This is a genomic window from Paenibacillus chondroitinus NBRC 15376, assembly GCF_004000765.1.
GTDB classification, from domain to species: Bacteria; Bacillota; Bacilli; order Paenibacillales; family NBRC-103111; genus Paenibacillus_E; species Paenibacillus_E chondroitinus.
On the sequence record NZ_BILW01000033.1, the window covers coordinates 1 to 57,671 of the forward strand.

The 57,671-nt window shown below is 47.4% G+C and carries 49 protein-coding genes, 1 pseudogene and 1 riboswitch (1 of these 51 running past the window's edge); of the genes and pseudogenes, 46 read left to right on the plus strand and 4 right to left on the minus strand.

Annotated features, from left to right (window positions below; translation table 11 throughout):
* Nucleotides 1–516: 516 nt before the first annotated feature.
* Nucleotides 517–756 carry a hypothetical protein gene (locus PCH02S_RS26455; RefSeq protein WP_127457112.1) on the minus strand — a complete coding sequence of 80 codons (240 nt, stop codon included), beginning with the start codon at nucleotides 754–756 and terminating at the stop codon, nucleotides 517–519.
* 393 nt (nucleotides 757–1,149) lie between these two features.
* On the opposite strand from PCH02S_RS26455, the gene PCH02S_RS26460 reads away from it, so the two are divergent.
* The 10 genes from PCH02S_RS26460 (at nucleotide 1,150) to rsmI (ending at nucleotide 8,507) form a co-directional block, all read left to right on the plus strand.
* Nucleotides 1,150–1,350: a sigma factor G inhibitor Gin gene (locus PCH02S_RS26460; RefSeq protein ID WP_127457113.1), complete on the plus strand. Its 201-nt coding sequence runs from the start codon at nucleotides 1,150–1,152 to the stop codon at nucleotides 1,348–1,350.
* Between the two features lie 95 nt (nucleotides 1,351–1,445).
* On the plus strand, nucleotides 1,446–2,957 hold the full coding sequence (locus PCH02S_RS26465) for an aminotransferase class I/II-fold pyridoxal phosphate-dependent enzyme (RefSeq protein WP_127457114.1): 1,512 nt from the start codon (nucleotides 1,446–1,448) through the stop codon (nucleotides 2,955–2,957).
* 40 nt (nucleotides 2,958–2,997) lie between these two features.
* Entirely contained in the window at nucleotides 2,998–3,654 is a 657-nt protein-coding gene (tmk, locus tag PCH02S_RS26470) for a dTMP kinase (RefSeq protein WP_127457115.1), read from the plus strand.
* A gap of 63 nt (nucleotides 3,655–3,717) precedes the next feature.
* Entirely contained in the window at nucleotides 3,718–4,047 is a 330-nt protein-coding gene (locus PCH02S_RS26475; RefSeq protein WP_079417169.1) for a cyclic-di-AMP receptor, read from the plus strand.
* Nucleotides 4,048–4,080: 33 nt separating this feature from the next.
* Entirely contained in the window at nucleotides 4,081–4,527 is a 447-nt protein-coding gene (locus PCH02S_RS26480; protein ID WP_127457116.1) for a YaaR family protein, read from the plus strand.
* A gap of 16 nt (nucleotides 4,528–4,543) precedes the next feature.
* Nucleotides 4,544–5,521, plus strand: a complete 978-nt coding sequence (gene holB / locus PCH02S_RS26485) for a DNA polymerase III subunit delta' (RefSeq protein ID WP_127457117.1) — start codon at nucleotides 4,544–4,546, stop codon at nucleotides 5,519–5,521.
* A 1-nt stretch (nucleotide 5,522) separates the two neighbouring features.
* Nucleotides 5,523–6,326 carry a PSP1 domain-containing protein gene (locus PCH02S_RS26490; protein WP_127457118.1) on the plus strand — a complete coding sequence of 268 codons (804 nt, stop codon included), beginning with the start codon at nucleotides 5,523–5,525 and terminating at the stop codon, nucleotides 6,324–6,326.
* 59 nt (nucleotides 6,327–6,385) lie between these two features.
* Complete coding sequence (yabA, locus tag PCH02S_RS26495) at nucleotides 6,386–6,727, plus strand: DNA replication initiation control protein YabA (protein WP_127457119.1); 342 nt, start codon at nucleotides 6,386–6,388, stop codon at nucleotides 6,725–6,727.
* 82 nt (nucleotides 6,728–6,809) lie between these two features.
* A complete protein-coding gene (locus tag PCH02S_RS26500; RefSeq protein ID WP_127457120.1) occupies nucleotides 6,810–7,565 on the plus strand; it encodes a tRNA1(Val) (adenine(37)-N6)-methyltransferase in 756 nt (251 codons plus the stop codon).
* Between the two features lie 54 nt (nucleotides 7,566–7,619).
* Entirely contained in the window at nucleotides 7,620–8,507 is an 888-nt protein-coding gene (gene rsmI / locus PCH02S_RS26505; RefSeq protein WP_127457121.1) for a 16S rRNA (cytidine(1402)-2'-O)-methyltransferase, read from the plus strand.
* Nucleotides 8,508–8,677: 170 nt separating this feature from the next.
* On the opposite strand, the gene PCH02S_RS26510 is transcribed toward rsmI, so the two are convergent.
* Complete coding sequence (locus PCH02S_RS26510; protein WP_127457122.1) at nucleotides 8,678–8,932, minus strand: AbrB/MazE/SpoVT family DNA-binding domain-containing protein; 255 nt, start codon at nucleotides 8,930–8,932, stop codon at nucleotides 8,678–8,680.
* A 371-nt stretch (nucleotides 8,933–9,303) separates the two neighbouring features.
* Here PCH02S_RS26510 and PCH02S_RS26515 point away from each other — a divergent pair, with 371 nt between their 5' ends.
* Together PCH02S_RS26515 and PCH02S_RS26520 are read left to right on the plus strand one after the other, a co-directional pair.
* Nucleotides 9,304–10,581 (plus strand): HD domain-containing protein, encoded by a 1,278-nt coding sequence (locus tag PCH02S_RS26515; RefSeq protein ID WP_127457123.1) that lies wholly within the window; start codon nucleotides 9,304–9,306, stop codon nucleotides 10,579–10,581.
* Between the two features lie 27 nt (nucleotides 10,582–10,608).
* Nucleotides 10,609–11,376 (plus strand): TatD family hydrolase, encoded by a 768-nt coding sequence (locus tag PCH02S_RS26520; protein ID WP_127457124.1) that lies wholly within the window; start codon nucleotides 10,609–10,611, stop codon nucleotides 11,374–11,376.
* Here the strand turns inward: PCH02S_RS26520 and PCH02S_RS26525 are convergent.
* Both PCH02S_RS26525 and PCH02S_RS26530 read right to left on the minus strand, forming a co-directional pair.
* A complete protein-coding gene (locus PCH02S_RS26525; protein WP_127457125.1) occupies nucleotides 11,362–12,594 on the minus strand; it encodes an ABC transporter permease in 1,233 nt (410 codons plus the stop codon). The two genes, PCH02S_RS26520 and PCH02S_RS26525, sit on opposite strands and share 15 nt — an antisense overlap.
* Nucleotides 12,591–13,334, minus strand: coding sequence for an ABC transporter ATP-binding protein (locus tag PCH02S_RS26530; RefSeq protein ID WP_127457126.1), 744 nt, complete (start codon nucleotides 13,332–13,334; stop codon nucleotides 12,591–12,593). The genes PCH02S_RS26525 and PCH02S_RS26530 overlap by 4 nt, the downstream gene beginning before the upstream one ends.
* Before the next feature lie 282 nt (nucleotides 13,335–13,616).
* Nucleotides 13,617–13,810: riboswitch (cyclic di-AMP (ydaO/yuaA leader) on the plus strand.
* Nucleotides 13,811–14,100: 290 nt separating this feature from the next.
* On the opposite strand from PCH02S_RS26530, the gene PCH02S_RS26535 reads away from it, so the two are divergent.
* The 34 genes and pseudogenes from PCH02S_RS26535 to ftsH form a co-directional block, all read left to right on the plus strand.
* Nucleotides 14,101–15,240, plus strand: coding sequence for a 3D domain-containing protein (locus PCH02S_RS26535; protein WP_127457127.1), 1,140 nt, complete (start codon nucleotides 14,101–14,103; stop codon nucleotides 15,238–15,240).
* A gap of 116 nt (nucleotides 15,241–15,356) precedes the next feature.
* Nucleotides 15,357–15,899, plus strand: coding sequence for a ribonuclease M5 (rnmV, locus tag PCH02S_RS26540; protein ID WP_127457128.1), 543 nt, complete (start codon nucleotides 15,357–15,359; stop codon nucleotides 15,897–15,899).
* Between the two features lie 90 nt (nucleotides 15,900–15,989).
* Nucleotides 15,990–16,898 carry a 16S rRNA (adenine(1518)-N(6)/adenine(1519)-N(6))-dimethyltransferase RsmA gene (gene rsmA, locus PCH02S_RS26545; protein WP_127457129.1) on the plus strand — a complete coding sequence of 303 codons (909 nt, stop codon included), beginning with the start codon at nucleotides 15,990–15,992 and terminating at the stop codon, nucleotides 16,896–16,898.
* Between the two features lie 55 nt (nucleotides 16,899–16,953).
* Nucleotides 16,954–17,826 (plus strand): sporulation peptidase YabG, encoded by an 873-nt coding sequence (gene yabG / locus PCH02S_RS26550; protein ID WP_127457130.1) that lies wholly within the window; start codon nucleotides 16,954–16,956, stop codon nucleotides 17,824–17,826.
* A 265-nt stretch (nucleotides 17,827–18,091) separates the two neighbouring features.
* A complete protein-coding gene (gene veg, locus PCH02S_RS26555) occupies nucleotides 18,092–18,367 on the plus strand; it encodes a biofilm formation stimulator Veg (protein ID WP_028557365.1) in 276 nt (91 codons plus the stop codon).
* Nucleotides 18,368–18,521: 154 nt separating this feature from the next.
* Nucleotides 18,522–18,692 (plus strand): annotated as a pseudogene (locus tag PCH02S_RS26560) (small, acid-soluble spore protein, alpha/beta type); the annotation flags it as partial.
* 349 nt (nucleotides 18,693–19,041) lie between these two features.
* Entirely contained in the window at nucleotides 19,042–19,896 is an 855-nt protein-coding gene (gene ispE, locus PCH02S_RS26565; RefSeq protein WP_127457131.1) for a 4-(cytidine 5'-diphospho)-2-C-methyl-D-erythritol kinase, read from the plus strand.
* A gap of 267 nt (nucleotides 19,897–20,163) precedes the next feature.
* Complete coding sequence (purR, locus tag PCH02S_RS26570; RefSeq protein ID WP_127457132.1) at nucleotides 20,164–21,000, plus strand: pur operon repressor; 837 nt, start codon at nucleotides 20,164–20,166, stop codon at nucleotides 20,998–21,000.
* A gap of 4 nt (nucleotides 21,001–21,004) precedes the next feature.
* Entirely contained in the window at nucleotides 21,005–21,388 is a 384-nt protein-coding gene (locus PCH02S_RS26575; RefSeq protein ID WP_127457133.1) for a RidA family protein, read from the plus strand.
* 118 nt (nucleotides 21,389–21,506) lie between these two features.
* On the plus strand, nucleotides 21,507–21,791 hold the full coding sequence (spoVG, locus tag PCH02S_RS26580) for a septation regulator SpoVG (RefSeq protein WP_028557369.1): 285 nt from the start codon (nucleotides 21,507–21,509) through the stop codon (nucleotides 21,789–21,791).
* Between the two features lie 138 nt (nucleotides 21,792–21,929).
* The gene (gene glmU / locus PCH02S_RS26585) at nucleotides 21,930–23,333 is read left to right on the plus strand and encodes a bifunctional UDP-N-acetylglucosamine diphosphorylase/glucosamine-1-phosphate N-acetyltransferase GlmU (protein ID WP_127457134.1); all 1,404 of its coding nucleotides are present in this window, start codon (nucleotides 21,930–21,932) and stop codon (nucleotides 23,331–23,333) included.
* 142 nt (nucleotides 23,334–23,475) lie between these two features.
* Nucleotides 23,476–24,111 carry a 50S ribosomal protein L25 gene (locus tag PCH02S_RS26590; protein WP_127457135.1) on the plus strand — a complete coding sequence of 212 codons (636 nt, stop codon included), beginning with the start codon at nucleotides 23,476–23,478 and terminating at the stop codon, nucleotides 24,109–24,111.
* A gap of 390 nt (nucleotides 24,112–24,501) precedes the next feature.
* Complete coding sequence (gene pth / locus PCH02S_RS26600) at nucleotides 24,502–25,062, plus strand: aminoacyl-tRNA hydrolase (RefSeq protein WP_127457137.1); 561 nt, start codon at nucleotides 24,502–24,504, stop codon at nucleotides 25,060–25,062.
* A 130-nt stretch (nucleotides 25,063–25,192) separates the two neighbouring features.
* Nucleotides 25,193–25,417, plus strand: a complete 225-nt coding sequence (locus PCH02S_RS26605; RefSeq protein ID WP_127457138.1) for an anti-sigma-F factor Fin family protein — start codon at nucleotides 25,193–25,195, stop codon at nucleotides 25,415–25,417.
* A 95-nt stretch (nucleotides 25,418–25,512) separates the two neighbouring features.
* Nucleotides 25,513–29,040 carry a transcription-repair coupling factor gene (gene mfd / locus PCH02S_RS26610; protein ID WP_127457139.1) on the plus strand — a complete coding sequence of 1,176 codons (3,528 nt, stop codon included), beginning with the start codon at nucleotides 25,513–25,515 and terminating at the stop codon, nucleotides 29,038–29,040.
* A 34-nt stretch (nucleotides 29,041–29,074) separates the two neighbouring features.
* Nucleotides 29,075–30,127 (plus strand): peptidylprolyl isomerase, encoded by a 1,053-nt coding sequence (locus PCH02S_RS26615; RefSeq protein WP_164819752.1) that lies wholly within the window; start codon nucleotides 29,075–29,077, stop codon nucleotides 30,125–30,127.
* A 250-nt stretch (nucleotides 30,128–30,377) separates the two neighbouring features.
* Nucleotides 30,378–30,920 (plus strand): stage V sporulation protein T, encoded by a 543-nt coding sequence (gene spoVT, locus PCH02S_RS26620; protein WP_127457141.1) that lies wholly within the window; start codon nucleotides 30,378–30,380, stop codon nucleotides 30,918–30,920.
* A gap of 131 nt (nucleotides 30,921–31,051) precedes the next feature.
* Nucleotides 31,052–32,758, plus strand: coding sequence for a putative polysaccharide biosynthesis protein (locus PCH02S_RS26625; RefSeq protein WP_246069264.1), 1,707 nt, complete (start codon nucleotides 31,052–31,054; stop codon nucleotides 32,756–32,758).
* 289 nt (nucleotides 32,759–33,047) lie between these two features.
* The gene (gene yabN / locus PCH02S_RS26630) at nucleotides 33,048–34,565 is read left to right on the plus strand and encodes a bifunctional methyltransferase/pyrophosphohydrolase YabN (protein ID WP_127457142.1); all 1,518 of its coding nucleotides are present in this window, start codon (nucleotides 33,048–33,050) and stop codon (nucleotides 34,563–34,565) included.
* 168 nt (nucleotides 34,566–34,733) lie between these two features.
* Nucleotides 34,734–35,006, plus strand: a complete 273-nt coding sequence (locus PCH02S_RS26635) for an HU family DNA-binding protein (RefSeq protein ID WP_029197991.1) — start codon at nucleotides 34,734–34,736, stop codon at nucleotides 35,004–35,006.
* A complete protein-coding gene (locus tag PCH02S_RS26640; protein WP_127457143.1) occupies nucleotides 35,006–35,269 on the plus strand; it encodes an RNA-binding S4 domain-containing protein in 264 nt (87 codons plus the stop codon). Before PCH02S_RS26635 ends, PCH02S_RS26640 begins: the two co-directional genes overlap by 1 nt.
* Before the next feature lie 117 nt (nucleotides 35,270–35,386).
* Nucleotides 35,387–35,674 carry a sporulation protein YabP gene (yabP, locus tag PCH02S_RS26645; protein WP_127457144.1) on the plus strand — a complete coding sequence of 96 codons (288 nt, stop codon included), beginning with the start codon at nucleotides 35,387–35,389 and terminating at the stop codon, nucleotides 35,672–35,674.
* A complete protein-coding gene (gene yabQ, locus PCH02S_RS26650; protein ID WP_127457145.1) occupies nucleotides 35,671–36,246 on the plus strand; it encodes a spore cortex biosynthesis protein YabQ in 576 nt (191 codons plus the stop codon). Before yabP ends, yabQ begins: the two co-directional genes overlap by 4 nt.
* A 15-nt stretch (nucleotides 36,247–36,261) precedes the next feature.
* On the plus strand, nucleotides 36,262–36,582 hold the full coding sequence (locus PCH02S_RS26655; RefSeq protein ID WP_127457146.1) for an FtsB family cell division protein: 321 nt from the start codon (nucleotides 36,262–36,264) through the stop codon (nucleotides 36,580–36,582).
* 105 nt (nucleotides 36,583–36,687) lie between these two features.
* Nucleotides 36,688–37,275 carry a S1 domain-containing RNA-binding protein gene (locus PCH02S_RS26660; RefSeq protein ID WP_127457147.1) on the plus strand — a complete coding sequence of 196 codons (588 nt, stop codon included), beginning with the start codon at nucleotides 36,688–36,690 and terminating at the stop codon, nucleotides 37,273–37,275.
* A gap of 351 nt (nucleotides 37,276–37,626) precedes the next feature.
* Nucleotides 37,627–40,119, plus strand: coding sequence for a stage II sporulation protein E (spoIIE, locus tag PCH02S_RS26665; protein ID WP_127457148.1), 2,493 nt, complete (start codon nucleotides 37,627–37,629; stop codon nucleotides 40,117–40,119).
* Nucleotides 40,120–40,212: 93 nt separating this feature from the next.
* Nucleotides 40,213–40,962: a class D sortase gene (locus PCH02S_RS26670; protein ID WP_127457149.1), complete on the plus strand. Its 750-nt coding sequence runs from the start codon at nucleotides 40,213–40,215 to the stop codon at nucleotides 40,960–40,962.
* A 183-nt stretch (nucleotides 40,963–41,145) separates the two neighbouring features.
* Nucleotides 41,146–44,532 (plus strand): collagen binding domain-containing protein, encoded by a 3,387-nt coding sequence (locus PCH02S_RS26675; RefSeq protein WP_246069265.1) that lies wholly within the window; start codon nucleotides 41,146–41,148, stop codon nucleotides 44,530–44,532.
* A 326-nt stretch (nucleotides 44,533–44,858) separates the two neighbouring features.
* Nucleotides 44,859–53,096, plus strand: coding sequence for an S-layer homology domain-containing protein (locus tag PCH02S_RS26680; protein WP_127457150.1), 8,238 nt, complete (start codon nucleotides 44,859–44,861; stop codon nucleotides 53,094–53,096).
* Nucleotides 53,097–53,239: 143 nt separating this feature from the next.
* On the plus strand, nucleotides 53,240–53,959 hold the full coding sequence (locus PCH02S_RS26685; RefSeq protein WP_127457174.1) for a vWA domain-containing protein: 720 nt from the start codon (nucleotides 53,240–53,242) through the stop codon (nucleotides 53,957–53,959).
* Nucleotides 53,943–54,854, plus strand: coding sequence for a protein kinase domain-containing protein (locus tag PCH02S_RS26690; protein WP_127457151.1), 912 nt, complete (start codon nucleotides 53,943–53,945; stop codon nucleotides 54,852–54,854). The genes PCH02S_RS26685 and PCH02S_RS26690 overlap by 17 nt, the downstream gene beginning before the upstream one ends.
* Before the next feature lie 36 nt (nucleotides 54,855–54,890).
* Nucleotides 54,891–56,306: a tRNA lysidine(34) synthetase TilS gene (tilS, locus tag PCH02S_RS26695; protein ID WP_127457152.1), complete on the plus strand. Its 1,416-nt coding sequence runs from the start codon at nucleotides 54,891–54,893 to the stop codon at nucleotides 56,304–56,306.
* A gap of 70 nt (nucleotides 56,307–56,376) precedes the next feature.
* Nucleotides 56,377–56,916, plus strand: coding sequence for a hypoxanthine phosphoribosyltransferase (hpt, locus tag PCH02S_RS26700; protein ID WP_127457153.1), 540 nt, complete (start codon nucleotides 56,377–56,379; stop codon nucleotides 56,914–56,916).
* Nucleotides 56,917–57,013: 97 nt separating this feature from the next.
* Nucleotides 57,014–57,671 carry the start of an ATP-dependent zinc metalloprotease FtsH gene (gene ftsH, locus PCH02S_RS26705; RefSeq protein ID WP_127457154.1) on the plus strand. The gene runs 1,295 nt beyond the window's last position, so 658 of the gene's 1,953 nt are visible here — the first part of the coding sequence; the start codon lies at nucleotides 57,014–57,016; its stop codon lies beyond the right edge, outside the window.

Sequence of the window (57,671 nt, forward strand, 5' to 3'; positions counted from 1 at the left end):
ACAGAAGAAAAGCCTTTTTGAGAGAAATCTCGGAAAGGCTTTTTGTATTTCATAAGCAACTTAAATGGCGAGATTCTCGCAAAGTGACACAAGGGAAGTATAGGCCACTAATTAATCCGATTTGGAAACTTTTCAGAGTTAAGTGGAACTACAGGGTCTTATTTGACCCCAACAGGCAGATTTTTAGCCAAAACAAACAGAATAACGGCTCGTAGATCCCTTTAAGAGTCGAATGGTTCGATTTTATCAGGAATAGCGGAACATAGTTCCCTCATGCTCATAATCTTGAGAAGGGGAGCTCGAAAGGCTACTCATTTGCAGAAAGTACATCAAAATCAACAGCCCCAGGCTCATCCACTAGAATCAGCGCAAACGGATCAATCCACCAAAAACGCTAGCGCTTTTTCATCAAAACTTGTTGGATCGCTTCAAAGCATTTAAAAAACCTGCATTATCTAGAGTTACTGTAGAAAGTGCAGGTCTACTTTTTATTGCAAGTAACAAGAGGTCTCTTTCTCAGAAATCTTCATTAAACCAGTTTTGCGATAAGGGCGGAACCGAAACAACATCCATAGCCGCGGCATGAGCATCCAAATGTGAAAGATCATGAAATAAATCAACCAAGGAGCCGGAATCCAAGGATACAGGATCGTAATCAGGGAAAGACCAATCCAGAACAGATGGAGCTGAACCTTGCCTACCAGCCGAACCGACGCATGGCCATCTGGCAGTGAGCCGCACCAGAATATACCCCATCGATAGGACCATCCTCTCATGGCCATTCCAATTGTAAATTGGAAATATGTTCGAACAAGCAGCGTATGGAAAACGAGTAAAAGCGGATAGCTGACTAATATTGGGAGCCAGTTTGCGGGGTCGAATTTGAAGAATAAGGCCAAGGCGAGAACTAGGAAGTAAAGAATCCTTTTATACAAAGAATGATAAATGCGCTTCACTAAAGTATAACTATAAATAGTAGATTGTTTGGAGAGATTGGGTTCCTGTTTTGTTGTCATGATGACCTCCGTAAGCCGGTTAACCTGATATAGAGGTAATATCGGCATATTCCTTCCAAGATATGAGCGTTTAGCTAGTTTAGGAGAATCGAGATTCGGATATACTAGTAGTAAAAGTACATGGGGTGATCATATGGAGGAGAACCGAATTGGGATATGTATGATCTGTGAGCAGCAGCGAAATGGCGGCATTCATATTATTACAGCTTTCATTTGTGATGAGTGCAGCGGTGAAATCGTCAAAACGAACGTGAACGATCAAAAATACCCATTCTTCGTAAATCAGATGAAAAAAGCTTTATACTTGGGGAACTCAAAACAATATATGAACTAATTAAGAGAAGCTTCTTTCTGGAAGCTTTTTTGTTTTTTATGCTTCAATCCACTACTATAAGGGTAGTAAGTAGAAAGTTCAAGGAGTCTATTCGAATGAGCAGCAATTACAATTCAGAAAAACAGTTCAAAGCGCCGCTGTATGAGGCAATGATAACTCATCAAGCAAAAAATCCGGTAAGTCTACATGTACCAGGCCACAAATCCGGTCAGGGGTTACTGGACGAAGGGGCACCTTTTTTTAAGCATATAATGGCGATTGATTATACGGAAATATCAGGTCTGGATGATTTGCATCATGCAGAGGGTGTCATTCTGGAGGCGGAGCAGTTAGCCGCAGCCTGCTTTGGGGCAGAGGAATCCCACTTTCTTATTGGTGGCAGTACGGTGGGGAATATCGCCATGATTGCTGCCGTCTGTGAGCGAGGTGATGTCATTCTTGTCCAAAGAAATGTACATAAATCAGTTATTCACGGATTAATGTTAGCTGGAGCGAGAGCTGTGTTCATATCACCTTCCATTGATCCGCAAACAGGTGTTGCCACAAGCGTACATATTGAAGCTGTGAAACAAGCGTTGCAACAATATCCGGAGGCTAAAGCTTTATTTTTGACCAATCCCAATTATTACGGCATGGGCGTTCATTTAACACCTTTTGCCAAGTTGATGCATGCACAGGGGAAAATGCTTTTGGTGGATGAGGCTCATGGTGCTCACTACGGATTTCATCCGGAGGTACCGGCCTCTGCGTTGTCGCAGGGAGCGGATGCAGTCGTGCAGTCTACGCATAAAATGCTTACCGCGATGACGATGGGAGCCATGCTTCATTTGAAGGGTTCGCGTATAAACAGGGAGGCGATTCGCGGGCTTTTGGGGATGCTGCAGAGTTCAAGTCCTTCGTATCCGATCATGGCATCGTTAGATTTGGCGAGAAAAAGAATGCATACGGAAGGGGAAGCCTGGCTGTCAGAAGGGATTATGCTTGTTAAAGAATTTAGATCCCTACTAGACGAAATGAACCGATTTGATTACTTTCCTAAGGAATTTCCGTTAACTAGAAGTGAAGGATATGAGACGGCAGATCCGTTTAAAGTGGCCATTTGTGATGCGACACAAACTTTAAGTGCTGCAGAGCTCAAGGAGAGATTAGAGGAGCAGGGCATTTACGTAGAAATGACGGATGGACGTCATGTGCTGCTTGTTTTCACATCGGCTACGAGTCGAACGGATTTAGAAAGGGTTATTGGCGTGCTAACCAACATTTGTTTGGACGTTCCAGCACAAAAGAAGGAACTTCATGCGCCTATCTCGAATATACTTAAATTACCCTACTACACACAAATCTCTTCACCAATTGTTTTTGATCTGAGAGACATCTCAAGAGAAGGGCGGGAAGTGGGAGCTTATCGACAGGTAAGCGTGGAGGATGCGGTTGGCAAGCGTTCTGCGGATATGGTGATCCCGTATCCACCAGGAATTCCTTATCTATACCCGGGTGAAGTTATTACGGAAACCGTGGCTGAGGCTTTACTACAATTAGCGGCAAACGGAATTAAGTTTCAAGGTACGGAATTTGGTCAGACACACAAGTTAAAGATATACACATAAACTATTATATGGACTGGTAAAGCAGCACGCAGGAGGAAGAGTGAACGGAATTTTCATTACTTTTGAAGGACCGGACGGTTCCGGAAAAACGACACAGCTCAAGAAATTAGGTGAAGAGCTTAAGAAATTAGGACATGATGTTCTGGTGACGAGAGAACCAGGGGGAACAGCAATCAGCGATAAGATTCGCAGTATTATTCTTGATCCTGTGAATGCAGAAATGGTCGATCAAGCGGAAGTGCTGCTATACGCGGCATCCCGAGCACAGCATGTGCATCAGTTGATTTTGCCGGCTCTGGAAGCTGGACGCATTGTCTTATGCGATCGTTTCATTGATGCAAGCGTTGCGTATCAGGGATATGGACTAGGCTTGGATGTTGAGCAAGTCAAAGCTATTTCACGCTATGCAAGCTCAGGCTTGCAAGCAACTCGAACATTTATTCTGGATGTTCCCGTAGAAGTCAGTATGGGGCGATTGCATCAAAGAGCATCGGGCGCAACAACCGCAGCGGAACAGCTGGATCGCATCGAACAGAAGCATGTGGATTACCACAGCCGGGTAAGGGAAGGATTCCACCAGATCGCATCCGATCATCCTGAGCGTGTAAGAGTGATTGACGCTAACCGCAGTGTAGAGGAGATTGCAGCAGATATTTGGAGTCAGTGTAACCGTTTGCTTGAGGAACATTTTGCTTAGGAACATTTTTCCGTGAGAAGCAGAAAATCCATTCTTAGTTTATAATAAGAGGAGGCAACCCCTATGAAACTAGTCGTAGCTGTTGTACAAGATAAGGACAGTAACCGTCTCTCCAATGCGTTAATTAAAGAAGGTTTTCGCGCTACGAAGCTGGCAAGTACAGGCGGTTTTCTACGTGCAGGAAATACGACTTTCATGATCGGTACGGAAGATGAGAGAGTGCAAGAGGTTATGCAGGTCATTCGCGCCAATTGCAAAATTCGGGAACAGCTTGTTACACCGGTTTCTCCAATGGGAGGAACGACAGATTCTTATATTCCATTCCCAGTGGAAGTCCAAGTGGGTGGAGCCGCGGTATTCGTATTGCCGGTTGAACGCTTCGAGCATTACTAAATAATAGATGACCTAAATAAGGATGGATGCGTCTTGAAAATTAATCCGGGGTGGCAGCCCATTGGTAAGAACGTCAAAGTGAATGAGAACGTACCGCCGCCACAGATGGCCCCCCGGAATTTCTCAGACATTATGCAGCAGCAGGATGAGAAATTTACGCAGGAGCAATTGTCCAAAATGGTGCAGCAGATTACGCTGCAAGGCGACCGTCTTTCACGGGCGATGACTGTGAGAGAGCTTCTCCAGTATAAATTGCTGATTAAGCAATTTCTGGAGGAGACGGCTCGCCGAGGTGTCAATTTACGAGATACGAAGGGCTGGGATCGTCGCGGCCGTTCGAAGCGATATAAGCTTTTGGAAGAAATCGATCAAGAGCTCCTCTCGTTAGCGGACGAATTGCTGGAGAGCGAGCAGGGTCGTATTGAGATTTTGCAAAAAATCGGAGAAATCCGCGGCATGTTGATTAACTTGTTATTTTAGGATGGTGCGATAACGAATGTCCTTCCAGACCATACCGGGGCAAGCAGCGGCAAAGCAACTTCTGCAGAACGGGCTGCGACAAGACAAGCTGTCACACGCCTATATATTTAGTGGGCCTGTGGGGACAGGGCGTTCCGAAATGGCGATAGCCTTGGCGAAAGCGATTTATTGTCAGAACGGAACGGATGACGCTTGCGGTGAATGCTTGGAGTGCCGCAAAGTGGAGCACAGCAATCATCCCGATCTGCATATCGTTGCACCTGAAGGGGCCTCAATCAAGATTGAGCAAATTCGGGAGCTTCAGAAGGAATTTGCTTACCGTGCGACAGCTTCCGGCACGAAAATATATGTTCTGCACCATGCAGAGAAAATGACTGTACAGGCAGCAAATAGCCTTTTGAAATTTCTAGAAGAACCAACTTCCAGGGTCGTGGCTATTCTCATCACCGAGAATGGAAATGCCTTATTACCAACGATTCAGTCGAGAGCACAGTGGATTCAATTCACTCCGATGGCGCGTGAGCAGATGGTGCTGACGCTGCTCGAAGAAGGATTTCCAGCTGCTCTTGTGCAGCCAGCAGCCCATTTAACAGCAGGATTACAAGCGGCCAGAGAGCTAATCGGAGCGAATTGGTTTGCAGAAATGAGAACCGTAATGTTACAATTAGCGAAGGAGACGCTCACACGTTTTCCTACTTCTATGATTACGGTTCAGCAACGAATTGTGAAATCAGAACTTGCAGAACACATGTCGAGTCTTTTCGACTTGTTGATTCTCTGGTTTAAAGATATGGTGCAACTGCGCCTTGAGCGCAGGGACAGGCTTGTATATAATGACCAGCTAGACTGGATGAGCTCTCTGGCGTTAAGCCGGGATGTCTCAGTCTGGGTGCGTATGATGGAGCAAGCCGTAGATTTACAAAAGCGACTGCGCTTCAACGCCAACTCTCAGCTGGTTATAGAGAAAATGCTCGTGGAGATGCAGGGGGTGTAAGATGTATTCGGTTGTAGGCGTCCGCTTCAAAAAAGCGGGTAAAATATATTATTTTGACCCAATCGATTTGCCGATTGAGCAAGAAAGTGCCGTTATTGTTGAAACCGCTCGCGGTGTTGAATACGGCAAGGTTGTAGTGGGCAAGAAGATTGTCAAAGAAAATGATGTCGTTCTTCCACTCAAAAAGGTCATTCGCATCGCGGATGATTCGGATGCTGACTTGGTTGAAGAGAATAAAAAAGCAGCCAAAGATGCCTTCCAAACGTGCCACGACAAGATCAGAGATCATAGTCTTAAGATGAAGCTTGTGGACGTAGAGTATACCTTTGACCGCAATAAAATTATTTTTTATTTTACAGCCGAGGGGCGCGTTGATTTCCGGGAACTCGTGAAAGATTTGGCGAGCATTTTCCGGACAAGAATCGAACTGCGTCAAATTGGTGTGCGGGACGAAGCGAAGATGTTAGGCGGTATTGGTCCGTGTGGGCGGATTTTATGCTGTTCATCATTTTTAGGTGATTTTGAGCCGGTATCCATCAAGATGGCCAAAGATCAGAATTTATCGCTGAATCCGACGAAGATCTCGGGTTTATGCGGCCGGTTAATGTGCTGCTTGAAGTACGAGCATGATAATTATGAAAGTGCGAAGGATTCTCTGCCAACCGTTGGAAGGCATGTGATCACTTCTTTTGGTAATGGTAAAGTACTAGGGTTAAATATCAGTGAGCGTACCGCGAAGGTTCAATTATTCGACCTTGGTAAAGCACTTGATTTACCTTTCGATGATGTAGTTGAACAAGAGTAGCGGCATAGGATCCAAGGAGGCGCTGGCCAGTAAGCATGCATGGCACTAGAGGTGAAAGCGTGGATAAACAGGATATTTTTGGACAAATAGATGGGATCGAAGAACGAATGGGTGCCACTTATGCCGAGTTGGGTGCCTTAAAGAAACAAATCATTATACTCATCGAAGAAAATAAGAGACTAAGCATAGAAAATCAGCAACTGCGCAAGTTGATTCGACAAGAGGAAACGACGGTCGAACAGCCTGTCGGAGAGGCGGAGGAAACGGTTTCGTTACCGGGAGCCGGATATGATAATTTGACCCGCTTGTACAATGAAGGATTTCACATATGCAATGTGTATTATGGACACCTTCGGACTGAGGGAGATTGTTTGTTTTGCTTATCCTTTTTAAATAAATAAGTGTGTTTGACCGTAGGGGTTTATGCCTTACGGTTTTTTTCCATAGATGAGCGAGGACTAGAAAGGAAATGAAGAACAGCGTATGGTGCCTTTACGACCGACTGAAAGAATTGACGATTTATTAACGTATGATTTAAAAATAATTCAAAGCGAGGAAGTGTTCAGTTTTTCGATGGATGCTGTCCTGCTTGGGCGATTTTGCAGTTTGCCGCCGAAGGGCCGGGTTATCGACTTATGTACAGGCAACGGTGTCGTGCCGCTGCTCTTGTCTACTCGAACGAAGGCAGACATCTGGGGCGTCGAAATCCAGGAGCGCCTTGCGGATATGGCGGTTCGCAACGCTTTGCTCAATGATTTAGGCGAGAGGCTGCATATGATACAAGGCGACTTAAAGACCATTCATGGCACTTTAGGCCACGGCCAATTCGATGCTGTAACGGTGAATCCGCCTTATCTGCCTGTGCCGAATGGGGAGCAGAACGTGAACGAGCATTTTGCGGCAGCGCGTCATGAAATCCACTGTAACTTGGAAGATGTGATAGCTGCATGTGCGAAGCTGGTCAAAGCAGGTGGTAAAGTGGCCATGGTTCACCGGGCAACACGATTGGTTGATATTATCAGTCTAATGAGGAGATACCGTCTGGAGCCGAAAAGAATTCGGTACGTGCACGCACGCGCTGGGGAAGAGGCGATGATGGTGCTGATCGAGGGAATGAAGGATGGCAAGCCGGAAATTCGTACACTGCCTCCGCTTATCGTGTATGACGAAAACCAGGAGTACTGTAAGGAATTGAAGGAAATTTATTACGGGGGCAGAGCTTCCTTAGAGTTTTCATAAAAATAAATATTAGCGTATATGGAAGCATATGACTAAAGTGAAGAGGGACAAACTGTGGGTATAAATGTGCAAAAAAGTTATCGAGAGGACGGAAATAGCTCGGGTACGCTCTACCTGGTTGCCACACCGATCGGCAACCTTGAAGACATGACCTTTCGGGCGATTCGCATCCTGAAGGAAGTGAACCTGATTGCCGCCGAAGATACGCGGCAAACCCGCAAGCTGCTGACACACTTCGAAATCGCTACGCGAATCGTCAGCTATCACGAACACAACAAGCAGGCAAGCGGCCCCGAACTCGTCCGCTTGCTGCTTGAAGGGCAGAGCATCGCGCTAGTCAGCGATGCAGGACTGCCGGCCATCTCCGATCCAGGTTATGACCTGGTGAGGATGGCCGTAGAGCAGGGCGCGCCGGTGGTGCCTGTCCCCGGCGCGAATGCGGCCCTGTCGGCGCTGATTGCATCAGGCCTGCCGACAGAGCGGTTTGCCTTCGTCGGATTTCTCCCCCGGGAGAAAAAGGATCAGACGAAGGTGCTTGAAGGGCTGCAGCACGTGCAGGACACGCTGCTGTTCTATGAATCGCCGCACCGCGTCGACAAAACACTTGCCCGCATGGCGGAAGTGTGGGGGCCGGAGCGCCGGGTTTGTCTCGCCCGCGAGCTGACGAAGCGGTACGAGGAGTTTCTGCGGGGCACGATATCTGAGTGCCTCGAGTATCTCGCGCAGCACCCGCCGCAGGGGGAGTACTGCATGATCGTCGAAGGCGCGTCGGCAGAAAGCGCCAAAGAAGCTGCCGACGGTTGGTGGGAGGCGATGTCGCTAGGCGAGCATGTCGAGCACTATGAGGGGCAGGGCAGCGACCGGAAGGAAGCGATGAAGCAGGTTGCGAGCGATCGCGGACTATCCAAGCGGGATGTTTACAACGCATTGCTTGAGCGCTAAGCGCTCGGGCGGTGTAATGTGTTGGCTGACTGTAGCGCTGCAAAAAAAGTCCAGACAAAAAAAGATCTCTAATCCGTGGCCGAAGCCAACAAATTAGAGATTAGAGGAGATATGAAAAAGGTTAGAATTACCAATAGGATAAGTGCTACTTCTATTATATACTATTTTTCTTATTTTGTCACAGGTGTTGGCATTTCCGCTAAACAAATATGACAAACAATTTTTCCCTTAAAGTAAGAGACGCCTTCAGCGTTGCCACAGAAGATACAAGCAGGCTCATATTTCTTAAGCATGATACGCTCGCCATCTACGTAAATTTCAAGAGCGTCTTTCTCGCCAATTCCAAGTGTACGGCGAAGTTCAATTGGAATAACAACACGCCCCAATTCGTCAACTTTTCTTACAATGCCCGTAGATTTCATCATATATATAAACCCCTTTCGATTTTATAAAAATTTTATCAATATCGTCATGTTTCGACATATCTCTTAAACTAATGATACCAACCATTCCCAAAATAGTCAACCATATTTTCGCTAGTTTGGGCGCGTAGACAATAATTTTTTGAAATCTGATCACATCTAAAAAGAGAGGAAAAGCCAAGTGGAATAAGGATTAGTAAATAATATATTACTATTGGATGTGAGAAAAGGTGGATTTAACCAATTCATTTATGCGGATGAAAGCAATGAAAAATTGGGATTAGTAAATTCGACAAATTACGACATATATGTCGATATGATGGTGTGAAATGTCGAAAAGATGTAGAATTTTAATAAAGAGAGGTTGTGGTTGAATGAAGGAAGAGAAGGTTTTTAAAGATCCCGTTCATAAATACATTTACGTGCAGGATAACACGATCTGGGATTTGATTAATACGCGAGAGTTCCAGAGGCTGCGCCGCATCCGGCAATTAGGAACCTCTTATTTAACTTTTCATGGCGCCGAGCACAGCCGATTCTCGCATTCGCTCGGTGTGTACGAGATCACGCGCAAAATTATTTCTCAATTCGAACGCAATCAATATGAAGATTGGCCGAAGGAAGAGCGCCTGATCTGTCTTTGTGCGGCATTATTGCACGATTTGGGGCATGGGCCTTTCTCCCATTCCATTGAGAAGGCTTTTGGAACCCGACATGAGGATTGGTCTTGTAAAATCGTGTTGGGGGATACGGAGGTCAATAAAGTTCTGAGCCGGGTTTCGCCTGATTTTCCCAAAAAAGTGGCGGGAGTCATTTGCAAATCCTACAATGAAGAAATCGTTGTAAGCCTGGTGTCGTCTCAATTGGACGCCGATCGGATGGACTACCTGTTAAGAGACGCCTATTTTACGGGTGTTAATTACGGGACGTTCGATTTGGAGCGTATTCTCCGAGTTATCCGGCCCTATCGTGGGCATATTGTCGTTAAAGAAAGCGGTATGCATGCTGTAGAAGATTATCTCATGTCACGCTATCAGATGTATTGGCAGGTCTATTTCCATCCGGTGACGCGGAGCGCGGAAATTCTGCTGCACAAAATCTTTGCGCGCGCCAAACATTTATATGAAGATAACTATACGTTTGGTTTTATGACGGATCCCATCCTGCACCTGATTCAGAATAAGATTTCACTTGAAGATTATTTGCTTCTGGATGAATCTGTTATGCAGGCAATGCTAACGTTTTGGATGAGTGAGAAGGATCCTATCCTTGCCGATATGTGTAAGCGATTCTTAGACCGCAAATTGTATAAATACAGTACTTTTGATGAGTCGAATCAGCGTATGATTCAGCTTATGGAGAAAGTCATGGCCGAGGTTGGGCTCGATCCAATCTATTACATGGAAATTGATTTCCCGTCGAATCAATCCTATGATGTGTACAGGCCGGGAGAGACGGAGGATAATTTACCGATTTTGCTTTTGGATCATAAAGAGACGCTGACTGAAATCACTCACCGCTCGGAAATCGTGCAGTCGATTAGCGGCTTTCAAATGGGTAAACATCATGTCTATTACCCCGAGGAGTTGCTTGAGCGTCTGAATGCTTCTGAATATCCGGAGCTTTGGGAGATGCTAGGCGAGCAGGAATAATACATAAGAAGAAGTAAGGAGAAGAACATGCTAACAGACTCACATACTCATTTGAATGCGGAACAATTTCAGGAAGATCAGGACGAGGTTATACAACGTGCACGTGAAGCCGGTGTTACTAGAATGGTGAATGTTGGCTTTAATCGTGAAACAATTCCCAGTTCAATAGCACTTGCCGAAAAATACGATTTTATCTATACAACAGTAGGTTGGCACCCAGTAGATGCAATTGATATGATGCCAGGAGATTTGGAATGGATCGAATCGCTGTGTCAGCACGAAAAAGTGGTGGCAATTGGAGAAATCGGGCTTGATTACTATTGGGATAAATCGCCTAAAGATGTACAGCAGCGGGTTTTTCGGGAGCAGATCAGGTTGGCTCGAAAGCTTCAAATGCCGATTGTAATTCATAACCGAGATGCGCATCAGGATATTTTGACTATTTTAAAAGAGGAGAAAGCAGCTGAAGTCGGGGGGATCATGCATTGCTTTTCGGGGAGCTGGGAGACGGCAAAGCAGTGTTTGGATATGAATTTCCATATTTCCTTCGGAGGCCCTGTCACTTTCAAAAATGCAAAGCAGCCCAAGGAAGTGCTGGCGCAGGTTCCTTTGGACCGCTTACTCATCGAGACGGATGCTCCTTACTTGACCCCGCATCCTTTCCGCGGCAAGCGCAATGAATCGGCTTATGTTCGGTTGGTTGCCGAAACGGCCGCGGAAATCAAGGGCATAAGTCTGGAAGAACTTGCAGAAATTACGACAAACAACGCCATTGCCTTGTTAGGTCTCAAGTAAAGCATTTTTTGCGAATTTTCGTCGTAGAAACACTCCGCAGCTGAGTGAGATAAAGAGGAAGCCGATGAGCGGCACGACAATGTAGATGAGTGAAGATCGAATCATGAACGGAATCGAAAGCATACATAACTCCAGCAGCAAGGCTGACCAAATGATGAAGGCTAGGGAGCCGGCTTTCAACTGACGGTTAAGCGGGTACATGTCGAGCCAAAAGGTATAGCGGTGTGAACGCTCAAGTGGCGTTAGCTGAACCATGGAAATAATCAAAGCGATAAAGAAGATGAGCAGTCTCGCTGTGCTGCTGCTTGAAACGGCTATGGCTAATGTGCCTAGTAAGGATATACGTAGGACAATCGCGAATAGCTCTGTACGTAGAAATGTTTTCATATATATGTAGAGATAGGCAGCATCCTGTTTAAAAGGAATAAATCTTGTGACCCCGCTGATCCAGCTTCGGCGGGCTATTCGCGTTCCCAATTGTGGAACATCCACGAACCAGTTGAAAAAGGCATATAGTCGTGCCTGCTGCTGCCGTTCCTTCGCAATGAGATAATCCCATCCGATGTAGTATTTAGATACGTAATGCGTAGCTGTTAACCAAGCCAGTGTAAGTACAAGAGCAGCTCCGCTTGCCCATAGAACGCTTGTCAGAAATTGCAGAGAAATCAGGACGGCTGTTGCCAGCCAGCGGAAGCTAACGGAGACCCTTCTTGCCCGCTCATGAGTGAATCGGCTTTCTTGCCAGCTGGCCAATAAATGGCCTACCTTCATTAATAGAAGCAAGGCAAGCATCCATAAGAAATGCTGCTCATCGCGGCCAAGGCAGTGATGATACAAGGGCCATAGGACAACCCATGCCAGAAATGTCCAGAAGGCTTGCAGCACTAAGCTGTACATGAATCCGCCGCGGAAGTAAGGACCCATCTGATGTTCAACGCGCAGCAGAAACATCCGGTCTGCGCTTCTGGCTAGCGTGCGAATGGGGCTTGAGGCTAGCAAAGGAACCAGCAGCAAAAGGACGATCCACAGATAAGGATAATCTGTCGGAAGGCGCTGTAGTATTTTTGCATAATAATAGGAAGAAAGGATGACAAGAAATAGCAGGAAGCCAAAAAAATTGCTGCGCGCTGCATACTGCAGGTAACCCATGGATTCCTTCATATAATGTTCAAATCTCTTCTGCCACAGGGCACGGGTATCCATGTCCATTGCCTTCATACCAATTCTCCTTTTACAAGCTTATAAAAGATGTCGTCCAATGACGCTTGCTGGAGTCCTGTCTGCTGACGTAATTCGACTAAATCGCCTTGGGCGACCATATGTCCTTTGTGCAGGACGACATAGTTATCGCAATATTTTTCAATCGTAGACAAAATATGCGAGGATATGAGAAATGACGCGCCACGTCGCTTCATTTTGACCATCAACTCCAGCAATGAGCGGATGGCTAGCGGATCGAGCCCGAGAAAAGGCTCATCAATGATGTAGAGAGAAGGTTCGATCAGGAATGCATTCATGATCATGACCTTTTGCTTCATCCCTTTGGATAAATGGCTTGCGAAAGAGTTAAGCTTGTCCTGCATGTGGAACTGCTCGAGCAGAGCCTGTGAGCGGGAGAGATAGTCATCTTTCGTTAAGCCGTAAGCCATGGCCGTTAACTCCAGATGCTCACGAATCGTAAGCTCTTCATATAGTTCTGGACTTTCAGGTACATAAGCGTAAGTGGAACGGTAAGGCAGCGGATCTTCGGCAAGCGTCAAACCGTTAATTTTTATCGAACCCCTTTGTGGTTGAAGCAGTCCAAGGATGTTCTTGATGGTCGTACTTTTTCCTGCGCCGTTCAATCCAATTAATCCCATCATTTCACCTTGGCGGATGGAAAATGTGAGGTCGTGAAGAACGGGTTTATTTGGTAAATATCCCCCGAATAAAGCGTCAACTTGTAATATGGGACCCATCTCAGCGCCTCCCTAAATAGCTAATTATTGGAATTTAGATACGTGTTTCATACCTGATAATTATAAACAAATTTAGTTTCGAAGCCTAGTTTAAGAGTGAAAACACGAAGAAACTTAGTATTCGTACGTTATAATGAGTTAGATGTAGATAAAAGGTGGTTTTATCTTAAAAATAAGCTATTTTTAATCGATTTAGCCCTTTTTAGTAGGTGTTAATCCCTTTACAGGCAGAGATTAACAGCGTAATATACTTTTCATAATAACTTAATAACCAATTTGCCATTTTTCCATTCGCTGAGTTCCAATTATGGGAACGGGGGAACCACTGTTAACTTATAAAGCGCCAACGCTGACGAAGTGAACAGAGTGAGTAACAGGGGTGAATCTTGGACGTTGAACGAAAGTTTACGTCTGAGTAGGGCGACTCTCACGTCCGAATCCGTCAGCTAACCTCGTAAGCGTAAGAGAGGTAACGATTGTCGTGCGTGCTATTTGTGTATTTTTACTATGCAAACTAAGCCAGCGAGAAGAGTCCTCTTCTTGCTGGCTTTTTGTCCCCATAAGGACCTTTAACTGTTTCGGACGACTAATCGTAACCCGGAATTCATAGGATGATGAATAGCAAAGCGGGGTGGGACGACCAGAACGCAGCTGTTTCCAAACAACTGCCGATGGACGACACGTTAAGTTAAATTAAAAACCTTAGTCGCGTCAAATTTAATCATGCTGTAACCTGGCGGCGAGGCTTTGAAGGAGGACCGAAGAAGTGGGCAGTATCTCTTTTAGCGAGACCCATGTAAAACGATCATCCAGCATGTCCTTCGCATTGCGATGGAAGCATGAAAACTTGCGTTTGATTTTAAGCCTGGCTATAATCTCAATCGCAATGACTTTCATGTTTTTGGTGTTGTTGTACGGTACGGCTACCAAGAGCGTATCCGTGGTTGTGAATGGACAAGAAACCGTTGTGCATACGAAGCAATGGGTCCTGCAACGCCTACTGGATGAACAAGCCATAACGATTGGTGAACACGATGAAATATCTGCAGACCCTACGGCTACAATCAAGGGCGGGGACAAATTCGTCATCGAACACGCTTCTCCAATTCAATTGACTGCTGATGGAAAGACCACCACTGTTTACACAACTGCAAGAACGGTTGAAAGTGCATTGCAACGTTTACATATTGCACTTGGGGAGCACGATAAGCTGACTCCCGAACCGACAGCCTCTTTGAGCACTGGCGATGAAATCAAAATCGTTCGTGTGAAAAAAGAGACGGAAGAAGTTACTGAGCCGATCGCATTCGACACGGAAAAGAAAAATGATGCATCGTTGCTTAAGGGTAAAGAGCAGGTCGTTCAAGAAGGTAAAGAGGGCGTACTTCTGAAAAAGAAAGAGAAGACTTACGAAGATGGCGTATTAGTTGCAGAAGCTGTTGTAGGTCAAGAAGTACAGGAACAAAGCGTTAAGAAAGTTGTGTCGGTTGGCACAAAAAATCCCGTTGTTGCTCTATCGGCATCGTCCCCTAGCGTGGATGAAGTCTCTAAAAATGGTGTAACATTTGGATATAAACAAATCCTCAAGAACGTGAAGCTCACGGCTTATTCAGCGGGAGCGGATTCGACAGGCAAAGCCGAAGGTTCTCCTGGGTATGGGAAAACCTATACAGGAACGACAGTTACTGAGGGCAGAACGATTGCGGTAGATCCGAAAGTTATCCCACTGGGATGGTGGGTTTACATTGAGGGTGTTGGTTTCCGTCGTGCTGAAGACATTGGTAGCGGTGTGAAAGGCCAAATGATCGATGTCTACTTTGAAGATCATGGCTACGCCAATAAATTCGGAACGAAACAAGGGTATACGGTCTATGTCGTAGGACCGAAAAAGCCGTCTGAAAATTAACGTGTAAACGTCTGTTTCAGCGGGAACAATGTCAATATACGGTGCCAGGCAAGCAGCCTGGGCGAAAGAAGAGGGAACCCCTCTTCTTTTTCTGCGTACTGGGAAGGGAACCGATTATGATTAAAGAAGTCATCGTCGTTGAAGGCAAGGACGATACGGCCGCTATTCGCCGAGCCGTCGAGGCGGATACGATAGAGACAGGCGGCTCAGCCATCGGGCAAGCTGTATTGAAGCGAATAGCCCTCGCGCAGCAGCGCAGAGGCGTCATTATATTTACGGATCCGGATCACGCAGGTGAGCGGATACGGAAGATTGTGGCAGCCAAGGTGCCGGGCTGCAAGCATGCCTTTATCACGCAGGCGCAGGCCGAATATAAGGGCGACATTGGCGTCGAGAACGCAGCGCCGGAGATTGTCCGTGAGGCGCTCCGGAACCTGCGGACAGAGTACGACGGGGCTGTCTCGCAGCTTACCATGGAGGATCTCATCGCCGCAGGCTTGATTGTTCATCCGGAGGCGGCTTCCCGGAGGCTCATCGTTGGCAATGCCCTTGGTATCGGCTACTGCAATGGCAAACAATTTTATAAGCGATGTGCGATGTTCCAGATCTCGCGCGAGGAATTTGAGGCAGCCTTGGAGCATCTGGAATCGAAGATATAGTGAAATAAGATATAGTGAAAGTGAAGTAAGGTGTGACAGCGGAAATCAGAATTCAGGATTCAGAACCTATAGATAAATGAGGGCTACATAATGACTATACCCGGCAGTGAAGTGATTGTAACAGCAGAAGATGTCGCAACACCCAGTAAGACGAAACAAATTATAAAAAAGCACAATCTTGTACTCAAAAAGAGTCTGGGCCAGAACTTCCTGATTGACCAGAACATCCTGGGCAAGATCGTTTCGGCTGCGGAGCTTGGGCCTAACAAGGGCGCGCTGGAAGTCGGCCCTGGCATCGGGGCGCTCACCCAGCAGCTGGCCAAGCTCGCAGGGCGCGTCTTGGCCGTGGAGATCGATCAGCGTCTCCTGCCTATCCTAGGCGAGACGCTGGAGCCTTATCCCCATGCGAGTGTCGTGCATGGCGATATTTTGAAGACGGACCTGCCGGAATTGTTCCGGCAGCATTTTGACGGGCTGGATGGCGTCAGTGTCGTCGCCAATCTGCCCTACTACATCACGACGCCGATCATTATGAAGCTTCTCGAAGAGAAGCTTCCCTTGGAGAACATCGTCGTGATGATTCAAAAAGAGGTGGCCGACCGCATGGCGGCTCGCCCGGGCACCAAAGATTACGGCAGCCTCAGCATTGCCGTGCAGTTCCACTGCGAGCCGGAGCTTGTCACGATCGTGCCGCGCACCGTCTTCGTGCCGCAGCCGAACGTTGACTCTGCCGTCATCCGGCTGCGTGTGCGCAAAACCCCGCCGGTGGAGGTGGCGGACGTGGACTTCTTCTTCGCTGTCGTTCAGGCGTCCTTCGTCCAGCGGCGCAAAACCTTGTACAACAACCTCGCTGCGCGGTTCTTTACCAAAGAAAACAAATCGGAGCTGGAAACTCTGCTCCATAGCATCAACATCGAACCTTCGCGCCGCGGCGAAACGCTCAGCATGGACGAATTCGCGCGCTTGTCGACTGCGCTTCGCGCGCACGGCTGTAAATAACCCGCACCAAATGCCCAGCCCCGCCATAGGATAACCCATGGAGGGGATTTGTGCGATGAGGCAAGGTGATTTTGTAACCCGTAAATCCTATGGCGGCGACGTCATGTTTAAGATTGAACGTATCGATCAACTGAAGGCAGTCCTACGCGGCGTCGATTACCGATTGCTTGCGGACGCGCCTTTAGTGGACTTAACGTTGAAGAACCCAACTGAGTCGATGGACCATCCCAGGTCGAGTTCGCCTGAATTTCGCGAGTCATTGCGAAGGCTGGCGGTTGCCCAAGTGCAGCTCCAGGAGAAAAACCAACTCTCGGTTGCCCATACGCAGAAGGTGAACGCGGGATATTTTGAAGTCCCGGGTAAAGTGCTGCATTTAGACGGAGATCCGACTTATCTACGCAAGAGCATGCAGCTCTATGGTGAACTTCGTGTGCCCGCTGAGGGCTTCTATATTCCCGAACCCCAGATGGCCGACGCGCTCCACCGGCTGCTTCCGCAAATTAAGCCGGATATTGTCGTCATTACAGGGCATGACGGAATACTTAAGCATCGCAAAGCAGCTGGGCCAGGCGGTTTGTCCAGCTATAAGAACTCGCAGAACTTCGTGAACGCGGTTCAAATAGCGCGGCAGTATGAGCGCAATCGCGACGCGATGATTATCGTGGCTGGAGCTTGCCAGTCACATTTTGAGGCGTTGCTTCGAGCAGGAGCCAATTTCGCCAGCTCGCCGGCTCGCATACTCATCCACGCGCTGGATCCGCTGTGTATAGCCGCAAAGCTTTCCTATACATCCGTGAAGGATACGATTTCGATGTTGGATATTATGGACTTGACGGTGACGGGGCTTGATGGCCTAGGTGGTGTAGAGACACGAGGGAGCTACCGAATGGGTGTTCCCGGCATTCAACATACTGATGAGCATGCGTAAATCTTTGCTCAGTACATGATTTTCTTTCAAGGACACTTGCCTGATGCTTCTCTCTTCGGAGAGGGTAGCAGGGGAGTGTTCTTTTTTATTGGAAAAGTGTGAATAATTTGCGAACTTTGGAGACAACCTGTACAATGGGGAATTCAGAAATTAGGCGAAAATGCCGTTGACAACTGGATTATGGTGCTGATATAATATTTGACCCCTGTTTGACATGCTTGTCAGGATGGGTTATAATTAACAAGGAAAGAGGTGGTAGTTGACAATGGCAAAAAATGCGCTGTTGGAAATCAAACGCAGTTTGGAGCCCCACGTCGGGCAGAAGATCATGTTGAGAGCGAATGGTGGCCGTCGAAAGACAGTCGAACGTTCCGGTGTTTTAGAAGAAACCTACCCTTCTGTGTTTATCGTGAAGCTTGACCAAGAATCACACGCCTTTAAACGAGTGTCATACAGCTACGCCGACATTCTTACCGAATCTGTTGAAGTTACGGTTTGTAATGATGATGGTCAGGTTCGTATTACCTATATCCAACATTAAGCTTAATAAGTTTCTATAATGAGCAGACCCTAGGGTCTGTTTTTGCATTTGAATGGTCTTGGTGCGTCTGGGCATACTAACCTTACTTTACGCTTACGCTGCCAGCTTTGTTCGATCAAAGCTCAGACTAAGCTCAGGAAAAGGAGGTTTTTTGATGAGTCGCAGAAGAGGTGTTATGTCCGAAAGTTTTAAAAATGAGTTGGCGAAAGATCTGGGGTTCTATGATGTCGTTCAGCGCGAGGGTTGGGAAGGAATTCGTACCAAGGATGCCGGGAATATGGTGAAGCGAGCTATTCAGATTGCAGAAGAACAGTTGGCGAAGCAGTATGTAGCCTCAGCACCGCCGGTTGCGCAAACCTCATACGGGCAGAATGGCTTTACGCAGCCAAGCTTCTCACAGGCGCCAGTGTACAATCAGCGGGTTGTACAGTCTCAACAGCACTATGGACAGCAAACGCAGGCTTTTACACCTTCCTATAGCTCTCAAAACACGTACACCTCGTCTTCGCCTAGCGGTCAGTCACAAGCGGGCTGGAATCCTATGGCATCAACCGCCCAACAAGCGGGGCAAGGCGAACGGCGTCCCTATTACAGCTAAAGCGAATGCTTTAGCTTTTTTTTTGCGCTTTTGTTATAATATTTTAACGGCAAACGAGCAAAAGAAGGTGACCCTGATGAAGATTTTTGAAAAAGCACCGGCTAAAATTAATTTATCCTTAGATGTTTTACATAAAAGACCAGATGGTTATCATGAAGTAGAGATGGTCATGACGATGGTCGACCTGGCTGATCGGATTGAAATGCAGGAGCTTTCGCGGGATACGATCATTATTTCCAGTCAAGCGGGCTATATTCCGTTGGATGAGAAGAACTTGGCCTTTCAGGCTGCGCGGCTTATCAAGGATCGCTATGACGTCAAGCAAGGCGTCTACATTCATTTGGATAAAAAGATTCCCGTGGCTGCAGGACTTGCAGGGGGTAGCAGTGACGCGGCAGCAACGCTTAGGGGTTTGAATCGGCTTTGGAATTTAAACATCCCTATGGAGGAGCTGCAGGTGCTTGGCGCTGAGCTTGGATCGGATGTGCCCTTTTGTGTAACGGGAGGGACGGCTGTCGCCAGAGGACGCGGAGAAAAGCTGGAGCCAATCGTCTCGCCGCCGCAATGTTGGGTTGTTTTGGCCAAGCCTCCCATCAATGTGTCCACGTCGGAGATCTATGGCAAGCTGAACGCTCGTGAGATCAAGAATCACCCTTCAACGGAGAATGTCATGAAGGCGATTCGTGAGAAGCAGTTCGATCAGCTCTGCGGCAACCTCGGCAACGTGCTGGAGGAAGTAACGCTCGACCTGTACCCGGAAGTTAGACAATTGAAAGATTGCATGCAGCGTCTCGGCGCAGACGGCGTGTTAATGTCCGGAAGCGGGCCGACAGTGTTCGGCCTTGTCTCCAAGGAAGCGAAAGTCCCCCGTATTTATAATGGGCTTCGAGGATTCTGTAAGGATGTTTATGCGGTGCGGATGTTGACCTAGCATGTGGCGTTATGTGCGAGGGCCCGAAGGGGCTCTTTTTTAACGGAGTGGACTAAGGGGCAGCGCTTATGTAATAGAATGATAAGCCGTCAGGCTCATGCCTAGGCGGTGCTTTTTTGTGGAAATATTCACCTTCAGGGAGTATTTTCTGCTATGTTAGCATTGTGTTATGTGTATGTTAAGTTAATTTTCATGTGAAGCTTGAATAAATACGTATAAAAGTGGTATATTTTCTTTATATTATTCGGATTTTTGGGGGGTAGTGCGATGAAAAAGTTGAAAAGGAGCGCTAGGCTGGTAGAAATGACGCAATACTTGTTATTTCGCCCCCATTCGTTAATTCCTTTAACGACTTTTGCCGAGCGTTACAACTCAGCGAAATCCTCGATCAGTGAGGATTTGGCGATTATTAAAGAGGTTTTTGAAGAAGAAGGACTCGGGGAACTGCAAACGCTTGCGGGTGCAGCTGGCGGCGTGAAGTTCTCACCGAAGGTGCCGAAGGAAACCTCGTTGAAGTTCATTGGGCAGCTCTGTTTACAGCTTCAGCAGCCAGAACGGATCCTGCCAGGCGGTTACTTATATATGTCCGATATCATGGGGCAGCCCCAGTATTTAAATGAAATTGGCAAAACGTTCGCATCTGCGTTCGCAGGGCGTGATATCGATGTGATTATGACCGTAGAAACGAAAGGCATTCCGCTCGCGTACGCGACGGCTACTTATATGAATCTACCCGTTGTTGTTGTTCGCAGGGATAATCGGGTAACAGAAGGCTCAGCCGTAAGCATTAACTATGTTTCTGGCTCCAACAAGCGTATTCAGACCATGTCGCTTGCAAGACGCGCCTTGAAAGAAGAATCCAAGGTGCTTATCATCGACGATTTCATGCATGTTGGCGGAACGATTCACGGCATGATGGATCTGCTGGCGGAATTCAAAGCCTCAGTCCAAGGGGTTGGCGTCTTCATGGAATCTGTGGAAGTGGAAGAACGCTTAGTGGATCAATACGTGTCACTATCCCGATTGTTTGGCGTCGATTCCAAGACCAAACAAATCACGGTAGAGCCAGGCAATTATTTTGATAGTAAAAAAGGAGACGCGTAAAACGATGGAATTCATCTCAACAACGGCAGCACCTGCTGCTATCGGACCTTATTCACAAGCCGTTAAGCTCGGTAATTTGCTGTTTACTTCAGGACAAATCCCGCTTGGCTTAGATGGGCAAATCGTACAGGGCGGCATTAAGGAGCAAGCTCATCAAGTGTTTGCCAATTTGAAAGGCGTGTTGGAAGCAGCGGGTACTTCTTTCGATCAAGTTGTGAAAGCGACCGTTTTCCTCAAGGACATGAATCAATTTGCTGAGCTGAATGAGATCTATGGTACCTACTTTGGTGATCACAAACCGGCTAGATCGACTGTCGAAGTGGCTAGATTACCACGCGATGTTTTTGTCGAAATAGAGTTAATTGCTGTGATTCCTGTCGAAATTTAACAGTAACATTAAGATTGTATAAAATTATCGAAAATTTCAAAAAAATAAGAAGGAATTTGCACAACGATGTGGAATATATCACCCAAGTCTCAGAGATGGAAAAAGGTGGTGAACACAAGTGCAAATTACAGATGTAAGGCTCCGCCGGGTCAACTCCGAGGGGAGGATGAAGGCAATTGCTTCCATAACTATCGATAATGAATTCGTAGTACACGACATACGTGTTATCGATGGGAACAACGGTATGTTCGTAGCGATGCCAAGCAAACGAACGCCGGATGGGGAGTTTCGAGATATTGCTCATCCAATTTCTTCTACGACTCGTGAGAAAATTCAAGCTGCGGTATTGGCTGAATATGACCGTGCAGCGGTAGAAGAAGAGGTTATTGAAGAAGGCGCATAATGTTTAATAATTGAGAGGGCCCGTAAGGGCTCTCTTTTCTTTTTGGGGACTTTGGTGCTATATTTGGTAAAGAACTGTTAACTACATCATTTAGGCATAAATCATACAGCTATTTATAATAAAGGGGTTGGATAGTCTTTGAAACTCATGGCGATTGTGTTGGCGGCAGGACAAGGTAAACGAATGAAATCGAAGCTGTATAAGGTGCTTCATCCGGTTGTAGGCAAACCGATGGTAGGGCATGTTGTAGATACCCTTCGGCAAATAGATGTAACAAGAACGATGGTCATCGTAGGATTTGGAGCAGAAGCCGTCCAGAACTATCTTGGAGATCAAGTAGAGTATGCACTGCAGGAGAAGCAATGCGGAACGGGTCATGCGGTCCTGCAAGCGAAGGATTTGTTAGGTGATGAAGACGGGATGACGGTGGTCATTTGCGGAGATACGCCGCTAATCTCAGACGTAACGCTTAAGAATACGATAGAACTTCATCAGCGTTCGGGCGCGGCAGCTACGATCTTGACAGCGAAGCTCGATGAGCCGCAAGGCTATGGCCGTGTGATTCGCGGTGAAGATGGCAGAGTTGCGCGAATAGTTGAACAGAAGGACTGCAGCAGCGAAGAAGCGGCAGTTCAGGAGATTAATACAGGGACTTATATTTTCGATAACCGGAAGCTCTTCAAGGCGCTGGGCTCTGTCACAAACAACAATGCTCAGAATGAATATTACTTGACGGATGTCATCGGTATCATGACAAGTGCAGGGGAAACTGTGCAAGGGTACTGTATGGCGGATGCTGCAGAATCTATCGGCGTGAACGATCGAGTTGCGCTTGCGGAAGCGGAGCGTTTGTTCAAAGCGCGCATTAACCGTGAGCATATGCTGAACGGAGTTACGATTATTGATCCTGCCAACACATATATCGAAAAGGATGTTGTGATTGGAGCAGACACCGTTCTGCTGCCAGGTACTATTTTGCGAGGGAAAACGATCATTGGCGAGCAGTGCACGATCGGACCTCAAACTGAGATCATCGATTCTGTCGTGAAAGATGACGTTACGATTAAGCAGTCCGTTCTGCAAGAGGCTTATGTGGATAATGAGGCTAGCGTAGGACCTTTCGCGTATTTGAGACCTGGAGCGGAGATAGGGAAGCAAGTGAAGATCGGCGACTTCGTCGAAATCAAGAATGCGAAGCTTGGCGAGGGTACGAAAGTGTCTCACTTAAGTTACGTTGGAGACGCGATTGTCGGCACGAATGTTAACATTGGCTGTGGTGCGATTACGGTTAATTACGATGGGTTCAATAAGAGTTTAACGGAAATCGGGGACGATGCGTTCGTAGGCAGTAATGTGAACTTGATTGCTCCTGTGAAAATTGGCAATGGTGCATACGTTGTCGCAGGTTCGACCATTACCCACGCGGTGAGCGATGGGGATCTGGCTATCGCGAGAGAAAGACAAACGAACAAACCGGGTTATGCGGACAAAATCAAAAGCCGGATGAAAGCGAAGAAAGAAAACAAAGCAAAAAAAGAATAGAAAAACGTTAAATCTCCCTAGCGAGGGGGAATTTGGATGGAATCTCTGAAGGATGGGTACGCTATGAACTAGCTGTTACCCACTTGGCGTCGTTTACGAAAGTAAATGAGCTGAGCAAATTTCTTAGGAGGTTCTTTTTCTTATGGCATTGTCACTGAAAGCGGAAGCCCGCAAGGACACAACGAAATTCGATATCAAACAACTGCGTGTAAAAGGCAAGGTGCCTGCGGTCGTGTATGGCAAAAAGGTGGCTGCGACGGTGATAACCGTCGACCAGAAGGAATTAGTGGCGCTGCTTCGCAAAAGCCCGCACGCTGTCATTGAGCTGGAGCTGCCGGACGGCGGCAAGCAGCCGGTTATGATCAATGAAATCCAACGCAACCCGTTGAACCGGGAGCTCCTCCATGTTGATTTCCATCAAATCAACATGGACGAGCCGGTCAAAACGGTGGTCACGCTGGAGTTCATCGGGGATGCTGTTGGGGCGAAAGAGGGCGGTATCTTGCAAATTCAATTGCATGAGCTGGAAATCCGCTGCTTGCCGAGTGAGATCCCGGCATCGATCACTGTGGATATATCGAATGTAGGAATCGGAGAAAATATGTTGGTTAGTGAGCTCAACGTGCCGGGCACGATTGAAGTGAAATCGGATCCGAACGAGCTTGTACTGACCATCCTGGCGCCTCAGAAAGAGGCTCCTGAGGATGTTGCTGCTCAGGGTAAAGAGGATAAGCCGAGCGAGGTTAGTGAAGAGGCGAAAGAAGAGCAGACCGTATAGACTTAAAGAAGGGTACCCTCGCCGCTGCGCAAAGGGTATCCTTTGTTTTTCCTCTTTCTTCCGTTAATACCCGGGTCGGGAAACTATGAAGTGCGTATTTCTGTTATAAAACGTGTTATTAATTTTAATAAAATGCGGGCTGTAAAATTCGATATAGCCTATATCCTTATGCAGATTTTGGTAGTATACTTGGACGGGAATACCGGCATCTATATGATCTTGAAAATGATGATCGCTTGTAAGTTGTTGACCGTTTAGATACATATTCGCTGTTTCACCCGCAATTATGAATTTGATGTTCACTTTAGTAACATATAGGTAAACAATAACCTTAAGATGCAGGTTACGCCAAGGATTTTTTAGTAAAAGGCTAGGAGGATCTGGAAAAAAATGAAATGTTTTATCGGACTGGGTAACCCGGGAAAGCAATATGAGATGAATCGGCATAATGTTGGGTTCATGGCGATAGACCGTTTTGCCGCCAAATGGGGGATAAACTCTTTTCAAAGTAAGGGGAAGGGACATCTGGGAGAGGGAAACGTGAACGGCACGAAAGTATTTCTATTGAAGCCGATGACGTATATGAATCTGTCCGGTGAGTCGATGAGAGCAATCTTGGACTTTTATAAACTGAAGGTGGAGGATGTCGTCATCATTTATGATGATATGGACACGCCTTTCGGGCAAATCAGGCTCCGCTATCAAGGGAGTGCAGGCGGCCACAATGGGATTAAGTCCATTATTCAGCATGCCGGAACTCAGAGCTTCAACCGCATTCGTGTGGGCGTGAACCGCCCTGCCCCAGGCTATAATATCGCTGATTATGTCTTAGCGAACTTTTCCAAGGAAGAGATGAAGTCGCTGGATCAGGTGCTGGATCTGACGTGCGAGGCGATGTTGTCGAGCCTGGACGAGCCTTTCGAGAAGACGATGGGCAAGTTCAATAAATAAGTAAAACGGTTTGTCTCCAAACATCATATGCATGGTCCTTATTCGAAAATGACAATGGTACATTCGGCTAATTTCTCCGGAGAATGGTCATACTAGGATGTAATTGAATCGTCGAAGGAGGCATACATATATGATTAAGTACATTTGCAGGCATTGTCATACCTTTGTTGGGGAAATTAATCAAGCCATTACGGAGCAGCAACTCGGCTTCCATTTCTTGACCCCTGAAGAGCGTAGAGATATAATATCGTATAACACGAATGGTGATGTTACGGTTAGGGTTGTTTGCGATTACTGCCGCGAGGCGCTGGAAGCCAATCCAGAGCTGTCGCTGCTGGCCAGTCCATTGCAGTAACATGATATTTTCGCTGAATTAAAATGATGAAGATGAAGAGTTAATAGCCGAGGCAAGTGTGCCAAGGCTTCTTTTTGTGAGAGGAGTGTACTTGTTTGCAAGCTTTAATTCAGGCTTTTTCTGCGGATACCGACTTTCAAACGATCGTGTCAGGCATCAGGTCCGAGATGAAAGAGCAGCTCGTTGCCGGACTTACCGGTTCCTCCAAGCAAGTGATGATCGCAACTCTTGCGCGAGAGCTAACGCGCCCGCTATTCATTGTTACTCATAATATGTTTGCCGCTCAAAAAATAGCGGAGGATTTGCTAGAATGCTTATCATCCGATGATGTTCTGCTCTATCCGTCGCAAGAGCTTCTGACAGCCGAAGAAGCAGCTTCCAGCCCGGAGATGCTGGCGCAACGTATTGACGTGCTCACGAAGCTGGCGGGCGGTTACCGCGGGATTGTGATTGCACCGTTCGCGGGCGTGCGCAGATTGCTTCCGATTAAGCAAGTGTTTGAAGAATCCCGAATAACTGTTAAAGTCGGAGATACTATTCAACTGGATGAGCTTCTCAGCACCTTATCGAATTTGGGCTATGAACGCGTGGAGCGGGTTGAGACCAAAGGGGAGATGAGCGTTCGCGGCGGCATTCTGGACTTGTTTCCATTAACGTCGGAAAATGCGATCCGAATTGAGCTTTTTGATGTCGATGTAGACTCTATTCGTACTTTTGATGTGAGTGACCAGCGGTCAATAGATAAATTAACGTCGATTACGATTCCGCCATGCCGTGAGATTCAAGCGGATAGAAAGCGATTACAATCTGCTGCCCAGCATGCATATGAATTGCTGCAGGCTCAGCTGGAGAAGATGACCGACCGAACAGCCAAAGACAAGCTGCTTGAAGGGATCGGACACGACATTGAGCTGCTCCGCGAAGGGCAGACGTTCCCAGGCATTTATAAATATATTTCTCTTTTATATACGGAAAGACAGACCCTCATAGACTACATGCCTAAGGACGCTGTGCTGATTATCGACGAACCGGCTCGTTTGCTGGAGACCGCGAAGCAGCTTGAACGCGACGAGGCAGAGTGGATGATGCATGCGCTGACAGAGGGGAAGAGCTTGCCGGCTTTTGTGCTGTCCAAATCTTACGAAACGCTGCTGCACCGCAGACCGTTTCCAACGTTATATCTCTCTCTATTTCTGCGTCAGGTCGTTGGGATTCAACCGCAAAATATCGTGAACTTCGTCAGTCGCGTGATGCAAAATTTCCATGGGCAGATGAATTTGCTCAAAGCGGAGATGGAACGCTGGAAGAAGAACGGGGCCAACGTCATTCTCCTCGCCAACGGCGAAGAACGTGCTGAACGGGTAAGGCGTGTTCTGAACGACTACCAGATCGATGTGCCGGAAATTGTAGACGGGAATCTGCAAACAGGGTTTGAACTGCCTTCGATCCATTTGGTTGTCATTACGGAAGGCGAGATTTTCACACAGAAGCAGCGCAAAGCCCGTAAAGTGGAGAAGAAGCTGGAGAACGCCGAGCGGATCAAAAGCTATCAAGAGCTTAAAATTGGCGACTATGTTGTTCATGTGAACCATGGGATCGGAAAATACGTCGGTATAGGTACGCTCGAAGTGGGCGGTATCCACAAAGATTATTTGCATATCATGTATGCCGGCGGCGATAAGCTGTCTGTGCCAATTGACCAGATTGATTTGATTCAGAAATATGTAGGTTCCGAAGAGAAGGAACCGAAGGTTTATAAGCTTGGCGGAGCCGATTGGGCGAGAGTGAAGAGCAAGGCAAGAGCATCCGTTAAGGATATTGCCGATGAGCTGATTAAGCTTTATGCGGAACGACAGGCTACGACAGGTTATGGATTTAGCAAAGACAGCTCCTACCAAAATGAGTTCGAAGCCATGTTCCCCTACGATGAAACAAGGGATCAGCTTCGTGCAATCGAAGAAATTAAGAACGACATGGAGAAATCGCGTCCGATGGATCGCTTGCTTTGCGGCGACGTTGGTTACGGGAAGACCGAGGTTGCTGTTCGTGCGGCCTTTAAAGCGGCGATTGACGGGAAGCAGGTTGCGGTCTTGGTGCCGACAACGATTTTGGCGCAGCAGCACTACGAGACATTCCGCGAGCGTTTCTCCGGCTATCCGTTTAATGTGAGAGTGCTCAGCCGTTTCCGCTCCAAGAAAGAGCAGACGGAAGTCATGAAGGGCGTCAAAAAAGGAACAGTTGACGTTGTCATTGGAACACACCGATTGCTATCACAAGACGTGCAGTTCAAGGATCTGGGCCTGCTGATTGTCGATGAAGAACAGCGGTTTGGCGTGTCACACAAAGAGAAGCTGAAGCGGCTTAAGACGAACGTCGACGTGCTGACGCTGACAGCAACGCCAATTCCAAGGACGCTGCATATGTCTATGCTCGGCGTTCGGGACTTGTCTGTTATTGAAACACCGCCGGAAAATCGGTTCCCTGTTCAGACGTATGTGGTCGAATATGGCCCTACACTGGTTCGGGAAGCGATCGAGCGGGAGTTGGCGCGTGAAGGTCAAGTGTATTACCTTTACAACCGGGTTCAAGGGATTACGCAGATTGCCGATCAAATCTCGATGATGATACCGGATGCCCGTGTTACGGTTGCGCATGGCCAGATGGGCGAGCAGGAGCTTGAGAAAACGATCCTTGATTTCCTGGACGGCGAATACGACGTGCTTGTGAGTACGAGCATTATCGAGACGGGTGTCGATATTCCGAATGTCAACACGCTTATCGTTCATGATGCGGATAAAATGGGGCTTTCCCAGCTGTATCAGCTGCGCGGGCGCGTAGGGCGATCGAATCGCGTTGCGTATGCTTACTTCACGTATCAGCGGGATAAAGTGCTCACAGAAGTAGCGGAGAAACGGCTTCAAGCGATTAAAGAGTTTACAGAACTTGGCTCAGGCTTTAAAATTGCGATGAGGGATTTGTCGATTCGCGGTGCAGGGAACTTGCTGGGTGCCGAACAGCATGGTTTCATTGCTTCTGTAGGATTCGACCTCTACTCACAGATGTTAGCTGAAGAAATTGCAAAGCTGAAACTAGAAATAGATGGGGAAGCGGCCATCCCGGAACCGGAATGGAACACTTCCATCGATATACAATTGGATGCCTATCTGCCATCCGACTACATCTACGACAGCATGCAAAAGATCGAGATTTACAAAAAAGTGGCCGCGATTCGCACGCTGGAAGAAGCGGCAGACCTGCATGATGAGCTCGTGGATCGTTTCGGAGATCTGCCGCAGGCCGTGTTTAACCTGCTGTCAGTGGCTCGACTGAAAGCATACGGTGCGGAGTACCGAATTGAAACGATTAGCCAAAAAGGGGATGATTACCTAATCAAGGTGCATATTGACCAAAATGGCAGGCTGGATGGACAGAAGCTGCTTAATTTGTCCAAAGGCTTTGATAATCGGATCAAGCTCAATGCAGACCCGCAGTTGCATATTGTTATTCGCTCCAAAGGTATGAAGCCAGAAGCTTCCATCGAGTTGGTGGAGAAGTTCTTGGTACAATATAAGGATGTTCTGAAAACGAAAGGGGAATTAAAGGATGTTGCCAAATCATACTAGCAAACGACTTTTTTCTAAAAAATGGATATTAAGCATGGTAGCATTGCTTGTTGCATTTTCCGTATTAAGTGCTTGTGGAAGCAAAAAGGAGGGTGCAGCAACCGCTTCACCTTCCCCGTCTGCAGCAGCAACAGCAACAGGTAATCCGGCTGACGTGATTGCGACTTACAAAGAAGGCGGCAAAATTACGCGCGGTGAATTCGATTCTTTCATCAACGTGAACAAAATGTTCTCGCCACAATTGGCGCAATTCATGACAGACCCGGCGTTTCAACAAGATATGTTGAAGCAAATGGTGACTTTCCGCGTGTTGTCTGCGAAAGCGGATGACAAAGTAAAAGCGGATGCTGACAAACAAGTCACTGAGCAAATGAAAGCTATCACGGATTACTTCGGTAAACAAGAAGGCGGAATGGACAAGCAGTTGAAAGACAATGGTATCGAACTGAAAGATATCGAGTCTTTGATGAAAATGAGCTTCTACACAATGGGCAGCATGGAAAGCAAAATCACGGACAAAGCTGTTCAAGATTCCTATAACGAGCAAGCAGCTGCACATGCATTTGATATCGCAACAGTTAGCCACATTCTGATCTCCTTGAAGGACGCAGCTACTCAGAAAGATCTGCGCACGAAGGATGAAGCTTTGGCAAGAGCGAAAGAAGTTAAAGGCAAATTGGATAGCGGCGGAGATTTCGCGGCTCTAGCAAAAGAGTATTCCGATGATCCAGGTTCCAAAGATGCTGGCGGTACTTACAAAGATGCAGACATCAACCAATGGGTGCCTGAATTTAAAGAAGCGGCAAGCACACTTCCTTTGAACAAAATTTCCGATCCTGTTGAATCCTCCTTTGGTTACCACGTGATGAAAGTGGAATCCAGAAGCACGAAACAGCTTGATGACACGCTTAAAACACAAATCAAATCTCAGCTTGCGGAGAAATCCCTTTCTGAGTTCGCAGAGAAAGAATACCCGAACTTGATCGAAACGAATAACTTGCCTAAACCGGAAGCAAGCCCAGCTCCAGCGGCAAGCCCTGCTGCAAGTCCAGCAGCTAGCCCTGCAGCAAGCCCGGCGGCAAAGTAAGAACTTACCAGGATGTCCGAATATGGACATCCTGTTTTTATTTGTTATTTTTGGACAACATAATCACAGCAGGGTGCAATGCAAAGCTACATAAAGAAAAATTCCTTAGCAGAAGCGACTGCATAGAAGATTGGGAAGTGAAGAATACTATGGATAGAATTCAAGTTCCCACCAAAACCCGATCTAGCATACAAGATTTCATGCTCCTGTCGTATCTAATTCTTGAGCGGAAAGTGAGGCATCTAGAGGTATGAAAGCAACTGGAATTGTCCGTCGGATAGATGATTTAGGGAGAGTTGTTATTCCCAAGGAAATACGACGCACACTGCGAATTCGCGAAGGCGACCCTTTGGAAATTTTCGTTGATCGCGATGGTGAAGTGATTCTGAAGAAATATTCGCCAATTGGAGAGCTCGGTGATTTTGCTAAGGAGTACGCAGAGTCGTTGTTTGAGAGTACGAATCATGTTGCCATGATTTCAGACCGTGACACGATTATTGCTATGGCTGGTGGGTCCAAAAAGGATTTCTTAGAAAAATCAGTGGGGTCCATTATTGAATCCTGTATGGAAAGCCGCAAACCAATTTTGGAGAGCAACTCCGGGCAGTTTGAGATTATCAAGGATATGAATGAGACGTTCTCTTCTTTCGTCGCTGCGCCGATTGTGGCGGGGGGCGATCCAATTGGCTCCGTTATTTTGATCTCGAAAGACGAGAGCGTAAAAATGGGGAACATGGAAGTGAAGATGGTAGAAACAGCGGCTGGTTTTCTGGCGAAACAGATGGAACAATAGAAAAAATAATAAAACACAAAGGCTTCCTTACTGAGGTGATGTTCATCTGTAAGAGAAGCTTTTTTTGTCTGCAAAGAGCTATTTCGTTATAATACGTGTATAGGTATCACATCAGGCAGAGGAGAAATAGGATGGGGGAAACCGGCAAGGGGCATCACATGGATCGCGAAGAGCTCCATCAGAATGCCGGAAAACAGGGGACAGTCAAGCTGTTAAAAGGGGCTGCGGTTCTGGGCGCGGCGGCTGTGCTTTCGAAGTTACTGGGCACATTGCAAAAAATACCGCTGCAAAATGTAGCGGGAGATGCCGCTTTTGGCATCTATAATGCGATTTATCCGCTTTATATTTTGATTTTATTTGCGGCTACGGCAGGGTTTCCTGTCGCTGTTTCCAAGTTTGTGGCGGAGAGTGTCATTCACGGCGATCATCGTGAGGCGAAACGCATCGCCCGCATATCGGGAACAGTGCTGCTAGGCAGCGGAATCGTTTTGTTCGTGCTGCTGTATTTTGGAGCGGGCGAGATTGCCGGTTGGATTGGGATTCAGCAGACGGAGAAGGCGATTCGAAGCGTTTCCTTTGCCCTGCTTTTAGCCCCCACGCTTGCGGTACTGCGCGGTTATTTTCAGGGGTATCAAAACATGCTGCCAACCGCGGTCTCCCAAGTCATAGAGCAGCTGATTCGGGTTATGACGATGGTTGCTTTGCTGCTTTATTTGGCGGCACTTGATTATGATGAGGAGTGGATTGCGGCAGGAGCGACTTTCGGTTCCGTTACCGGTGCAGCCGCAGGGTTAGTGGTTATGTATGTATATTGGCGAAAAGCGATGCGGAATCTGAGTGATTCGGAGGAGCAGGAGGATGGAGGCAGTCCTAAAGCTCACCCCCTGTCCACTGGGCAGTGGGTGAGACGGATTGCAGCATATGCGATTCCTGTCTGTTTAGGAGCGATCGTAGTGCCGCTTCTGACTTTGGTCGACACGTTTACGATGCCGCGGCTGCTCGAAGCTTCGCAAGGCAGCGAGCTTGAGGCTATGCGGCAGTTTGGTTTGTATAACCGCGGCTTGCCGCTCGTCCAGCTTGTTGTGATGGTGGCCTCGTCAATGTCCGCTGTCCTCGTTCCTGCGATGGCGGATGCGAAGGCAAGAGGGCTGGCCGATGTCATGCGCTCTCGCGCGGAAATGTCCATCCGGCTCTCATGGCTTATTGGATTGGGCGCCTCGTTTGGACTCGCATTTGCCGCGGTGCCGATCAATATCATGCTGTATAAAAACAATGAGGCAAGCCTAACAATGGCCGTGCTGGCGTTCACGGCCTTGTTCAGCACGCTGAACGCGGTCTCCGCCAGCGTGCTGCAAGGGGCGGGCGCGATTCACACGCCGGCGCAGGCCTTGCTCGTTGCCATCGTGCTGAAAGCACTCGGCAACGTCGTACTCATGCCCCGCTGGGGCATCGAAGGCGCCGCGCTCAGCGCGGTCATCGCCTACGCCGCTGCGGCGGGGCTGAATCTGGTGCAGCTGCGCCGCTGCACCGGGGCGCGCTTCGCGCTGCGGCCGTACGTCATCGCACCCACGCTGGGCGTGGTGGCGATGGGCGTCTGCCTCGCAGCGCTGCAGCTGCTGGCCATGCCCGCTGTGGCGGCATGGCACGTGCCTGAGCGATTGAGCGCGAGCGCAATCGCTTTGGTTGGGGTAGCCGGCGGCGCGGCCGTCTACGGGCTTGCGCTGCTGCGCAGCGGCAGCATCAGCCGCGAGGAGCTGCGGCTGATGCCGGAGCTGGACCGGAAGCTGGCGCCGGTCCTGGCTCGAATTTGGCCGGCGGGGCGTTCGGCCGGCCGGTAGGGCCTTGGCTTGTGAGCCTGTATGAATGAGCTGAAGCCTAATCCTTGCTGTATGTTGCACAACATACAATGATTTTGCCCTTAAAAAGCAGCTCGGTGCTCCTATATTGTATTTTGTGCAACGATTTGAGCAAAATGGCTGCATTTTATGGAGAAGAGCTTCAAATGGTTGTACTTCGTACAATATAGATAACTTGAATTCTTGAAAAAAGACGAAATGCTTGCACAACATACAACATAGCTCGCAGGCTTGCTCTCAGATAACAAACATATTTCAGGAGGTGCCATCCATGTCAACTCAAGCTCAAATAACTGTCCTCGGACTCGGAACGGGAGACGAAGACCAGCTCACACTCGGTGTCTGGAAAAAGCTCCAAAGTGCAGCAAAATCACAAGCAGCGCTCTATTTGCGCACGGAGGACCATCCGATGGTCCGTATGCTGGACAGCAATCAAATCCCTTACCAAACTTTTGACGCCAACTATGTGGCACATCAAAGCTTTGAGGGTGTTTATGAATCTATTGCGGAGTCACTTATTCAATCTGCCAAAGACTCATCCACTGAGGTCATCTATGCTGTTCCCGGTCACCCCATGGTGGCGGAGTACACGGTACAGCTTTTGAAGCAGCGGTGTCCGGAAGAAGGGATCTCGCTACAAGTCTTGGGGGGAGAAAGCTTTCTGGATCAGGCATTTTTACGCTTTGGCTTTGATCCGATCGATGGATTTCAGCTGCTTGATGCGACCAGTCTCAGCCGCTATGCGCTAAATCCGCAGATGCATACAATTATTGGGCAGGTCTATGATACCTACACTGCGTCAGACCTCAAGATTTCTCTCATGGATACATACCCGGATGAATATCGCGTTGTTGTGGGCCACTCCCTGGGTGTGGCGGGTGCCGAGCAGATCATTGAAGTGCCGCTGCATGAGCTGGATCATGTGAAAGGTTACGGCAATTTGTCGCTTGTTTGGGTGCCGAAGAGCGAAGAGGACGAGGTCCGCTATAGGACTTTTGGCCGATTGCATGAAATTGTGCAAATTCTTCGGAGTCCAGAGGGCTGTCCTTGGGATCGCGAGCAGACGCATGCCAGCCTCCGCAAAAATCTCATAGAAGAAGCTTACGAAGTGCTGGAAACGATCGATGAAGATGATCCTGAGCACATGTGCGAAGAATTGGGAGATTTGCTGCTGCAAGTTATGCTCCATGCCCAGATGGAAGAGGAGATCGGGACATTCACTGTGTATGACGTGATTGCTACGCTGAATGAGAAGCTCATTCGCCGCCATCCGCACGTATTCGGGAACAACAAAGCGGAAGATGCCGATGAGGCACTTGTGAACTGGAATGCGATGAAGGCCGAAGAGAAGCGGAAGAAAGGCATCGACGTGACGAAGCAATCGGTCCTGGACGGCGTTCCAAGAGACTTGCCGGGGCTCATGAAGGCTTTGAAGCTGCAGAAGAAGGCGGCTACTGTCGGCTTTGATTGGTCTGAGCTGCGAGAGGTGCTTGGGAAGCTGGATGAAGAGCTGGTCGAACTGCGTGAGGCTATCGACAATACGTCGGAAGAAGCGGCTCAAGATCGGCTTGAGGAGCTTGGGGATGTGCTTTTTTCTATTGTAAATGTTGCTAGATTCCTCAAAATTGATCCGGAAGAAGCTATTGCGCACACAAATCGCAAATTTATTCAAAGATTTTCATATATGGAAGATCAGCTACGTTTAAAAGGGCTTTCTTTTGAACAAACTGGGTTATCAGAGATGGAAAATTATTGGCAGGAAGCAAAAAAAGTTACAAAACTTCGCTAGTAATAGAAGGAATTTGACGAAAAAAGAAGAATACTAAGTTTGGTGTAAGGTTGAATATGGAAATTTACTAGTAGGGATATTTGAACATCGTTCAAAGTCTCTCAGCTTTGCGAATTTTGGTACATAGAAGACATGATCTTCAACTATTTTTGGGAGGTAACAAATCACATGAACAAAACGGATTTAATCAACAACATTGCAGAAAAAAGCGGACTAACTAAGAAAGACGTAGAAGTTGTACTTAACGGATTCCTTGGTGAAGTTACAGACGCTCTTTCATCCGGAGATAAAGTTCAATTAATCGGTTTCGGAACTTTCGAAACTCGCAAACGTTCCGGTCGTACAGGCCGTAACCCACAAACTGGTAACCCAATCGTGATCGCGGAATCCAACGTTCCAGCTTTCAAAGCGGGTAACAAGCTTAAAGACGCTGTAAAATAATGCGAATTGACAAGTTTTTAAAAGTATCTCGACTGATTAAGCGCCGAACCGTAGCGAAGGACGTGTCCGACCAAGGGCGTGTCTGGATTAACGGCAGAGATGCCAAGGCGAGTACGCAAGTGAAAGTCGGCGACGAATTAGCAATTCAATTTGGTCAGAAAAAAGTGACGATTCGCGTAGAGCTCCTGTCGGAGTCGACCCGCAAGGAAGACGCTGCGAAGATGTACACGCTGGTCAAGGAAGAGGCTTATCAGTCCGAGTAACACGATATAACACCGAATAGTCCAGGATTCCCGGATGAGGGATCTTGGGCTTTTTTTTGGTTCTAAAATAGGACATCCTCCCATATCGTAATGATAGATGAAGGAGGGGTACAGGCCATGATGGAACCCGTTAAAAATACGAACAAACGGCAAGAAATCAAAATGCTGAATCGCAAGCTCTTGGAGATCTCCGGAGTTTTGAACGTAGACAGCTTTGACAGCGAAGAGTTCCTCCTTGAAACGGAAATGGGCTACCTGATGATTAAGGGGCAGAATTTGCACATTAAGAATTTGAGCTTGGAGCAGGGGTTAGTCGCCATTGAAGGACTTATTCAAGAATTATCGTATGTGGATGGAAATACCCAGGAGAAATCCAAGGGGTTTCTTGGTAAATTATTCAAGTGACGCTGAATGTTCAATTCCACACAATCTTCATGATGTTTTTGAGCGGGGTTGCCATTAGCGCGATGTTTGATGTGTTTCGTGTGCTTTCCGGTAAGCTCAGGCTGCCGCGGTGGACGATTCCGCTCGTTGATACGGTGTATTGGATTGTGGCGACAATCCTCGTGTTCCGACTGTTGATTTACAGCAATGAAGGACAAGTTCGCATGTTTATTTTTCTGGGAATGGGGATCGGTATTTGCTTTTATTTTGCCTTCCTCAGCCAAGTTGTGGTTCGTCTGACGCTGTTTCTCATACGAGTTGTCATTGCGATTTACAAGTTTATTGCAAAAACCGTCGAAATTCTTATCATTAAACCAATCATTGGCTTATATCGTCTAACTGTTATAATTTTGGGCTTTTTGCTTGCTGTAGCTATATTCCTTTATAGAATTGTGCTACAATTGCTTTATCCTTTGTGGAGACTACTCCTCTGGATGACTCGGCCTGTGCATAAATATTTCGTGATCCCTGATTGGTTGAAGAAGCTGACGGGCAAGATCGTAACGTTATATCGCAGGTTATTCTCAAAGTAGGAGGAATTCCTATACATGCAGGCTCAAGCAACCGCACCAAACAAGCGCAGCAGTAGTGTAGGCTCAAAGCGAAGACTGCGTTTTCTGATGATCTTTGTTCTCTGTTTTATGAGTTGGGCTGCTGTTAACATTTGGGGGCAGTTCGCTAAGCTTCACGAGAAGAGAAATGCCGTGGCGAATATGGAGCAACAGCTCGTTGATGCGAAGAAGATCAAGGAGCAGACGCAGAAGGAAATCAGTAGGCTTCATAATGATGAATACTTGGATCAAATTATTCGCCGGGATTTTCACTATAGCAAAACGGGAGAGACGCCACTTAGTGTCTCGAAGCAATAAAAGGACTGAAGAAGGGGCGAATGCCGTGTTGACCGTGGTTTCTGCATCGGTTATAATCGGCGTAGCCAGTGTTTTCAACATTTTAAGGGAGGAACATTTTACTTTATGGCAATTGAAGTTGGCACCAAGTTAGAGGGTAGAGTGACGGGGATTACTCACTTTGGAGCATTCGTCGAGCTTGCTGAAGGAGTTACCGGTCTTGTTCACATTTCGGAGATCGCAGACAATTATGTGAAAGACGTTAATGACCATTTAAAGCTGGAAGACAAAGTATTGGTCAAAGTGATTAACGTGGACAAGGATGGCAAGATCGGACTGTCGATCAAGCAAACGATTGACAAGCCAGTTGAGGAAAGACCAGCTCGTCCTGAACGTACAGGTGGCAGCAGCTATCAAGGACGCCCGAGCGGAGATCGTCCAGGCGGCTTCCAAGGTGGTCGTCCAAGCAGTGGCGGAGAACGCAGTGGTCCTCCTAGTGGTGGCCCAGGCGGCGGTCGTCCAGGCGGCGGCGGCTTCAATCGTGGCGGCGGTGGTGGCGGTCGCGGCGGCTTTAACAAGCAGCAAGGCGGAGCAAGACCGTTCTCGTTCGAAGATAAAGTATCTCGTTTCCTTAAAGATAGTGAAGAGCGGATTTCGTCACTGAAGAAGAACACCGAGTCCAAACGCGGTGGTCGAGGCGGAAGAAGAGACTAATAGATGCTTATAATAGAACCACATTTCGCTTAGGCGGATGTGGTTTTTTTATTTTTTCGATGGTTTCTGTACAATGACCAATTATTACAATTCATCGTATGGTCAATTCCAATCGACATGGAGTTACGGGTATCTCCCCCATCTGCGTGGCGAAAGTTCGGGAGGATCAGACTTTTGGATACGCTTTCAGCTAAATAAAGCGAGACACGGCAAGGGCTGGGGGCGGGTGACACGGCTGGCGCGGCTTGTCGGAAATTTCTTTGAATCTATCAACTCATTCTGACAAACTTTCTGCTAGATTGTCTCTATACTAGAGAAACAAATAAGGGAAGAATGGATGGTGTTCAAAGCATGCAAAGAAGAAGCCTAGGAGCGACGATTAGCGGTGGATGGTCAGGAATTTGGCAAAGAGCGAAAACAGGTGCTCACAGTGCGGCAGTGGAAAATCGTTTTGTTCAAGCTTTTGTAGCTAAGAAGTGGTCTTTTCTCCTCATCGTTATGGCATTCCTTCTTGGACGTGCGATGATCCTCGAACAGCTTTCTCCGTTTGCTTTAGCCTTTATCGCGGTTATCTATTTTACGAGGAGAGACATTTTACATTGGGTAGGTATTGCGGCGTTTGCCGGGAGCTTACTGTCCATCAATTCAAATACTGGATATCTCGTTACTGAGATTATCGTTTTCCTGCTTATTCAAAAAGCGCTTGAGAAGTTTGAGCGTTCAGAGCTTTCACTTGCTCCGCTGCTCGTTTTCAGCTCAACCTTCCTGGTTCAGCTTTTTGCAGAGTTGGTCGTATCAAACTTAAGCTGGTATACACTGATGATGCTGTCCGTAGAGGCACTGCTTAGTCTAGTGCTGACACTGATTTTCATACAAGCTATTCCGGTATTCACACTTACCCGTAAAAACTATCATTTGAAACATGAGGAAATCATCTGCTTAATTATTTTATTGGCCTCCGTTATGACAGGGACGGTGAGCTGGGTAATGGGTCCTGTCACCGTGGAACATGTGCTCTCCCGATACTTGATTCTGCTATTTGCATTGGTGGGTGGAGCGCCTTTTGGAGCCTCGGTTGGTGTTATCACTGGGCTTATCTTAAGTCTTGCGAACAGCAACGCCATCTATCAAATGAGTTTGCTTGCCTTTTCTGGTATGTTAGCCGGATTGCTTAAGGAAGGGAACCGGCTCGCTGTTGCCTTTGGTATGCTGCTGGGGTCTTCGATTCTATCGTTCTATATAGGTTCAAGTGCCGATATGATCAACTCCGCGTGGGAATCGCTTGCGGCCGTTACGCTGTTTCTCCTTACGCCGAGGAGCCTGATTCTTACGCTTGCCAAATATGTGCCTGGCACACAGGAGAATCTCAAATCGCAACAGGACTATGCGAAGCGGGTTCGCGATGTGACGGCCAGCCGTGTGGAGCAGTTCTCGGAAGTGTTCCGGCAGCTGTCGCGCAGCTTTAAACAACTAACGACGGATGACGCGGTCAGCCGTAAGGAGGAGGAAGTTGGGCATTTCATGAATGCCGTTGCACAGAAAACTTGTGAATCCTGCTGGAAGAAGAGCCAGTGCTGGGATCAGAAATTTTATCAAACGTATACGTTTATGACGGATATGATGACCAATATTGAGACAAAGGAGAATATGACGAAGAAGCAAATACCCGCGGAATGGAAGAAGGTGTGTAATCGGACGGATCAGGTGCTTGATGTAATGAAGCAGCAATATAGCTTGTACAAGAATGATATGCATTGGAAAAAACAAATTATGGATAGCCGCCATCTGGTCGCAGATCAGCTGTCCGGCGTCTCCCAGGTGATGGAGGACCTGGCGAAGGAAATTAAGCGCGAAGGGCAGGAGTTGTTCCTTCAGGAGGAGCAAATTCGCAATGCGCTGGAGGAGTTGGGCCTATCGATTCATACAATCGACATTATTTCCTTAGATGAGGGAAATATTGAAATTGAAATCATTCATCAATACACGAAGGGCTTCGATGAATGCCGGAAAATCATTGCGCCGCTGCTGAGCGAAATCATCGGCGAGAACGTCGCCGTGATGCGCGAAGAGATGCATGAGCGCGGCGAAGGCTACAGCACGGTCGTATTCGGCTCTGCCAAAGAATACGTGGTCGAGACCGGGGTCGCCGGCGCGGCCAAAGGGGGCGACCTTTTCTCAGGCGACAGCTTCTCCACGGTGGAGCTGGGCAATGGCAAGTATGCCGTTGCGCTTAGCGACGGCATGGGCAACGGTGAGCGGGCGCGGGCCGAGAGCCAGACCGCCCTTAGCATCCTGCAGCAGCTGCTGCAGTCCGGGATGGACGAGAAGCTGGCGATCAAGTCGCTGAACTCGGTGCTGATGCTTCGTTCCTCCGATGAGATGTATGCAACGGTGGATATGGCTTTGATTGACATGTACAATGCCAATACGACTTTCATGAAAATTGGCTCCATACCGAGCTTTATTAAGAGAGGGAACGAGGTGATCTCGATCTCCGCGAATAATCTGCCTGTGGGCATTTTAAGCGAGATCGATGTCGATCTGGTTTCTATTCCTCTCCAATCGGGAGATATCCTCGTTATGATGACCGATGGGATCTATGATGCGCCTGGCCATGCGGTGAATAAGGAGATGTGGATGAAGCGCATGATCCATGAAATTGACACGACCTTGCCGCAAGAGTTCGCGGATTGTTTATTGGAACGAATTTTCCGCCATCATCATGGCGAAATTCAAGATGATATGACTGTCGTTGTGGCTCGCGTAGAGAAGCGGCAGCCGGAGTGGGCGACATTCCGCTGGCCGGGGATTACGCGCATGGAGCGTCCGAAAACGGTCAGCTAGTTAGAAAATGAAGCCGTAACAGCTCATTTGCTGTTGCGGTTTTGGTGTGGGAAAATAAGGGTATTACAGGATTTATAAGAAAGGCGGTATGGCATGTTCAGGAAAGTGCTTTCTCTCGCATGCATCATCCTCGGGGCCTTGATTTTTCTATATCCGGCCTTGAATGACCGGTACGAGAGTTATCAGCAGCAGAAGATTATGAATCAATGGCAGGAAAGTTTGCAGATCATGGATCAGATCTCTACGGAGGAGAGTGAGATTACACAATCTGAGAGTGCGAATCCTCTCATAGGAAAAGTCGAGGCAACTGGCAGTTTGGGTGCTATGGCTCCACTGGATGCCGTGGGGGCTGTTGATTCGGCTGCTACTAATCCCCCTAGTGTAAAGCCAGTGCAGCCTTTGGATTTGCAAGCTGCGCCGAAACCGACACCGCTGCCCAAGAATGTAGAGGGCGTACTTCGTATCGATAAAATCAATTTGAAACTTCCGATCTTGACGGACGCAACGGTAAAGAATTTGAAGGTCTCCGTTGCAAGTATAGCTAATACGGGGAAAGCGGGCGAGGTAGGCAACTATGCGATAGCTGGCCATAGAAATTTGACCTATGGGAAAAATTTTAACCGATTAGATGAAGTTGATCTGGGCGACATCATTCAAGTGGAGACAGGGAGCAAACAGTTCAAATACATCGTGGAGGATAAGCAATATGTCCTTCCTACAGATATTTCGGTCTTAAAGGGCAATGGTAAAGATAAGGAAATAACCTTAATTACCTGCGACCCTATGGTTAATCCGACGCACCGTTTAATTATAAGAGGGAAAATTGTAGAATCATCGGACTAAGTGGATTTTCCTTTCACTTTCGTCCGATGTGGTACAGTTATGACGTATACAATACAGAATGTATCATATAATAACTACATTGATACGTTATGTATTGTATAGCGCGGTATTTTCTGATACATTTTGTATCAAAGGTGAATTGAGTTTTTTTGGTCCACATATGCATAGGAATGGAGGGAATTTATGAAGATGTTGAAGAAGGAATTGAAGCTGCTACTCGTCATTTTGTTAGTCTTCATGCAGTGCTTGTATGCAGTCGGCGTTTCAACCAAAGCGAGCGCGACTGAAATCTCCAATACAGATAACATTTTGGAGAGCGTGACGATGGCTGTTTACAACAGTGCGGGACAAGTCGTGACAGGAAACGTGTACGATCAGGGAGCTAGAGTAAGGCTGGACTATACCTGGTCTTTGCCGGACGGTCATAGTTACCGGGCAGGTGACACCTATACGTTTATGCTGCCAGCGCAATTTTTGTTATTTAATAACGTGGGTGGGTCTTTGACTACCGGTGATGATCAAGTTGGAACCTTTCAAGTGAACAAGGACAGCCGCCAAGTCATCATTACATTTAACAACTTCATTGAGAGCCATGATAATGTGAGAGGGACCCTCACGATCAATACCCAATTTAATAAAAGCCAAATAACTGGCTCGACAACGCAAATTATTACGATACCGATTCAATCGGGAGAAGAGGTTTTTACCCTCATTTTCAGGCCGGATGTTCCTTCTACCATAAGTAAGGCAGGTGTGGCTAACGGTTTTAATGCGAAGCAAATTGATTGGACCGTTGATGTGAACAAGTCGATGGACTCCATTCAACAAGCGGTCGTAAAAGATCCTATTCCTGCGGGGTTGGCTGTGCCTGTTTCTGTTGCGGTTTATTCTCTGGATGTAAAATTGGATGGCACTATGATTTTGGGAGAGTTGTTGGATAGCAGTCAGTATACGGTAAGCACGGACGACAGCATTCTTGCCGTTCATTTTGCTGATAACCCAATTACTCATGCATACAGGATACAATTCGCTACGGCAATTACGGACTCAACCAAGTCATCGTTTGTGAACACGGCAACATTGTCTGGCAGCAACAAGACACCGGTTCAAGCAACTGCTACTGTTGAAGTCAAGCATGGAAGTGTGCTTAAGAAGATCGCAACTGACTACGCGACAGGAACGCAGACGATAAGTTGGGCAATTCAGTATAATTATAATGAGGGCAATATCCCACAATCGGCAGCCTGGTTATCGGACCTATTCAATGAGTCCCAAGAGTTAATAGCCGAATCTTTTCAAATATTCCCAGTCACATTTAATGGGATAGGCGGCGAAGTGTTGGGTAGTGTAGTGCCTTCTACTGAGTATACTTTGACTCCGCAGACGGCCGAGGGTAAAAAGGGATTTAAGCTGCAGTTTCTTCATGATATTTCATCTGCGTATAAAGTAATCTATAAAACGAAGGCAAGTAAGCCTGTTCTGGACAATGGTTCCGTAACCAACACCGTTACTTCAGGTGGCGGAAGCAGCGATACGGTTGTTAAGCCGATTAATCAGGTGGTACTTGTCAAAAGTGACGGGCATATCGATTATAGTACTAAAATAGTTGAATGGAATATTGCGATTAATGGGGACAGCCAGCAAATGAGTCATGTGGTTGTAACTGATACCTTCCCTTACAAGGGTCTTCGCTTTCTTCCAGATACCTTTAAAGTCAAGCAAGGCGCAGGAGTGCTGGATCCATCTGAATATACATTAGACGACTCGGTAGCTCCTGAGGATGGCTTTATAGTAAGATTCAAGAATCCGTTAACCGGACCGGTAACCATTAATTACAAAACAGCATTTAATCTGGAATGGATTCAACCTGCAGGCAGCAAAACAGACTTCTATAATACAGCTCAAATGGCCTGGTTGGATCGTTGGGAAAATGAGCAAACCAAGACAGTGACGGATATTTTTTATACAAGGGACGAAGTCAAGAATAATGGTTTCAAAAGCGGTACCTATGACGCTGCGCACAAGCAGATTACTTGGACAGTAGGGGTCAACTATAATAGTAAGCCCATTGAGCAAGCTGTCGTTGAGGATCTCTTGGAGTCAAATCAAAAGCTCGATGCAGTCACGCTTGCTGTTTATAAGATGGTCATTGCTCCAAATGGGACCACAACATTAGGCAGTGTAGTAGATACTTCTGAGTACGAGTATCAAATTGACGCAGCTAATAAATTAAAACTCTCGTTCAAACAACCTATATTAGGACCGTATTCTATCGTTTTTAAAACGAGTCTGGACGGACAGTTGATTAACAGTACGACAGTAAACAACACAGCCAAACTATTCGATGCGAGTAAACCTGTGTCGAACGATCTGAAAGCGACGGTCAACATCCCACACGGAGGCGAGTACATCAGCAAGAAAGGGTTGCAAAGCGGCGACAAGATTAATTGGACGATAACGATTAATCAAGGACAGTCAACTTTGAATGACGCTTTATTAATCGATACGCCTACTGTAAATCAATTGCTGCTGCTTGATACGTTCCATCTGTTTAAAACGATAGTAGATGTGAATGGCAACGTAACGAAAGGAGCAGAGTTAACCAAGGAAATCGACTATACCTTGGTAATTGAAACGGATGCTGGCGGCAAACAAACGTTCCGCCTGCATTTTGTCAATCCTATTAGCTCCGCCTATATCTTGGAGTACCAATCGCTCATCGCGGCTAACGATAAGGATACTGTTTCCAATAAGGTTATCCTGAGTGGTAACAATGTAACGACAGTGACCAAGGAAACCGTGCAGGATATCATCGTTGGCGTTTCGAGCGGTTCCGGCACAGGTAGCGGTGTAAGAGGCTCGCTCTCCGTGAAAAAGGTGGATGCGTCGAATTACACCGTATTGCTCAGTGGAGCTACCTTCGACTTGTACCGGAAGTCTGACAGGACATTGGATCGGATTGGCACAATGACCACGAATGAAAATGGAGTTGCTAACTTCACCGGCCTGTTGAAGGGCAACTATGTAGTGAAGGAGAGTGCAGCGCCTGCTGGGTACGCTTTGGATGCGAATAAGGAATATCCGGTATCCTTGAGCTCGGGTGAGAATTATTCAATCACGGTAACCAATACGAAATCTACCGTGCCATCTAACCCGCCTACTAGCACGCCAACGGATTCGCCGTCTAGTACGCCGTCTAATCCACCATCCAGCACGCCGACGAATCCGCCAAAACACGATTCATCATCGAATGATCCGGATCCGACTCCGAGTGCTTCAACATCACCGAAGCCAAGTACGTCGCCTGCTCCGTCCGGTTCGCCAAGTCCGGGTCTGGGCACAAGCCCGAGTCCGAGTCCAAGCCCAAGTCCTGGTTTGTCGCCGAGTCCGACGCCTGCTCAATCAAACGGGTCTGCGCCTTCGCTTAGTCCACAGCCAACGACGTTGGATGGTCTCCAGCCGGAGACACTCCCGGTGACCGGTGAGTCCAGTCACACGGCAGTGAAATTATCCGGTTTGGCGCTCATTCTTCTAGGATTCCTCTTACGGAGAAAATGGCGTAAAAATTAAAGTTAATGGAAAGCCTTAACAGCTCATTCGCTGTTAGGGCTTTTTTATATTTTATTCTGATAAATTCTTACATATTTCTTGGCAATTAATAGGAATAAAGTCCTATATTTACTTGCAAGTAGGACTATATTCATGGTTAACTATAAATAGATTCTTTACAGTTAAAAAATGAGGTGAGGGATGGCGAAGGTCGCAAGGAGAATCGTTAAAGTTGGGATTCACAGTATGGGTAGATCAAGCGTTTGAGCTGAGGAAAAACTGAGCAATCGTGCATCTAAGATGAGCGAACAGTATTTGGGCTGCGACAATTATAGTGGAGGTAAATCATGCTGCGTTATCGGAAGAAAATGGCCATTCTGATGTCGCTGATGCTGGTCATCCAGTTAATTGGCGGTATGCTTGGCGCGGTGCAGGCTGCACCATCTTATGCATTTGATGGAACTAAGCTCGATGAGTTTAGTGTAACTGGGTATGATTCAGATCCTAATGATCCGAATGGACTACAAAAGAAAGAATTATCGGAAGCTGTACTAGGGCGCGATACGGAAATTTTGGTCCATGCCCATAATAAAACTCCGGGAACAATGGCCTTTAACGTTGGCGTTGAAGTTGTACTGCCGGACGGTCTTGAACTGGCAGAAGATATGAGTCCCAGTACGGTAGTAACGGATGGCGCAACAGGAACCATTACAGCTTTCTGGAAAGATATCAAAGATATCGCTGCCGGGGAAAGCTTCGATTTTCCTGTAAAAATCAAAGTTTCTAATAACTACAGGAAAGCAAATAGCGGCGGTTTGGTTCCGTTTGGGACTATGTTGACGCCTACGGTTCGGTTATATGCGAGCAGTGATCCCCGCAAGTTATACTATGACGCTGCGCTGCCTACCAAGACGTGGAGCAAAGCCATCAAGGTCACGCCTTTTTCCATCCGACTTATCAATGATGTGAAAAATGTGAAGGGGGCAGGACCAGATGATGCACCTCCTGCAGGAGGCTCAGAGTGGGGAGAGCTTCCTTACAAGATCGAAATGGTTAACAATGCACGGTCATCTACAACGTTCACACTCTTTAAAGAGACAACGGATGCTGCTGTGGAGCACTACGGTTTTACAGGCCAAACCGGAACGCCGACACAAACGGTTACCAGCGGGGTACGAACCATAAACTGGACGCTTCCGGCACTAACCGTGGCAGGCGAGGACGGAAAAGGCAAGAAAACGTTTAGTTATCAGGCGGCCTTTTTGAATGCGGACTCAGGCAATCATATCATGACGCATGGCACGCAGAAGGATGATAAGTTTGACTATTCAGCTACTGTGGACGGTCAAACCTTCACGGGATCTGTGACACAGAAGGTGACGGCTAGAGATATCGTGATTTATAAAGGTGTACAGAAGAAGGCAGGTTCTTCTTCAGCGGGAAGCGAGGTCGGATACGGCGACAGGCTCGTATACACGCTGCGTGTCAAAGTCAATGAGTACGTTCCTGTGACAGGGATCACCGTTAAAGATACGCTGGGCGACGGCCAGGACTTCGTTGATAGTTCGGCAGTAGTTAAGGATGCAACCGGTGCAACAATATCCCGTGATTTCTCGAAAGCGGGTTCAGCGGATGGAACTACAGCCTTAACGTGGACGCTAGGCGATATGAACTACGCAAGTGCCACGGATCGTGAATTTACAATTAATTATGAAGCCACCGTTCGGTCGACCTGGAAGGTTGCTAAATCCGGTGGAAGCAATGTAGTTGCAGCGGACGTCCTTGTCAACAAGGCTGAGGTAAGCGGTGTATCTGTTTCGTCAGGAACGGTTACCGATTCCGATTCAACGGACATTCACGTGACGACGCCTAGTGTTAGTGAAAAAATCGTTAGAGTGAACGATGGAACTACCGTGGGGGGCCAGCCGGTCAATGAGACGAAGCAGGCGGTAACCGTAGGCGACACGGCTAGCTTTAAAGTGGCTTACGACGCTGTGGGACTGCTGGCGAAACAGCACAAAGTCAAGCTTTATGACTATCTGCCTCTCGGCACGATGTATGAAGGCTCACTTAGCACTTATCAAATTAATGGAATAACGCCTACATACGAAGCTGATATGCAAGCTCTCGTGTGGGATTTTGGCAATACGGATCTAGTCGAGGGTCAGGTAAGCCAACTTGCCACCGAGGTAAAAGTGCGGATTCAAAACGACACCAGCTACGTTACCAAGGATAAAGGGGCTAAAAACCTGGTTGTCCTTACTTATGAGAATTCAGAGGGTATTGTTGAAAGCAAGCGTAAAGAAGTTGAATTAGCTTATGTAGAGCCTGATGTGAGCATATCGCGCACAGTGAGCAAAACGACGGACCTTCACGGGAATGAATCCGTTACAATTACAATCAAGCTAACGAACAATGGATCGACACCGGCCTATCATGTCAAGCTGACGGATAAGTTAGCGGACGGCTTGCAGGACTTGCCGAGTAGTCCAAAATACACACAGACAGGCACTTCAATCAAATTTAATGAAATACCTTCCATAGAACCGGGAGATGCCAACTCGGTGACGCTGACGTATACAGCTCAGCTAATTGATCCAATCGGCGCGAGCAGAGATATTGTGCTGAAAGATGCGACGTGGACCTACTATGGGCAAAGCGACACTTCGGAAGAAGTCATCAATCGTCCTTACACCGGGCAAGAGACGACGACAACCACTATAACAACAGCCGGACCGACGATTACGAAAACCGTTGAGGATACCTCGGGTACGAAAACTTCCTTGAAGCCTGGAGATTGGGTAGTTTACAAGGTGGAAGTGAAAGTGCCGGACCACAACGTGACTTATTCACCATCGGTCGAAATTGAAATACCAAGCAATGAAGATTATGCTGCCACGTATACAGGTTATAATTCCGGAACTCATACAGGGACGGGATCACAAACTGTCGATACGACGACAGCGGGTCTCATTAAAATTGATACCGGAATGGTAGAAGAGCAGGGCGCGACGTATACGTATTATGTTAAAACCACCGTTAAGAAGATTAATGCAGGTACATCGGTAAATGATACGTCTGGCGCAACCTTTAGATGGAAGGCAGAAGCATCAGCAACAACAAAGAAAAGCTTATCCGTTCAAAACACAGAAAAGCCTACGGTGACCATTAAAGCGCCGCAGTTGGAAATCACCTTAAGTCCTGCTACAACATCTATGAAAGCAGGTGACACCCAAGCCTACACTGTCAAGGTGAAGAACAAGGGGCTAAACCCGGCCTATACCTTTACGCCAACAGTAACGCTGCCTGCAGGATTTAGTTTTGATTCTGGAGACGGGGCGGCAACTGGGGTCACGATGACGTTCGCGCAAGTGACGACACTTGCTAGTAATGCCGAGCAAACATACACATTTACTGCCCGTCTTGACAACGTCAAGGGATCGGGATCAACGCAAACAATTCAAGCCTCCACAGGAGACTACTACAGTCTGCCTGATAGTGGCGGTGCCAAGTATGATTACGTGGCAGGTTCAGCTACAGTTGAGGTTCCGCGCGTCACGATTACAAATGTTATTACAGCAACGAGCAGTGGTGATATCACCAAGATTCGTCCAGGTGATACTGTAGACTATCAAGTTAAAGTGACAATACCTGACGGGACGATAGCGTACAACGTTGTCGTTGAAGATGTGGTTGATTCTCTTGGAAGCAACTTTACTTTAACGAACAATACTGGCAATTTTACAATTGCAGGGAATAAGCTCACTAAAGTTTTAAGTAATTCGGAGACGGATGCCTCACTAGGGGCTAGAGTGTTCACGTACACCTTCCAAGCACGAGCGAAGGCAGGTGTTTTTGACTCCACTGAAGTAGTTCCGTACAAAACTACGGCAGTGGCCAAGTGGAATAAGCAAAACGGTTCCGACCCAGCCCAAACGGCTGATGCAGTAACGAGTATTGCCATTATGCAGCCAAAATTAACCGTGGCTCCAGTGGCGATTGCCGATACGAAGTTTTCCAAAACCAACACCGAGATCACAGTTGAGTTTGAACTAAATAACGTTGGGAACGCGAAGGCATACAAGCCTTCCGTGGAAGTTAAACTGCCAAGCGAACTGAACGTGAAGCCAGGCTCGATTTCGGACGGCGGCTCCCTTAGCGGTGGCGACACGCTTACATGGTCGGCGCTCTCTGATCTAGCTGTAAGCGGTAAGAAAAAAGTGACCTTCATAGTCACGACGAAACCAGAAGTTTTACCGGGGACGACAGGGATTACAATTAACGGTAAAATAACCGGATACGAGTCCCGGGAAACAACTCCGGTTGCCATTTACACACCTGTAGTATCCTTGCCGCAGGTACTCTCTGTAGATGTGTTGACGGTATCGGCTTCAATCAAAGAATCGACGAACAACAGCACGACGACAGTGCGCCCTGGGGATGAAGTGACCTATCTCCTGAATTTGGATCAGCCGCTTAATACGACCTCGTATCATGTAAACCTTGATTCGCTGTCAGGGCTTGTCCAACAGGATATCATTTCGGTAGGCAAAATCGTTGGCGGCTCTGTCACTGATATTCCGAAAGTTGGAGATAAGTATCCGCTTGGGTCTATCACGGGAGATGCCAGTCCGACGGACCCGTCCGCGCAGTATCAAATTGTTACAAGGTTGAAAACGGATGGACCGGCAGGCGGCTACTTCGCACAGTTCACGCCGAAGCTTAATTATCAGACAGCGGCTGTTGAAGGCGCGCCTCGAACCATATCGGCCGAGATGCTGTCCGTGAACGTCGTGCAACCTGACATTTCCCTGCTGTTAAGCAGCATCAAACCGGCTCGTCCGGATGGTTCCGTTCCGTTCGATACGGCGAGTGAAGAGCTTCTCTTCACCATGAAGCTGACGAATAACGGGCAAAGTACCGCGTTCAACCCGTTTACGACGATTCAGCTTCCAACGGGCGTTCATATCAGCTGGGCGGATTCTAGGGCTACAGTAAGCGGATCTACCTATAGCTTGACTTGGGAGAGCATGCCGATTCAGCCTGGCAGCAACAGTGAATTACAATTCAAAGTACAGGCGGATAACGCTACCGTGGTTAGCTCGGTATATAGCGTCAAGTATACCTTGAACGAATACTACTCTCTCCCTTCGAAGGGTGGGAAGAAGTATGATGAGCTGGGTTCAAATTTAATCAACGCCATTGTACTTGGGCAGCACACGTTGAATACGGCTCCGGATCAAAGTGTGAAGGCCGGACAAACGGCAACCTTCCCGCACATCGTGACGAATACAGGAGCCGGTGTAGATCTCTTCAAGCTTGAAGTGAACACGCCATTTACTACGGATGTGATCGTTAATGGCCAAGTGGCAGCCACGTGGGCATTCGATCAAGGCCAGTGGAAATGGACCTACCTCTCTCCGGATGTGAATCAAGGCGGCGTCCCAGGCTTCATGTTAAATGCCGGACAGCAGCAGGCGTTGCAGCTAGTCGTTCATGTTCCGGAAGGCACTCCATATGACAACGATCATCCGTATCTGATCGGCCTGAAGGCATCGGCCGCCGAGAGCGGAAAAGAAGAGAGCATTCAAGATAAGTTATACGTTGTTGGGGATCCAATTGACGGATGGGCGGGTAGTCAGCCGCGTTCGCCATGGACAGAACCGGTGCTTGCACCAGGGGATCCATTGAAGCTCTCAGCGGTTAGCTCTAACGATGTGCAGCGAGTGGAAGCTGTTTATATCCATGGCTCCCATTCCGAAATCATTCAATTCGTGCTTACGAATCCGGAAACATACATTACAGATGGCCATAAAGAATGGAAAAACGTGCTGACACGGTTACCGGACGATATTCTGGGTAATCAGACTTCAGAGTCGTTCAAACTAACCTTCAAAGGTTATGATGCGGCAATCGGCGGTCACGACATCCAGACAGATGCACCTAACGGCGCATTAGGCGGCAATAATGGTTTTACAGTGAAAAATGCGATTGAAATTCTTGGTACCATTACAGTTGCAGGAGAACACCGGTCAATCGCCGGCGCTACCGTTACCTTGTACAACGAAGATGCCAGCCATGTGGAAATCGCAAAAACAACAACGGATGCCAACGGTGGCTACAATTTCGGACAACGCAAGGCAGCGCGTTACAGCATCGTGGTACAAGCTGAGAATTACGCAGAGGCAAGCAAAACGTTCTATGCGATACCGAGCACAGTTGGAAGCAACCAAGTTATCGTAGATGCTGAGCTAAGCCAGTATCGCTTAGTCTTAACAGCTGATCCTAGCAGCATTGTCGGCGATGGGAAGTCCACGACTGTTTTAACGGCAGTTGTATTGGATCAAGCGGGTCAACCGCTTTCGAATGTTCAAGTGAACTTCAGTGCTCCAATCGGTACTTTCGTTGGGGGCTCATCGGCTGTCACGAATGAAAAAGGTGAAGCAAAAGTAACGTTCAAGTCTGCCGTCATCGAGGGCATCATCTCCGAGCGGTTCCCGATTCAGGCAGTTGCTGACGACAGTCCGCGCGATCTCCATGCCAAAGCGCAAATTATCATGACGTTTGAACCGGCTAGCATTGTCGGGATTGTTACTGAGATGATCGATGGCGTTGTAACACCGGTTAATGGAGCTCATGTTGTCATTACGGCTAATTTTGACGGGAATCCCGGGGTCGACTTTACTGGCGATGCTTACACGGTTACGAAAGATACGTACCAAGGCTATTACAAAATCGCGATCCCTCGCGGAGGCGTCGATTATCAAATGCAAATTACGAAGCCTGTTCAAATCGGCGGACAAACCCAACTTATCACCTACACACAAACGATAACGGCAGGTGTTGTTTCCGGTACAGGACATGAAGAATTTATGCCTTCCAAAGGGGCCAGCGGTCTTATTGCAGTAGGTAACGACAATCAGAGTGTCGGTGTGTTTCCTGCGGACATGACGAACAAAATGAGAGTTCGCTTGTTAGATGGCTCAAATCATGAAATTTCGAATGCTCCGCTTCAAGCCAACGGAACGTTCAGTATGAATGGCCTGACGCAAGGCGAATACAGGATGGAAATTAGCTACGAAGTAGAGCCGGGCGTATTCATTGTGCTGAATGAGAATGCGCAAGGGGAACTGTCTAAGCTGAAAATCAGCAGCGATGGCGAACTGAACATTGCGCTTGAGCTAATCGACCCTTATGGTAAAGTTACGGATGCCATGACGGGGGAAGTAATCGAAGATGCGCATGTTGAACTGTACTATGCAGATACGCCTAGAAACGGAATTAATGGAAAAACTAAACACACTATGGTACCACTTCCTGTTCTCACAGGCTTTGCGCCAAACGATAACAAGAACCCGCAGAATACAGATGCAGCCGGCGATTACGCTTATATGGTCTTCCCGACATCGGATTACTACATCCGAGTCACGAAACCGGGGTATGTGACTTACATCAGTCCGACGATATCCGTGGAATATGCAATCGTTAAGCACGATTTGCAAATGCAGCGGGAATCAACATCAGACAAAGGCAATGGCGGCTCTGTCGGAGGCAGTATTGTTCTGCCGGGTCAAACAGACTTGTCCGTTCATTTATTTTCGGATAAAGCCAATTATGGTGAAGGACAAGAAATCACGTTTACGGTTGAATACAGCAACAAAACAGGCACATTAGCGCAGGTAGTTAACATTAGCGCACAAATTCCAACCTACACGACGGTCGCTGACGCAGCAGGCGGATCCGTGAACGGAAATACGATCACGTGGGCGATCGGTGATTTGGCCGCCAATGGAAAAGGGTCGTTGACCTACAAAGTGAAAGTGTTGTCCAACGCTCTTCCCAAAGCGGAACAAAACGTAACGAACGAGGCATCGATTTCAAGTAAGACAACGCTCGTACATCTGGAAGACGATAAGTCCACGCTTCAAGTGATGTTGTTCTCGAACCGTTATGAGAATAGCAAGCACACCAGATATATCATGGGATACCCTGATCTGGAATTCAAACCGCTGCGCAATATTACCCGCGCTGAAGTTGCGGCGATTTTCGCAAGGATCATGGATCTGCGCAGTACAGTGAAAGGGGAAGTACTCTACCCGGATGTGCCAATCGCTTATTGGGGCAGCGAGTACATTGAGGCTGCTACGAGAGCCGGCTTGTTTGGCGGGTATGAGGATCGATCGTTCCGGCCGGATACCGCAATTACGCGTGCTGAGCTATCGGCTGTCATAGCCCGTTACCTGAGCCTGAAAGCAGATGCATCCAACAATCTTCATTTCAATGATATTTCTGCGCACTGGGCGAAGAATGAGATCGAGGAGATTTACCGTTATCACATCATCAACGGATATCCGGACGGCTCCTTCCAACCGGGGCAAGCGATGATTCGCTCAGAAGCTGTGACGATGATTAATCGTCTTCTGCACCGCGGTCCGTTGAAAAACGCCAGTCAGTCTTTCCCTGACGTCTCCCCGTCTTATTGGGGCTTCGAGCAAGTAGAGGAAAGCGCCAATACGCACGAGTACAAACGCAATGAAGACGGCTCAGAAACATTAACCAAGTTGATACCTGAGCCACTCTGGTAATGAAAATAGAGGCAGGAGCCCCTCGGGGTATCCTGCTTCTTTTCTTTCTATTCCAGGTGATTAGAGCCTCTCGAAAATGGAAAAACTAGGAGAAGAACTGCTAGAGAGCAAATTTTCCTTATGTCAGGGAGGCAATGGTTATGATGAAACAGATTTTGTTAATTACAGATGGATGCTCGAATGTTGGCGTGAGTCCTGTTATAGCGGCTGCACAGGCGCATACAGAAGGTGTAACTGTGAATGTCATAGGTGTGGTCGACCAAGGGGAGTTAGGCCTGTTAGGCACGGAGGAGATTCGTGAGATTGCCGCTGCAGGCGGGGGGATGAGTCGGATTGTCAATTCGGTCCAGCTGTCCCAAACCGTTCAGATGATGACGCGTAAAACCGTAACAACAACGATACAGCATGCAGTAGGCAAAGAATTGCAGAGCATTCTGGGGATTAATCAATTAGAGCAGCTTCCGCCTGAGAAGCGGGCAGAGGTCGTGCAGGTGATCGATTCCATGAGTGAAACTACTTCCCTTCGCGTAGCGCTTTTAATAGATGCTAGTGCTAGTATGAAGCCCAAGCTTGCAGCAGTGCGGGAAGCTATTCATGATCTTCTGCTAAGTCTCAGGGCTCGCAGTGGCAAAAGTGAATTAGCTGTGTTCCACTTTCCGTCAACCAAAACAAGGGATCAAGAGCTGGAGATGGATCTCAACTGGACGAATCAGCTTGCAAATTTAGACAAGATGTTCTATAAAATAAACATGAAGGGTACGACTCCGACGGGTCCGGCGCTCCTGCAGACGCTGCAGTTCGTGACGGAGAAGCCTGTCGCACCAACTACCGAGGATGGGATGCTGAGTGACTACGTGGTATGAGGAAGCTTTCCGTCCAGGGACAGAAATCCAAGGCAAATGGAACGGCCGCAGTTATGTGGTCGAACGTTTATTAGGTGCTGGCTCTAACGGTGTTGTGGTTCTCGTACGAAGAGGAACGGCCAGATTTGCTTTGAAAGCAGGACACGAAACGGTTGACCATCAATCGGAGATTAACTCGCTTCTCGCCATATCCCTCACAGATACATCCTTTAAGAACTTCTTAATCGATGCGGATGATATGCAGGTACGCGGGAAAGAGATCTCTTTCTATGTCATGCGATATATTGATGGAATGACAATCTCTCATTTTATACATAAGCGTGGGCAGGATTGGATCTATGTTATTGGCTCTAACCTGCTCAGAAAGCTGACGGAGATCCATAAGAGCGGTTATGTGTTTGGGGATTTGAAGATTGAGAACATGATCGTATCCAAGTATGGCGATGTGGACCTCATTGATTTCGGCGGGGTGACACCCAAGGGCAGAGCGATTAAGCAACTGACGGAAGTGTACGATCGCGGCTATTGGAAGATGGGGGAGCGGGTAGCGGAAGAGAGCTATGATTTATTTTCATTTGCCATTTTACTTTTAAAATCGCTCGATCAGCGCAAACGCTTCACGGCAATGAACAAGATGCTTCCTCAAAACAGAGATGTGGATCAGCTTATGGTCATTATGCGGGAAAATTCAGCAGCTGCCCAGATCGCGCCATTTCTTCAAAAAGCATTGAGAGGCGAGTTTACTACGTCGCAGGAAGCTTTTCATTATTGGAAAAAACTTATTTCGGGTAAAAAGCTTACACAGCCCGCTCTGAAAATGCCGTGGCTCAAGATTTGCTTCGCGGCCTCCATTTTTATTTTTGCAGCTACTGTTTATGTTTATTGGCCGAATTAATAACTAGGGAACATGCAAGTCGGAAAGGAAGACAGTATGGAAATCGATCTTGTCGCCAAGGTGCGGCAGCGAGTGACCGAAGAGAAGTTGGCGGATTCGGGAGATGTCGTCGTCGTCGCAGTTTCAGGAGGACCTGATTCCGTGGCGCTGCTTCATGTCCTTTTTGCGCTGATGCCCGGTTTCAACTGGAAGCTGGTCGTCGCTCATGTGAATCATCAGTTCCGGGGTGCGGAGTCGGATGGGGAAGCCGAGTTTGTGATGGAGTTGGCGAAGAAGCTGGGTCTACCTTGTGAAATTGGCGTCATCGATGTACCGGCTTATATAGAGGAAACGGCGTTGAATGGGCAAGCAGCCGCGCGAGAGAAACGGTATGAATTTCTTCATCAAGTTGCTGAAGATTATGGTGCTCAGCGAATTGCATTCGCGCATCATGCCGATGATCAAGCTGAAACAGTCATGATGCGAATCCTTCGAGGAACAGGCCCGTCCGGGCTTGTCGGGATGCCGGAACGCAGGCGAGAAAAAAAAGTGGAACTGATTCGTCCTTTCCTACGTATATACAAATCAGATATTGTGAATTATTGCGCTCAGCATCATATTACTTATTGTAAAGACAGCAGCAATGAGCTGCGGAAGTACTTTCGTAATCAAATTCGGCTGGATGTTATGCCGATGCTGAAGCAGTACAATGAACATCTGCCGGAGTCGCTGAATCGATTGACGGATATGATGCGCGCTGAGGATGATTATTTGGCTGGGGAGACCGAGCGGGTTTTACGCCGAATAGTGACTTTTCAGGAAGCGGCTTGCCGGCTACAGAGGAGTGATTTCAGCGGACTTCACGTTGCTTTACAAAGGCGTTTGATTAAATTAATATTAAACTGTCTTTGTTTGGGAATGGACCGGCTGGAATTTAACCGGATTGAAAGTATCCGCGAGCTGATCTTGCAGGATCAGGTTTCTAATCAAGTACTGCAGGTGGATGATGCCCTTTATATTGTGAGAGAATATGAAGCCATTCAATTTCAGGCATCTGCTCCCTCGCCGAAGCCTTATGCTTATGCGATCGGATCTGATACGGATGTACTGAACCTGCCGGAAATAGAAGCCAAACTGCTTTGCTCATGGATGCCTGTCAATTCGCTAGAGACAGCAGCTTTGCTCTCATCCGCAACGGACGTATTTTTGGATCTGGATCAACTTCAACTGCCGCTAGTTCTTCGAAGCCGCAGGTCAGGAGATCGATTGGAACCGTATGGTTTAAACGGGTCCAAAAAGGTAAAAGATATGTTCATTGATGCCAAAATGCCGCTAAGCCGGCGTGAGGTCATCCCGTTACTGGTCGATGCTTCCGGACAAATCCTCTGGATTGCCGGCTTTCGTAGGTCCAAGCACGCTCTTGTTGGTCCCGATACAGAACGTGTGCTTCATCTGAAGCTCGTGCTGAAGTAACATGCGTAAATTTCGTTCTTCTAGAATGTAAATTTATAAGGATTCATAATATAAACTAGGGGGTTCATCCTTGTACAGCGACATTCAAGACGTTCTTTACAGTGAAGAACAGATTCAAGGGAAGATTCAGGAATTAGGAGAGCAACTCTCCAAAGATTACGAAGGCAAGAATCCATTGGTCATTTGCGTACTTAAGGGAGCTTTTATTTTCATGGCTGACCTAGTGAAGCAAATTAAAGTGCCATTGGAACTCGACTTCATGGCCGTTTCGAGCTATGGTCAATCCACGAAGTCATCCGGTGTCGTCAAGATTATCAAAGATCTTGATGTTCCCGTAGAAGGACGGCACATTCTTATCGTGGAAGACATTATCGATAGCGGGTTAACGCTGAGTTATCTGATAGATGTGCTAGAGCGACGCAATGCGAAGACGATTTCGGTCGTTGCGCTGTTTAATAAACCGGCACGCAGAACCGTTGAACTCGAACCTGATTACGCAGGTTATGTGCTTCCAGATGAGTTCGTTGTCGGATATGGTCTGGATTATGCAGAGAAATACCGTAACCTTCCATTTATCGGCATATTGAAACCAGAGATTTACTCAACCTAATGTCATATCTCCGGGCTTCTTCATTGCGGTTATGTTGTAGTGCTTTACCGGGATATGGTAAAATAATAAAAGTGTGCCGTTCGAGAGGAGGCTTGGGATGAATCGAATTATCCGGAATACCGGTTTTTATTTACTTATATTTTTGGTAACAGTAGGTATCGTCCATTTCATCAGTACCCAAAACGAACAAAAGGAATTAATTACTTACGATAAATTCCGCCAAGCGGTTGTTAACAAAAATGTGGAATCCGTAACCCTCAAGTTCGATGGATACACGTATTTGATTAAAGGTAAGTATATTAATCCTCCAAGCGGAGCGGATAAGAAAAGTTTTGAAACGCATGCTCCGTACGAGCAATTGGTCGTTCAACTGATCGAAGCCAATGGTGTTCCTTCAGAAACGTATGAGACAATGGAGCGGGATAGCGTCTGGATTAGCTTCCTGACCTCTATCATCCCATTCGTCATTATCTTCATCTTGTTTTTCTTCTTATTGAACCAAGCGCAGGGTGGCGGCGGCAAAGTGATGAACTTCGGCAAAAGCCGTGCCCGCTTATATAATGAGGAGAAGAAACGTGTCACATTCGAAGATGTGGCCGGTGCGGATGAAGAGAAACAAGAGCTGGTCGAAGTTGTTGAATTCCTCAAAGATCCAAGGAAATTCGCAGCAGTCGGCGCAAGAATTCCTAAAGGGGTTCTGCTCAATGGTCCTCCGGGAACAGGTAAAACATTGCTTGCACGGGCAGTTGCCGGTG

Bases quoted from the DNA above. Each gene is read 5' to 3' on its own strand.
- PCH02S_RS26455 (WP_127457112.1), bottom strand. From the start codon at position 756: ATGGGGTATATTCTGGTGCGGCTCACTGCCAGATGGCCATGCGTCGGT.
- PCH02S_RS26460 (WP_127457113.1), top strand. From the start codon at position 1,150: ATGGAGGAGAACCGAATTGGGATATGTATGATCTGTGAGCAGCAGCGA.
- PCH02S_RS26465 (WP_127457114.1), top strand. From the start codon at position 1,446: ATGAGCAGCAATTACAATTCAGAAAAACAGTTCAAAGCGCCGCTGTAT.
- PCH02S_RS26475 (WP_079417169.1), top strand. From the start codon at position 3,718: ATGAAACTAGTCGTAGCTGTTGTACAAGATAAGGACAGTAACCGTCTC.
- holB (WP_127457117.1), top strand. From the start codon at position 4,544: ATGTCCTTCCAGACCATACCGGGGCAAGCAGCGGCAAAGCAACTTCTG.
- PCH02S_RS26490 (WP_127457118.1), top strand. From the start codon at position 5,523: ATGTATTCGGTTGTAGGCGTCCGCTTCAAAAAAGCGGGTAAAATATAT.
- PCH02S_RS26500 (WP_127457120.1), top strand. From the start codon at position 6,810: ATGGTGCCTTTACGACCGACTGAAAGAATTGACGATTTATTAACGTAT.
- PCH02S_RS26510 (WP_127457122.1), bottom strand. From the start codon at position 8,932: ATGATGAAATCTACGGGCATTGTAAGAAAAGTTGACGAATTGGGGCGT.
- PCH02S_RS26515 (WP_127457123.1), top strand. From the start codon at position 9,304: ATGAAGGAAGAGAAGGTTTTTAAAGATCCCGTTCATAAATACATTTAC.
- PCH02S_RS26520 (WP_127457124.1), top strand. From the start codon at position 10,609: ATGCTAACAGACTCACATACTCATTTGAATGCGGAACAATTTCAGGAA.
- PCH02S_RS26525 (WP_127457125.1), bottom strand. From the start codon at position 12,594: ATGAAGGCAATGGACATGGATACCCGTGCCCTGTGGCAGAAGAGATTT.
- PCH02S_RS26530 (WP_127457126.1), bottom strand. From the start codon at position 13,334: ATGGGTCCCATATTACAAGTTGACGCTTTATTCGGGGGATATTTACCA.
- rnmV (WP_127457128.1), top strand. From the start codon at position 15,357: ATGATTAAAGAAGTCATCGTCGTTGAAGGCAAGGACGATACGGCCGCT.
- rsmA (WP_127457129.1), top strand. From the start codon at position 15,990: ATGACTATACCCGGCAGTGAAGTGATTGTAACAGCAGAAGATGTCGCA.
- yabG (WP_127457130.1), top strand. From the start codon at position 16,954: ATGAGGCAAGGTGATTTTGTAACCCGTAAATCCTATGGCGGCGACGTC.
- veg (WP_028557365.1), top strand. From the start codon at position 18,092: ATGGCAAAAAATGCGCTGTTGGAAATCAAACGCAGTTTGGAGCCCCAC.
- ispE (WP_127457131.1), top strand. From the start codon at position 19,042: ATGAAGATTTTTGAAAAAGCACCGGCTAAAATTAATTTATCCTTAGAT.
- purR (WP_127457132.1), top strand. From the start codon at position 20,164: ATGAAAAAGTTGAAAAGGAGCGCTAGGCTGGTAGAAATGACGCAATAC.
- PCH02S_RS26575 (WP_127457133.1), top strand. From the start codon at position 21,005: ATGGAATTCATCTCAACAACGGCAGCACCTGCTGCTATCGGACCTTAT.
- PCH02S_RS26590 (WP_127457135.1), top strand. From the start codon at position 23,476: ATGGCATTGTCACTGAAAGCGGAAGCCCGCAAGGACACAACGAAATTC.
- pth (WP_127457137.1), top strand. From the start codon at position 24,502: ATGAAATGTTTTATCGGACTGGGTAACCCGGGAAAGCAATATGAGATG.
- PCH02S_RS26605 (WP_127457138.1), top strand. From the start codon at position 25,193: ATGATTAAGTACATTTGCAGGCATTGTCATACCTTTGTTGGGGAAATT.
- PCH02S_RS26615 (WP_164819752.1), top strand. From the start codon at position 29,075: ATGGTAGCATTGCTTGTTGCATTTTCCGTATTAAGTGCTTGTGGAAGC.
- spoVT (WP_127457141.1), top strand. From the start codon at position 30,378: ATGAAAGCAACTGGAATTGTCCGTCGGATAGATGATTTAGGGAGAGTT.
- PCH02S_RS26625 (WP_246069264.1), top strand. From the start codon at position 31,052: ATGGGGGAAACCGGCAAGGGGCATCACATGGATCGCGAAGAGCTCCAT.
- yabN (WP_127457142.1), top strand. From the start codon at position 33,048: ATGTCAACTCAAGCTCAAATAACTGTCCTCGGACTCGGAACGGGAGAC.
- PCH02S_RS26635 (WP_029197991.1), top strand. From the start codon at position 34,734: ATGAACAAAACGGATTTAATCAACAACATTGCAGAAAAAAGCGGACTA.
- PCH02S_RS26640 (WP_127457143.1), top strand. From the start codon at position 35,006: ATGCGAATTGACAAGTTTTTAAAAGTATCTCGACTGATTAAGCGCCGA.
- yabP (WP_127457144.1), top strand. From the start codon at position 35,387: ATGATGGAACCCGTTAAAAATACGAACAAACGGCAAGAAATCAAAATG.
- PCH02S_RS26655 (WP_127457146.1), top strand. From the start codon at position 36,262: ATGCAGGCTCAAGCAACCGCACCAAACAAGCGCAGCAGTAGTGTAGGC.
- PCH02S_RS26660 (WP_127457147.1), top strand. From the start codon at position 36,688: ATGGCAATTGAAGTTGGCACCAAGTTAGAGGGTAGAGTGACGGGGATT.
- spoIIE (WP_127457148.1), top strand. From the start codon at position 37,627: ATGCAAAGAAGAAGCCTAGGAGCGACGATTAGCGGTGGATGGTCAGGA.
- PCH02S_RS26670 (WP_127457149.1), top strand. From the start codon at position 40,213: ATGTTCAGGAAAGTGCTTTCTCTCGCATGCATCATCCTCGGGGCCTTG.
- PCH02S_RS26675 (WP_246069265.1), top strand. From the start codon at position 41,146: ATGAAGATGTTGAAGAAGGAATTGAAGCTGCTACTCGTCATTTTGTTA.
- PCH02S_RS26680 (WP_127457150.1), top strand. From the start codon at position 44,859: ATGCTGCGTTATCGGAAGAAAATGGCCATTCTGATGTCGCTGATGCTG.
- PCH02S_RS26685 (WP_127457174.1), top strand. From the start codon at position 53,240: ATGAAACAGATTTTGTTAATTACAGATGGATGCTCGAATGTTGGCGTG.
- tilS (WP_127457152.1), top strand. From the start codon at position 54,891: ATGGAAATCGATCTTGTCGCCAAGGTGCGGCAGCGAGTGACCGAAGAG.